Below are 55,038 nucleotides of genomic sequence, written 5' to 3' on the forward strand. Positions count from 1 at the left end.
TTGAAGCCGAACATGTCATGGGGCTCGCACATCCAGTAGATGCCGCGGCCGCAGTAGAAGCAGTCGCCGCACGGGACGATCTGCTCGCAGGCCAGGCGGTCGCCGAAGGCCACGCTGCGGGACTCCAGCGCGCCGTCTCCGGCGGCGACGACGGTGCCGACGAACTCGTGCCCGGGGATGCGGTCCGTCTCGGCCCAGGCGTCCTTGTGCTCGCCGCCCCAGAACTTCTCGGCGCCGTGGTAGCACTTCAGGTCCGAGGCGCAGACGCCGACGGCGTCGGTGCGCAGCAGCAGCTCGCCCGGCCCGGGAGTGGGCACGGGGCGCTGCTCGAGCCGATAGTCCTCCGGGCCGTGGACGACGACGGCACGCATGGTGCCGGGGATCTCGACGCCGGGTGCCGTCGTGGTGACGGGGGAGAGGCTGGGGGCGGGGGTGGAGGTGGTGGTCATGGTGAGTGTTCCTCGCTGGTGGGCGGATGCGTCATCGCGGCCGGCCGGCGTCGTCCTCGGGCGGGGCGGCGGGCCGGAGGTGTCCGGCGGGCCGGTGGGCGAGCCCTGGGGCGGCGTCTCCGGTGAGCGGAGCGTCACGTGGGGTAGGTCACGTGAGACCATAGTAACGGGGTCGGAACAAACGTCAAGCACATATGTTCACGCATACAGGGGTGACGGCCGATACTCTGGTGAGAGTCACATCGACCGGCGAAGATCCGCGATCCACCAGGGATCGGAGGCCTGAGGTCGACACCTGCCGGACCGAGCTGGAAGGCGCATCAGTGGACCGAGACCACACCCCGGCGCCGCCGGGAGGCGATCAGGAGTCCGGGCTCGACGAGCTCGATCGGCTCTACCGCGCCGCCCAGATGTACTACGAGCAGGGCGCGACGCAGGCCCAGGTCGCCGAACAGCTGCAGGTCTCCCGTCCCTCCATCAGCCGACTGCTCGGTGAGGCCCGTCGACTGGGCATCGTGGAGATCCGTGTCCACCGGCCCACCGCCGTCGGCTCCGACGACCTCCGCCGCACCCTGCAGGAGCTGCTCGGCCTCCATGAGGTGCATCTCGCCCCCGGCGATCAGTCCCACCGGCTCGGACCCGGACTGGGCCCGGCGACCCGCCATGCGCTGGCCGACACCCCGCTCAGCGCCGGCGACGTCATGCTCATCTCCTCCGGAGCGACCACCTACGCGCTGGCCCAGCAGCGCCTCGGCGACTTCAGCGGCGTCGTGGTCGCGCCCACTGTGGGCGGTCAGGCCGAGCCTGACGCCTGGCACCAGACCAACGAGGTCGTCCGTGCCTTCACCGTCACCTCCGGGGGCTACCCGCACTACCTCTTCGCCCCCTCCATGCCCTCCCCGGCGCTCCTCGAGGCGCTTCAGGACGACCCCGGCTACCGGCAGATCGTCGACGACTGGCGCTCCGCCAAGGTGGCGCTGGTCGGGGTGGGCGCCCCCGCCTCGACCCGGGCCTCGATCGCCCGGTCCGTGCCGCGGGATCACCCCTCCCTGGTCCGGTCGGTGGGGGACGTCTGCCTGGCCTTCTACGACGACGACGGCCAGGAGGTCACCTTCCCCGGAGGCGAGCGGATGGTCCGCATCCCCGGAGACACCCTCAAGGGCGTGCCCACCCGGATCGCCGCGGCGGCGGGAGCGCAGAAGGTGCCCAGCATCATCGCCGGAGCCCGGGCCGGCTGGTTCAACATCCTGGTGACCGATGAGGCCACCGCCCGGGCGGTCGCCCGCGCGCTGAAGCGCTGAGGAGCTGCCTCTCCTCTGTTGCCTCTGCGGTTTGCGCCCTTATGGGGCCGATCCGCGCGTCATAAGGGCGCAAACTGCAGAGGCAACGGGCGGGGCGTCCCGAGACGGGGATCTAGCATGGGCGCATGAGTACCCCTGCCACTCAGCACCTCGACGACGACGGCGCGCGCCCCCTGTACTCCGCCGCCGTGGTCAATATCGGAGGCACCTCGGGGCGCGTCTGGGCCGAGGGCGGGCCGTCGCTGCCCACCGCCTCACCGTTCGACACGGATCGTCCGACGGGGTCGAACGGGAGCTCTGAAGTGGGCGCCGATCCCGAGCAGCTGCTCGGCATGGCCTGGAGCACCTGCCTCAACGCCACCCTGGAGGTCGTGCTGGCCGAGGCCGGCATCGAGGCGCGCTGCACCGTGCGGGTCGACGTCGACCTCCACCGTGAGCCGTCCGGAGCGGGCTATCGGTTCGTCCCCCGCGCCGTCGCCGCTGTGGAGGGGATGAGCCCGGATCAGGCCCGCCCGCATGTGGCGGCGGCCCACGCCCGGTGCCCCGTCTCGAAGCTGCTCACCGGAGTTCCAGGGGCGCCGGCGCACCCGCCGGTGCAGGTGGCGGAATTCTCTGCGCCCGCCCCGCGTTGAGACGGGGCGTGGACTCACCAGCACTGACCCGGGCGCGAGACCTGCCCGCACAGGCGAATCGCCCAGCCGATGGACGGGGCCCTCGGGCAGGGCGCCCCCGATGATCGAGCTCCAACACGTCACCAAGACCTACCGGCGCCGAGGGGCCGGACGCGGCGGCCCCGAGCTCCACGCCCTGCGGGGCATCGACCTCACCATCCAGGATGAGGAGATGTTCGGCGTCGTCGGCGAATCCGGGTCGGGGAAGTCCTCCCTGCTGCGGATGATCAACCACCTCGAGGCGCCCACGGCAGGCCGCGTGCTGGTGGACGGGGTCGACCTCGCCGCGCTCAGCCCGCGGGCCCGGCGTGCCCGACGCCGCCGCATCGGCATGGTCTTCCAGCAGTTCAACCTGCTGGCCAACAAGACCGTCTTCGACAACGCCGCCCTGCCGCTGCGCCTGCAGCGCCGCCGAGAGCGGGACCGGGTGATGCAGATGTTGGACTTCGTGAACATGGCCGATCACGCGCACAAACACCCCAGCCTGCTCAGCGGCGGGGAGAAGCAGCGGGTGGCCATCGCCCGGGCGCTGGTGACCGAGCCGGGAATCCTGCTCTGCGACGAGCCCACCTCCGCCCTGGACGACCACCACACCGAAGAGGTCATGGAGATCCTCGGCCAGATCCGGCGCGAGCTGCGCACCACGATCGTGCTGGTCAGCCACGAGCTCGACGTCATCAAGGCCTCCTGCGACCGAGCGGCCGTGCTGGAGCGGGGTCGGCTCACCGCGGTGGCCGACGTCGTCGCCCCGCCGCCGCGGGAAGCCTTCGCCACCTACGCCGAACGAGCCCAGAGGTACCTCGCATGATCGGGGAAGGCATGATCGGGGGCGCCCTGACGGCCCAGGGGAGCGGCGAGGGGATCCTCGCCGAGGTCGCTGGCTCCTTCGACGAGCTCACCGCCAGCCTGGGTGCGTATCGCGGGGAGATGCTCCAGGCCATCTGGGAGACCGGGCTGATGCTGGGCAACTCGCTGCTGGCCGCGGTGCTGCTGGGGCTGCCGATCGGCACGTGGATGTACCTCTCCCGGAGGAACGGGCCGCAGCCCCGCCACGGGCTCTACGCCGTGCTCAACGGCTATGTCAACGTGGTCCGCTCCGTGCCGTTCCTGCTGTTCGTGGTCGCACTGATCCCGTTCACCCGCTGGCTCGTCGGGACCTCCTTCGGCACCACCGCGGCTTCGGTGCCGCTGGCCTTCGTCGCGGTGGCGCTCTATGCCCGCTGGGTGGAGCAGACCCTGCTCGACGTGCCGCGGCAGACCGTGGAGCTCGCCGACGCCCTCGGGGCCAGCACCCTGCAGCTGATCACCCGGTTCCTCTACCCCGAAGCCCGCTCCGGACTGGTGCTGAGCCTGACCACGGTGACCATCTCCATGGTCTCCTACTCCACCATCATGGGAGTGGTGGGCGGCGGAGGAGTCGGTGACTTCGCCATCCGCTACGGGTACCAGACCTATGAGTACGAGATCATGTACGCCACCATCCTGATCATGATCGTGGTGGTGATGCTCCTCCAGGGGACCGGGACCTGGATCTCGCGGCGCATCGACCGCCGGGTGCCCTGACCAGCCCTGACCGCCCTGACCAGCCCTGACCGCCCTGACCAGCCCTGACCGCCCTGACCAGCTTGGACCCTCCGGTCCACCCGCACCGCCCACATCCGAAGAAGGAGACCATGTCACCTAGTCCCCGCCCCCGTCCCACCTCCCTCTCCGCCCACGGCTCCGCCCGGTTCCGTGCGCTGCTCCGGCCGCTCGCCGTCGTCACCGTGGGCGCGCTCCTGCTCGCCGGCTGCACCGAGGGCGGAGACACCACCGGTGATGAGTCCGGAGGCGACGCCGGGTCGGACACCACCATCCGGGTGGCCTCGCATATGCCGCCGATGACCGACGTCGTCGAGGTCGCCGGAGAGGTGGCCGAGGAGGAGGGCTGGACGGTGGAGCTTGTCCAGGTCAGCGACAACGTCCAATACAACCGGCTGCTGGCCGACGGTGAGGTGGACGCGAACTTCGCCCAGCATGAGCCGTACATGCAGGCCTTCAACGCCGAGCACGACGCCGAGCTGACCGCCCTGGCGCCGATCTATGACGCGAAGGTGGGCTTCTACTCGGCGGAGTTCGACGACGTCGCCGACATCCCTGAGGGTGCACAGGTCGCCATCCCCAACGACGCCTCGAACGAGGGCAGGGCTTTGGCGATCCTCGACGAGCACGGGCTGATCAGCCTGGCCGAGGGTGTCGGCTTCGAGGGGCGGATCTCTGACATCGAGGAGAACCCGAAGGACCTCGAATGGGTGCAGGTCGACCTGCTGAACCTCTCCTCGGCCTACGAGGAGGACGGCATCGCGATGGTCTACAACTATCCGACCTACATCGCCCGGGTGGGGCTGACCCCGCAGGACGCCATCCTGCTGGAGGAGACCGTGGACCAGCGCTTCGCGATCCAGCTGGTGGCCCGCGCCGAGGACGCCGACACCGAGAAGATCGAGGTGCTCGAGCAGGCCATGACCTCTGACGAGGTGCGTGACTTCCTGGAGGAGGAGCACAGCGAGACGCTGCTGCCCGCGTTCTGATCCTCCCGGGAGACCGGTCAGGTCGGCGTCAGGGCATCTTCGCCAGGATGCGGGTCACCGTCCGCCAGGTGCGGGTGGTGATCTGCTTGCCGAAGGCACGTTCCAGCCAGACCATCACGTCCGGGGTCTTCGCCGCGGTGGTGTCGGTGACGGACAGCACCGCGGCCGACGGCCCGTGATGGCCGAGCAGCTCGGTGGTCGACGACGGCGGCGTCGGCAGGTCCACGGTGTCCTGGACTGCGGCCGGATCCTTCAGGAACGTCGCCAGCAGATAGGTGGCCCGGGAGTGTTCCCGCTCGCCGAAGGGTGCGGCCTGCACCAGCGATTCCAACTCCGCTCGGCTGCGCAGCACGGTGCCTCCGTCGATGCCGAGGGCTTCCTGCAGCGCGGCCTGGATGTGTGCTTCGGCGTCGGCCCGCTCGGGGGAGCCGAGCGCGCCGCCGTCGTGCGGGACTTCACCGGAATCGGCGCTGAAGATGATGTTGCCGCTGGAGATCACCGAGGCGACGTCGTCGAACCCCAGATCCGTGAAGACCGCGCGCAGCTTCTCATTGCGCATGTTTGGGTTCCCCGGTCCGATGCCGCGCAGCAGCGCGCACCACGAAGGATCGGTGGTGGAATCGTGAGAGCTGGCCGGAGCCGGGGCTGCCATGGGCACAGACTACCGGTGCCCGACGGGGAGCAGGAGCTTCCTCGCCGGGCACCGGCTGAGACGTGAGAGGGGTCAGACGGGGACGGTGACCGCCGCGCGCAGCGCCTGGGCGGCTGCGCCGATGTCATCGGCCGAGTAGATGGCCCCGCCGGCGACCGCGATCTGCGCGCCCGCAGTCTGCACATCTGCGACAGTGGAGGCGCTGACCCCGCCGGCCACGGAGAACGGCACACCGGAGGCCCGCCCCGCGGTGAGGAGGTCATCCAGTGAGTAGCCCTCCTGAGCCTGTTCGTCCAGACCCGCGTGCATCTCGACGAGCTCAGCCCCGAGGTCCACGACCTCCTGGGCGCGGCGTGCCTTGTCCTTCACTCCGATCAGGTCCACGACGATGCCCTTGCCGTGGCGGCGGGCGGCTTCGACGGCACCGACGATGGTGCTGTCGTCAGCGGTGCCCAGCACGGTGACGAGGTCGGCGCCGGCGGTGAAGGCGATCTCGGCCTCCAGGGCGCCGGCGTCCATGGTCTTCAGGTCGGCGAAGACGACCTTGTCCGGGTGAGCCTCCTTCACGGCGGTGACCGCGCGGAGCCCTTCGCTCTTGATGAGCGGGGTGCCGAGTTCCAGGATGTCGACGTGAGGGGCCGCCGCAGCGGCCCACTGCAGGGCCTGCTCGGTGGTGAGGGTGTCCATGGCGAACTGGATCTTCATGAGAGTTCTCCTTCAGGGTTGGTCGGGGCGAATGGCGAGTTCGGACGGGTCGGGGATGGATGTCATTCCAGATTGGCGTGGCGCGGCCAGAGGTCGTCACCGGTGAGGCCGCTGCGCTGCCACAGGGCGTGGAACAGCGCATCTCCGAGCACGACCAGGCCCTGTTCGAAGAGGCTTCCGGCGTACTGCGCCGAGATGCTCCCGCTGCGATCGAGCTTCGCCGCTGCGGGCACCTCCACCGTCACCTGGGCGAGCTGCGCCAGCGGCGACTCCGGTGTGGCGGTGAGTGCGGCGACCGTCGCGCCGACGGACCGCGCCTTCTCGGCGGCCTGCAGGATGCCCGCGGTGGTTCCGGAGCCGCTGGCCACCAGCAGCACGTCCCCGGCCCGGATGGCTGGGGTGGTGATCTCGCCGACGACGTGGGTGGTCAGTCCCAGGTGCATCAGCCGCATCGCGGTCATCTTCAGGGCCAGGCCCGAGCGGCCCGAGCCCAGGACGAAGACCCGCTCAGCCCCCGAGACGACCGCGGCGAGGTCCTCCAAGGTGCGGCCGGCGAGCGTCAGGGTGTCAGAGCTCCGGGCAAGCTCGGAGGTGATCTCCTGCAGCGCACTGCCGACGGTGGTGTGCGTGGTCAGCGTGATGTTCGCGTTCATGGAGACGATCCTGCCCACCGGCCGGGCAGCGCACCATCCCTCGAAGGTCCAGTGAGACTGCCCGTTCGGCCAGGACTGCTCGGACGGGCAGGTCGGCTAGCCTGTGGGGCATGACGCAGGATCCGACGCAGGACCCCCACGAGCTGCCCGCGCCCGCGGATCGTCGCCACGCCTCGCAGCACGCCCGCTCCGTCTCGGAGCTGGCGGATCGGCAGGCGGTGACGCTGGAGACCATTCTGGCGGCGCTGCGCTCGCCGCGGCTGGGGGACCGCGAAGCGCGGGAGACCGCGACTGGCATCGCCGCCGCCGCGCTGGTGGAGGCGCGTTCCTCCGCGCGGCAGGGGGCGGACCTGTTGGAGCCGGTCACCGGGGCCTTCGGGCGTCTGAAGGCCGAGTTGCGCCCGCTGGTGCGTCATGGCCGCGTGGAGGTGGAGTTCGTGGAGCCTCCGCCCAACGGCCGGGCGCTGCCCGGAGATGTGGCGCAGGCGGCACGGGCGATCGTCCGCAGCGCCGTGCTGATCGTCGTCGATTCGTCCGAGGCCCGCCGCGTCCGGGTCCATTGGGACTGCGACGGTCTGCACCTGCTGATCCACCTCCGCGATGACGGGGTTGGGGAGCTCCGTGCCCATGACGACGCGCTCCGCCCGATCGCCGAGCATCTGAGTGCGCTCGGCGGCAGGATGGAGGTGGAGTCCACGCGAGGGTGGGGCACCGAGATCAGCATCGCCGTCCCGCTGGACCCGGCACCGGCGGCGCTTCCGATGGAGGATCTCGCGGAGCTGAGCCCGCGGGAGGCCGAGGTGCTGCAGCACCTGGCCCGTGGTTCGCGCAACGCCGAGATCGCGGGCGAGCTGGGGATCAGCGACCACACCGTCAAGTTCCACATCTCCAAGCTGCTCCGCAAGACCGGCACACGGAACCGCGCGGAGCTCATCGCGCTGCTGCGCTGAGAAGCATGGGAGCCAGACCAATGACCCACCAGATCATCTCCACCAGGCAGCTGGCCCCTGCCCCGTGGAACCCCAACCCGTGGAGCCCCGCCCCTGGGTCCAGAGGTCGACGCCGGCGGGCCGGGGCAGGGATTCCTCTGGCGGCTCAGTCTCGCGGATCTGGTGGATGACTGCGCCTTCTCCGCGCTGCCAGGGGTGGGCCGCGTGTTCACCCTCGTCACCCCAGGCTCGCGGTGAGGTGCGCGTCGAGCACCTCGCGGCCGGCTGGTCGGCGCTGGACCCTGCCGAGGTCGCGATCTTCGTGCTCTCCGGGTCGGTGAGCCTCCGAGACGGGGGAGAGCTGGCCCAGGGCCAGACTCTCCGGCCGCATGGCCCGGCTCGCATCCATGCGGACGGGTCAGCAGTGGTGGCCCGTGTCCGGGTCCGGGATCAGGTCGCGGGGCATGAGGGGGTTCGCTGAGGGGAATCGATGGACTCGTCAGCAGGTTGAGGCAGGTGAGCTCGTCGTCTTGCGTCATGTGCGGCGGGCCAGCGCCTGCCGGCGTGCTACGTTCACTAGCCGTCCGGACAGCTCGTCCATGACCACACACCTCGGGGGAAATCTGATGACTCACCGCCGCGTCCTGCCCGCCGCCGCGATCGCCGCACTGCTGATCTCCACGGCCGCCTGCAGCGCCGATGACACCGCCGACGTCGGCGAGGACACTGACGAGGAGTCCGCCGCCGGGCTCACCCTGGAGGACGTCCAGGAGGAAGGCACCCTGACGGTCGGCACCGAGGGCACCTACCGGCCCTTCTCCTACCATGAGGGCGGCTCCGGGGACCTGACCGGCTACGACGTCGACATCGTCACCGCCGTGGCCGAGAAGCTGGGGGTGGAGGTCCAGTTCGAGGAGACCCAGTGGGACGCCATGTTCGCCGGGCTGGAGTCCGCGCGCTTCGACGTCGTCGCCAACCAGGTCTCCGTCACCGAGGACCGCCAGGAGTCCTACCTGTTCTCCGAGCCCTATACCGTCAGCAACGGGGTCATCGTCACCCTGGCCGACAACGAGGAGATCACCAGCTTCGAAGACCTCGAGGGCAAGACCACCGCGCAGTCGCTGACCAGCAACTGGTACGACCTCGCCGTCGAGGCCGGCGCCGACGTCGAGGGTGTGGAAGGCTGGGCCCAGTCGGTGACCCTGCTGGAGCAGGGCCGGGTGGACGCCACCATCAATGACAAGCTCACCTACCTGGACTACCAGGCCACCGAGGACAACGAGAACATCGCGATCGCGGCCGAGACCGACGACCAGTCCTTCGCCGCCCTCACCTTCCGGCAGGGCAGCGAGTCGCTCGTGGAGGCCGTGGACGAGGCGCTCGCAGAGCTGGCCGAGGACGGCACGCTGACGGAGATCAGCGAAGAGTACTTCGACGCCGACGTCTCGCAGTGATCGGGGGCGGTGTCCATGGAGTGGTTGTCTGAGCTCGACTGGGAGCTCGTGGCAGATTCCTTCTGGCCGATGCTCAGGGCCGGCCTGACCGGGACCATCCCGCTGACCCTTGCGAGCTTCTCGCTGGGACTGATCCTCGCGCTCGTCGTCGCGCTGATGAGGATCAGCAGCATCCGTCCCGTCTCCTGGATCGCGCGCGCCTACATCTCTGTCATCCGCGGCACCCCGCTGCTGGTGCAGCTGTTCGTGATCTTCTTCGGCCTGCCCTCGGTCGGGGTGACCATCGACCCCTGGCCCAGTGCGGTCATCGCATTCTCGCTGAACGTGGGCGGCTACGCCGCCGAGGTGATCCGTGCGGCCATCCTCTCGGTGCCGGTGGGGCAGTGGGAGGCCGGGTACACCATCGGCATGTCCCGGGTGCAGACACTGCGTCGGCTCATCCTGCCGCAGGCCGCCCGGGTCTCGGTGCCGCCGTTGTCCAACACGTTCATCTCCCTGGTGAAGGACACCTCGCTGGCCTCGCTGATCCTGGTCACCGAGATGTTCCGCGCGGCTCAGCAGATCGCCGCGTTCAGCCAACAGTTCATGGTGCTCTACGTGGAGGCCGCAGTGATCTACTGGGTGTTCTGTCTGGTCCTCTCCTCGGGCCAGATGCGCCTGGAGAGGAGGCTGGATCGATATGTCGCCCGCTGAACCCTCCGCCGTCGAGCCGTTCGGAGGTGCGCGCCCTGGCGCCGCGCTGCTGCGCGTGTCCGGGCTGAACAAGTCCTTCGGAGACCATGAGGTGCTGCGCCACATCGACCTGCAGGTCGACGCCGGCAAGGTGCTGGCGCTGATCGGCCCCTCCGGGTCCGGGAAGACCACGGTGCTGCGCTGCCTCAACGGGCTGGAGCGTCCCGACGCCGGGGTCATCGCCTTCGACGGCGGCCCAGAAGTCACCTTCGGCCCGCGCACCAGGCGCCGGGAGAAGGAGTCCCTGCGCACGCGCAGCGCGATGGTGTTCCAGGGCTACAACCTCTTCCCGCACAAGACAGTGATCCAGAACGTCATCGAAGGCCCGGTGCAGGTGCAGCGCCGCCCCAAGGCGGAGGCCATCGCCAACGCCGAACGGCTGCTGGGGAGGGTGGGTCTCGCCGAGAAGCGGGACCAGTACCCGCACCAGCTCTCCGGCGGCCAGCAGCAGCGGGTGGGGATCGTCCGAGCCCTGGCGATGAAGCCTGCCCTGCTGCTCTTCGACGAGCCCACCTCCGCCCTGGACCCCGAGCTGGTGGGCGACGTGCTCACTGTGATCAAGGAGCTGGCCGAGGAGGGGTGGACCATGGTCCTGGTGACTCACGAGCTGGCCTTCGCCCGAGAGGTCGCCGACCAGGTGGTCTTCATGGACGGAGGCGTGGTTGTGGAGGAGGGACCGGCCAGCGAGGTGCTGCGCCGTCCCCGCCGGGACCGCACCCAGCGGTTCGTCCACCGGCTGCTGAACCCGTTCTGACAGGCCGCCCGGGGCCCTCAGGTCAGTCGAACTGCAGGGGTGTCCATCCTGCGGGGAGTGGGGGAGAGATCGAGGCACGTGCGCGATCCTCGCGCTCAGACCAGCCCTGTCCGCCGTCTGCTGTGTGGTCGGCCATCACAGCCCCGGTCACCACGCGGAACCCGACATCCTCGATGATCGCGTTCGGGGCGTTCCCGCGCCGCACGCCGACGCGGCAGCTCCACACAGGGTCGGCCCAGCCGCCGCCCTTCAGCAGGCGGTAGTCCGCGTAGCGGGCGGGGTCCAGGCGATCCCAGCACCACTCCCAGACGTTGCCGAGCGTGTCGACCAGTCCGTAGCTGTTCGCCGCTTTGCGGCCCACCGGCTGAGGGCCGCTGACACCATCGGCGGCCGCCCACGCAATGTCGGCCAGGAGGCCGTGCCGCGCACCCGTGTCGCCACCCAGGCTCGCATGGACCCACTCGGCCTCCGTCGGCAACCGATACCCGTCGGCAGCTGGTTTCCAGCGCACTGCCCCACCATCGACGCGATAGGCCGGCTCGCGTCCGTCGTGCTCGGAGGCTGTGTTGCACCATGTCACAGCGTCGAACCAGCGGACGCCGGTCGCGGGCAGGTCTCCTCCATTCGCCGATGCCGCGCCGAGATGTCCGGCAGCGAGCTCTGTGACCGTGACAGGGGCAATACCAGCGTGGAAGGGCAACGGTGTGACGGTGCGCTCCGTGCCCCGCCGAGCGTCTCTCAGCTGGACGGCTCCGCCCGGGATCGATGCGAGAGAGTTCATCGCGATTCGCCAGGACCGTCATTCATGCTGCCATTCTCGCTGAAACGGGCTGGTCGTCAACGGGTCGCCAGGATCGCGCCGTGTGGTCGCCTGCCCGGGTCGGTGCGTGTCTCGATATGGGTGAGGGCGAACCCCGCCGACTCGACCTCGGACGCCAGGACGTCGGTCGGCCAATAGTAGGCGGTCGTGATCGCATGCTCGAAGGATTCCACTCTCGGGCCTGTGAAGAATCCCAGCGCGAGGCCGGCACCCGCACGGAGGCATCGCGCGAACTCGGCGAGCGGCGCACTGATGCGGTCAGGCGCGGTGTGGATGAGCGAGTACCAGGCGAGCACGCCACCCAGCCTGCCAGCTTCTGCGCCGAGGTCTTCTGCGTGGCCCACGCGATATCGCCCATCCGGATAGGTGGACCTCGCGCTGTCGATGAACTCGGCCACAGGGTCGATGCCTTCGGCGGCGACGCCCAGGCAGCAGAGATGGTGCGTCCACTGGCCCGGACCGCATCCCACGTCGATCACCGGTCCCTCGAGGCTGCCTGCCCACCGCCGGATGAGCACCAGATCAGGGGCGGCCAAGTGGTCGACGCTCCCGAGCGCAGCGACGTACTCGTCTGCTCGGGCCCTGTAGGAGGACCGGACGGATTCGAAAGTCATGCCACCAGTCAACACCCGTTGCTCGTCTCTGTGTCTCAGGCTGTGCGTATCGGGTCGAGTGGCGCATTCTTAATTCATGGAGGAATCAGAGTTGCTTGTCATTGGCGGAGCGTCCGGGGTGGGGAAGTCATCGGCCGCGTTCGCGCTTCACGACCTCCTGTCAGCGCAGGAAGTGCGGCATGCGGTGGTGGAGGGCGACGCGCTCGACCTCGCCCACCCGGCCCCCTGGCACTCAGGTATCGCTTTCCGGAACCTCTCAGCGATCTGGGCCAATTACAGAGCATTTGGCTATAACCGGCTGGTTTTCACCAACACAGTCTCCGTCTTGGAGGGCGCCGCTATCGCGGACGCCATGGGCGACCAGCCTCGCATGACAGCGGTGCTGCTCCAGGCGACCACACGCACGATCCACGACCGACTCGGCAGACGCGAGCGAGGGGAGAGCTTGGACGCGCATGCAGAGAGGAGCAGGGTCGCCGCCCTACGCCTCGACACCGAGGCCGGCCCCGCTGTACACCGGATCAACACAGAGAGTAGGTCCCCTCACGAGGTCGCCCTACAGATGAATTCGCTACTCGGCTGGGTCGGCTGAGTCACGGTCAGAGACTCAAGGGTGCGGTGCGCTACGATCGGCGGCGGCCTCAACGATTGACGCTCCGACGTCCTCGTCCAGGGCACTGGGCTGGCAGACTGCTGGAAGGCTCGGTCCCAGAAAGGTCGGTGCGATGAACGAACCACGCCAGCCCGACGGCGCGCTGATTCTCATCTCGGCTCCTCCCGGGACAGGGAAGTCCACCGTGCTCCCCCATATGATCTCGCTGGCTCGTGGACGCGCAGTCGTGGCGGATATCGACGAAGTGCTCGAACATGGCACTCTTCTGGGCGTCAAGGTCGCCGACCGCTCTGCGGCAGCGATCTGGCCAGCCTACGACAGGCTCTGGGAACGCATAACGTCTTTCGTGACACGTTCTGGCTTCGACATGGTCCTTTTCGCGCAGGTGCTCGACAAACACCCCGCGCCAGGGGCGGGAACGGTCATCGGCTGGGAAATCGACGACGATGTCCGGGACATTCGCCTCCAAAACCGCCAAGAATCAAAGGCGACCATCGCCGATGCACGGCTGGATGCCATTGCGCTCCGGAAATTGCTGCCTCGAAGCTCGATCATCTACACAAGCCGTGCCGAAACACCTGAGAGGTGCGCCGATGCGCTCTGGAGGGCTGTGGAACCCCATCTGCAAAGTAAGTAGGCGGTAGGTCACAGTCCTGCTTTGGGTACTTCAAACAGTGGGAAGTTCTTGGAGGGGGTCGAGGCTCGTGGCCCAGCCGAGAACGTAGTGAGGGCGCGCGCTGATCATCTCGGCGATCTGCCCTCCTTCTTTGCGCAGCTATGCCGGCCGCCGGATTACGGACCCGCCTCAGCCGGTGTGCCGGGCGAAGGCCTCCCTCATCTCGGCGGGCAGGCGGCAGGGGCGGCCGGTGTCCCGGTCCACGGTGACGATCCGGGTGGTGGCGGTGACCCTCGGCTCGGTGTCGCCGTCGGCGAGGATCCGGTAGGCGATGTCCAGGCTGGCGCCGGCGAGCTTGGCGATGCTCATCTCCACGGTCACCGGCGCGGTCTGATAGTCGATCTGCCGCAGATAGCGGATGGTCACCTCGGCGACCACGGACCACACCGGGGAGTCCGCGGTCAGCGGCGGGAAACCGCCGTCGTCGTCATCGGTGGTGCGCCAGAAACCGCGGGTGCGAGCCTCCTCGAGGATCCGCATCACCGCGGCGTTGTTCACATGTCCGAAGGCGTCCTGGTCGCCCCAGCGCAGCTCGATCGGAACCCGCACGCTCATCCGTCGCCTCACTTCCTGCCGGACATCCGGACCGACGCTGGTCAGGGTAGCAAGCGGTGTACGGTGGCCCCATGAACGAGAGCCTCGGCATCACCCCGACGACGGCACTGATCGTAGTCGACGTCCAGCAGGGCTTCCGCGACGCCGAGCACTGGGGCCGCCGTGGGAACCCGGACAGCGAGCAGAACATCCACCGGCTGCTGCAGGCCTGGCGGGACGTGAAGATGCCGGTGGTGCTGGTCAGCCACGCCTCGACCGACCCGGATTCGCCACTGCACCCCTCACACCAGGGGCACCAGTTGGAAGAGATCGTGGAGGGCTCGGCCGACCTGCACGTGGTCAAGTCCGTGAACTCCTCTTTCCACGGAACACCGGACCTGGACGCCTGGCTGCGCGCCGCCGGGATCGAGACGATCGTGGTCTGCGGGATCTCCACCAATCACTGCTGTGAGACCACGGCCCGGGTCGGTGGGAACCTGGGGCATCGGGTGCTCTTCGCCCTGGACGCCACCCACTCCTTTGACCGCACCGGTCCTGACGGCCGGGTGCTCACCGCCGAGCAGCTGATGCAGGCCACCGCGACGAACCTGCACGGGGAGTTCGCCACCGTGGTCTCCACCGAGGAGTTGCTGGAAGCGGTTCCGCGTCAGGGCTGACCAGGTCAGACCGCCCCGCGCAGCCTCAGTCCTGCAGCGGTGAGCCCACCGAGGTGAAATGCTGCTGCGTCATCTCCCCGGTGAGCAGGGGCATGGCCTCGGCGATCGCCTCTCGGGTGCTCTCGAGCTGCAGGGACTGCTCATGGGCCGAGGCAGAGGTCCAGGTCTCTGCGACGAAGACGGTGTCCGGGTGGTCCTCGTCGACGCCGACCTCGTAGCTCAGGCATCCGGAGGCGGCCAGCTGAGGCGAATGGCGGGTCAGGATGGCGACGACGGCGTCGCGGTGGCCGGGCTGGGTCACGAAGGAGCCCGTGTTCACGTAGGTCATGGGATGACGCTAGCGCCTGGAGGACCTCGGCGGGACGCTTCCCGGCCGCAGGGGTGTGAGCTCGGAGCGGTGCGACTTAGACTGCTGCGGTGCTGACCCCAAGAGATCCCCTCACCTGGACCCCGCGCCGCATCGCCGTGGCCGGGACCTCCGGGGCAGGCAAGACCACCCTCGCGGACCGGCTGGCTGAGCGCCTGGACTGCCCCCGGGTGGAGCTGGATTCGCTGTTCCACGGCCCCGACTGGACCCCACGGGACAGCTTCACCGATGACGTCGACCGCTTCACCTCCGGCGATCGCTGGGTCATCGAGCACCAGTACCGAGAGGTCCGTCCGCTGATCGCCGCCCGGGCGGACACCCTCCTGTGGCTGGACTATCCGGACTGGCTGTCTGTGCAGCGGCTGGTCCGGCGGACCGTGCGGCGTCGGCTGACCGGAGCTGAGCTGTGGAACGGCAACCGGGAGGGCCCGCTGCGGGAGTTCTTCACCGAGGAGGACCACATCATCCGCTGGGGGATCCGTACCCGGGGCCGTCTTCGTCCGGTCATTCCGACTGTGGAGGAGCAGTACCCGCAGCTGCATGTTGTCCGGTTCCGTTGGCCCCGCGAGGTCGAGGCCTGGCTGGGCCGGCTGTCGTAGAGGGTCAGCGCGGTGTCGGGTGAAGGTTGGTGAGATGCCCTGCCGATGGTGGAGCACACGCAGCAGGTCGATGTGGTCGGGGCCGTCGAGGTAGACCAGGGCGTGCGGATGTCGGGTCAGTGACCAGCTCCGCAGGCCAGGGATTCGCAGGTCCGTCGCCCAGCGGGATGAACCGATGCTCCTGGGAGGCATAGGCCTCCACCACCTTCGGGGCGGGCAAGACCACTCTCGCGGACTGGCTGGCCGAGCGCATCTCACTGCGTTGTGGGTACGATGTACGCATCGAAGCCACGGACGACATCCAGGTGCCCCAGGAGGATCTATGACCCTGATCGAGCGACGAGCCACCGCGGCAGGTCTGGTTGGTCTCAGTGTCTTTCAAAGTGGTCTCGCCCTCGGTGCTCCGTGGGGTCGAGCGAGTTACGGTGGCGCTCATGCTGGCGCGCTTCCCGCCCACCTGAGGGCCGTCAGTGCTGGCAGCACGGTGGCCTATGCGGGACTCGCCTGGGCCGTCGTGAGTCCCCGCACCCCTGTGCGACTGCGTCGGCGCATTCTCACCGGAGTGGCTGGGGTGATGAGTCTGGCCGTCGTCGTCAATGGGCTCTCGCCATCTCGGCCCGAGCGGGCCACCTGGACACCGGTCTCAGCTGGCCTGGCACTGTCAGCATGGCGCGCGCGGCGTGGCACGACGCACTGAAACAGTTGGCGTCGGCGTTGAGGCAGGCCAGACCCCGGGTCGGTGACAGCACGATCACCTCCGTTCGACCAGCACGGCCGCCCCCATTCCGCCGGCCACCGCGCACGTGGCCACGCCCAGGGCCCCCGGCGGGGACTCCATGAGTCGGTGCAGCAGCCGCACCAGCACCACCGCCCCAGAGGCACCCCACGGATGCCCCAGTGCCAGTGCCCCGCCTGCCGCATTGACCCGTGGGTCCACGTCATCCTCCACGTCGCCCTCACCCGTGCCTCCGGCCAGGCCGAGATCATCCAACGTGGCCAGAGCCTGGGAGGCATAGGCCTCCACCACCTCCACAGCGGTCAGATCCCCGACGACGGCGCCAGCCTGTGCCAGCACGGCATGCACCGCGGGAGCGGCGGCCAGTCCGGGCAGCGCAGGATCCCCGCCCACGAGAGACTGCCCCCGGATCACCAGATGCGGACCCTGGGCCTCATTCGCCGGGAGAAGCATCACCGCCGCCGCACCGTCGGCGATGCGGGCGGCGGTGGCCGGGGTGACGGTCGCCGTGGGCGCGTCCAGCAGGGGGCGGAAACGGGCCAGGGTCCCGGCAGAGAGGCGGCGCGGGCCGTCGTCGTCGGCGTCCTGGAGGGGGAGGGTCTCTGCATGGATCAGCGCACCGGAGGCCAGCGCCAGCTCGTGGCTGCGCCGCGCGAAGGCCTCCTGCCGACCCCGGGTGATGCCGCGGACGGCGGCGAGGTCATCTGCCGCCGTCGTCATGTCCGGATCAGGAAATCCCGGGGGAGCGAACGATGCCTGGCGGATCGGCGTGCCGTCTTTCAGCCGCTGAGGTGCCATGGAGGGGCTCTCCACTCCGCCGGCCGCGGCCGGTTCCCCGGTGCGGCGCACGTGATCGGCCGCCTGCATCACCGCCACCAGACCGGAGCCGCACTGGGCGTCCACACCCCAGCCCACGCAGGTCTGCCCGAAACCGGCGCCCAGCGCGGCGACCCGCCCGAGGTTCCCGCCCGGGCCGGTGCAGTTGCCCAGGACGACGGCTTCCGGAACGCGCGCGGAGGCGCGGGCGACACCGGCCAGCACGTGGCCGGCCAGCTCATGGGCATCCAAGGCGGCCAGCGCGCGGGAGCGTCCGGTGATCGGCGTGCGCAGCCCCGACACCAGGGCCACCTCGCCGGTGGCTGCCTCACCGATGGCTGCCTCGCCGATGGCCGCACTGTGCCGCGCGCCGGTGATGCTCATGGGCGCTCCCGCACGACGGAGGAGACCGTCGGGGGTGGTGCCAGGGTCGGTGCCGGGGCCTGGGGGAGGGCGAAGGCCTGTTCCGGGGTGAGGCGACGGACCTTCCCGGAGGCGGTGCGGGGCAGCTCGGTGACGATCCTCCACTTCCTCGGCCGCTGAGCTGCAGTGAGGGCGCCTCGGGCCGCCGACTCGAGAGCCCGGGGATCGAGGGCGACCCCGGGAGTCGGTTCGACGCAGGCCACCACGAGCCGCCCCAGCACGGGATGCGGTTCGCCGAGCACCAGGGCGGCGTCGACCTCGTCCAGGCTCTCCAGCCAGGTCTCGACGTCGGCCGGGATGACCGTGGCACCTCCGGTGAGGATGGCGTCGTCGGCACGTCCGTGCAGGTGGATCACCCCGTCCTCGGAGAGCGAAGCTCGGTCGCCGACCGTGGCCCAGTCGCCGTCACGTCGCAGCGACCCGCCCTCACCGATCGTGGTCAGCGCCAGCTGCTCGCTGCGGACCCACAGTTCGTGATCCCGGACCTCGACGTCCACGCCGGGCACCGGGCGGAGCCCATTCCCATGGTCCATCGCCACCAGGGAGAGCTCCGCGGCACCGAAATAGCTGACCAGCTGCAGCCCCAGCATTCGGGCGCGGGCCGCCAGTCCTTCGTCGACCCGCGCCCCGCCGATCAGCACCGCCCGCAGGCTGCTCCGTGCCCCGTTCTCCAGCAGCGCGACCAGATCCTGCAGATGCGTGGGAGTGCCGTGGAGCAGCGTGGGCCCGACCAGGTCCGCCGCGCGGAGTCGGGCGCCGGCGGGCGTGCTCCAGCGGAGGCCGCGGGAGTCGGCATGGGCGGCGGCATACAGCGCCATCGAGGAGACCGGATGCACCGGGATGAGCACCGAGTCCCCGGCGCCGACGTCGAGGGCCTCATCGACCACCGGGAAGGAGACCTCCCAGGAGACGGCGCTGCGCAGCACAACCCGTGGCCGGCCGGTGCTGCCCGAGGTGAAGGCCGTCCAGGCCGCCTCAGCCGGCAGATCGGCGGACCCGACGGCGGCGACCACAGCGTCCCAGTGACCCTCGGTCCACCGGGCATCACCGACCAGCGGCACTTGGCCTGCGGCCCGGGCACTCAGCGCGGCCTGCAGGACGACGGTGTGGTCCTCTCCGCGGAGGGGTCGGATCCGTGGGGGAGGAGGCGGCGCGGCGCGCCCGTGGGCATCTGCGCTCGGCGTCGTCATCGGTCGAAGGCCTGCGGGTAGGCGCGGCGCAGCGAGAGGGTCACCAGGGTGGCCAGCAGCACCTTGAGCAGATCCCCGGGGAGGAACGCCGCCGCGAGCAGGGCGGTCTCCTGCAGGCCGAGCCCGGTGACGAGCGCCTGCACCGGGATGCCCAGCGCGTAGATGGCCACGATGCCGCCCAGCAGGCACCCGAGCAGCACCCGGGGCCAGGTGGGGCGGGTCCGGCCTGTGCGGCGCAGCCCGTGGACCATCAGCCCGATGACGGCGGCGCCGACCACCCAGCCCACCAGGTACCCGGCGCTGGGGCCGAAGAAGACCCCCAGACCGCCGCGTCCTCCGGCCAGCAGCGGCAGCCCCATGGCGACCACGGTGTTGAAGACGATCACCGCCGCGGCGCCTCGCCAGGGGCCCAGGATGGCTCCGGCCAGCATCACCCCCAGCGTCTGAGCGGTGACCGGCACCGCCATGCCCATCACCGGGATGGCTCCGGGGAGCCCCAGGACGGCGATCAGACCGGCGAACATGGCGATCTGGGCCAGATTTCGGGCCGAGGCGGTGGGCGCCGTCGCCCTCGGGGCGGACGTGCGGCCACCGGTGGCGGTGTGATCCAGTGTCTCCATGGTGCGGCTCCTCCTGGGTCCGGCTGAACCGAGACCACCTCGCTGAGTTGAACAGTGTTCAAATGCTAGCAGTCCCTCTGCCCCCGGAAGGTCCCGGACAGCGTGGCAGCGGCAGGGTGGGAGTGGCAGGATGGGACAGGCGGGGCTGAACATCCCGCCCCGTCCCGGCTTGAGAAGGAGCTTGAGCGCATGACTGAGACGACCCTTGTCCCGCACCGCACCCTCAACGACGGCACCACCCTGCCTGAGCTCGGGCTCGGGACCTACCAGCTGCGCGGGACCGCCGGCGCGGAGTCCATCGCAGCCGGCATCCGCTCCGGCTACCGGCTGCTGGACACCGCCTACAACTATGAGAACGAAGGGGCGGTCGGTGCCGGCATCGTCGCCTCGGGGATCCCCCGCGACGAGCTGCGCGTGACCTCCAAGCTGCCGGGCCGCTACCACCGCCACGATCAGGCGGTGGAGGCTGTGGAGGAGTCCCTCTACCGAGCAGGCCTGGACCACTTCGACCTGTACCTGATCCACTGGCCCAACCCGAAGCAGGACACCTATGTGGAGGCCTGGCAGACACTGATCGAGCTCCGCGAGAGGGGGCTGCTGCGCTCCATCGGGGTCAGCAACTTCCTGCCCGAGCACCTCACACGGCTGACCGAGGAGACGGGCGTGACCCCGAGCGTGAACCAGATCGAGATCCACCCCTGGTTCCCGCAGGACGAGGACATCGCCTGGAACCACGAGCACGGGATCGCCGTCGAGGCCTGGAGTCCGGTGGGCCGGAACTCTCAGCTGCAGCAGGATCCGGTGGTCACGAAGATCGCCGAGGAGCTCGGCCGCAGCCCGGTGCAGGTGATCCTGCGCTGGCACCTGACGCGCGGCACCATCCCCCTGCCGAAGTCGGCCGACCTCACTCGTCAGCGGGAGAACCTGGCGCTCTACGACTTCGAGCTCACCCAGGAGCAGCTGGGCCGGATCGCCGCGCTGGCCCGAGAGGACGGCCGGCTGAAGGGTCAGGACCCCGCCGTATACGAGGAGTTCTGAGCCGCGGGCCGGCCCTCCTCGCTCTCCATCGAGGCACGGTGACCCTGGTGGTCCAGGTGGGACGAGCCTATGCTCGGGACGACTGCGGTGACCTCGATCGCCGTGGCCCGAGAGAAGGAGCTGCTGGAGATGAACGCCACCACTGAAGAACACCTGCCGGACGATGCTCAGGGCACCCGACAGGGGGTGGTCGTCGGCGTCGACGGCTCGCCCCATGCAGACCGCGCGCTGCGGCTGGGAGCCGCCCTCGCCTCGGCCCGGGGCGTGCCGCTCACCGCGGTGTTCGCCTACACGATGTCCCCCTATGCGATCAACGCCGCCTCCTACGGTCAGCCAGTGGTGGATGAGAAGGCCCTCAAGCATGAGGGAGAGGAGATCCTGCGGCGCGCGCTCTCCACGGCTGACGCCGCACGCGGTGACGTCAGGACCGCCGTGGAGCGTGGTCCGGCGGGGCAGGCGCTGGCCCACCACTCCAGAAACGCAGACGTCATCGTCGTGGGCACTCGGGGGCGCGGAGGATTCACCGGCATGCTGCTGGGTTCCACCTCCGCGAGCCTGCCGTCGCGGTCGCACTGCCCCGTGGTGATAGTCCCCCACTCCACAGATGCCGGCGACGCGGAGCCGGACCCTCAGGCACCGGTGTCGGTGGGCGTCGACGGGTCGGCCCACAGTCTGGTCGCCGCCCTGGAAGCGGCGGCCTGGGCCGAATCCCTCGGCGTTCCCCTGAGGCTGCTGAGCGCGCTGCCGCCCATGGCGGCAGATGTGATGACCTGGGCTCCGCTGGAGGCACAGGTGCAGGAGGCGCGTGACCAGCTCACCGGTCAGCTGGAGGAGGACGCCACCTGGCTCCGGGGACGGTGTCCAGAGGTGGATGTCTCGATATCCGTCGTCGACGGCGCCGCTGCGACAGTGATGGTGGAGGCCTCCAAGACCTCCCAGCTGACCGTCGTCGGGACGCGAGGGCACGGCGGATTCGTCGGCATGCTGGTGGGTTCGACCTCCTCCTCGACGATGCACCACGCCCAGGGCCCTCTGATGATCGTCTCCCAGGAGGGTGGCGCGGATGTGGGGGACCACCGTCGGATGCACAAGCGCTGAGCTCTGCGGGTGACGGGTCGAGAGGACGTCCCAAGACGCCGAGTGGCCACGAATCACGGGATCTCCGGGGTGACACGCCGTGTCGAGTTCCCAGATGCCGTGATTCGTGGCCACTCGATGCTGGGGGTGGGAGGTTCAGACCTCCGCGGCGAACCGTGAGGGGATGACCGAGCTCCACGCCTCGCGCAGCTCATCGATCCCCAAAGTGAACGAGCCGCCGTCGAACGGTCCGGCGACCTCGATGGTCCCGGACTGCGCGTCCACCACGCCGATCCGCAGGGCTGCGAAGCCCCGGGCGGTGGTCATGTCGGTGAAGCGCACCTCCTCGGAGCGGGGCAGCGCGACGACGGCGCGGGCCTGAGACTCGCTGAACAGCGCCGTGAAGGAGTCGACGCCGTCGCGCTCGCAGATCCCGTCCACAGCCACCCGAGAGCCGACGCCGAAGCGCAGGCTCATCTCCGCCAGTCCCGCCGCCAGGCCGCCCTCGGAGAGGTCATGGGCGGCGTCGATCATGCCGTCCCGCGAGGCGTTGATGAGGATCTCGCCCAGCGTCATCTCCGCCGCCAGGTCCACCAGCGGGGGCACCCCGCCGAGGTGTCCCCGCAGCCGGGCGAACTCGGAGCCGTCCAGCTCGTCGCGGGTCACACCCAGCAGGTAGATCGCCTGGCCGTCGGCCCAGCGCTGGAAGCCCGAGGGGGTGCGGCGGGCGACGTCGTCGAAGCTGCCCAGCACCCCCACCACCGGGGTCGGGTGGATGGCCCGGCCCGCCGTCTGGTTGTACAGGGAGACGTTGCCGCCGGTGACCGGGATGCCCAGTTCCTGGCAGCCGTCGGCCAGACCACGCACGGCCTCGGCGAACTGCCACATGACCTCCGGGTCCTCCGGGGAGCCGAAGTTCAGGCAGTCCGAGACGGCCTTGGGGATGGCCCCCGAGGTGGCCACATTGCGGTAGGCCTCGGCCAGGGAGAGCTGCGCCCCGGTGTAGGGGTCGAGGTAGGTGTAGCGGGCGTTGCAGTCGGTGGAGAGCCCCACGCCCAGGCCGGTGGTCTCGTCCACGCGGACCACCCCGGCGTCGTCCGGCTGGGACAGTGCCGTGTTGCCGCCCACGAACCTGTCGTACTGGTCGGTGATCCAGGAGGTGTCGGCCATGTTCGGCGAGGACATCAGCTCCACGACCGCCGCACCCAGCTCCTCGCCGTTGTCCGGGAGGGCCCTGCCGGGCTCGGAGGAGCGGAAGGTGTCGGCCTGCAGCGCATCCTGCCACGAGGGACGCTGATAGGGACGCTCGTAGACGGGGCCGTCATGGGCGACGGTGCGCGGGTCGACGTCGACGATGGTCTCGCCGTCCCACTCGATGATCAGCCGACCGGTGTCGGTGACCTCGCCCAGCCAGGAGTACTCCACATCCCACTTGGCCATGACCTGCTCGAAGGCCTCGGCGTTGGCCGGGGTGACCACGGCCATCATGCGCTCCTGGGACTCGGACATCAGGATCTCGCCCGGAGTCAGGGAGGGGTCGCGCAGCAGCACATCGGTCAGCTCTACGTGCATGCCGCCCTCGCCGTTGGAGGCCAGCTCACTGGTGGCACAGGAGATGCCTGCCGCACCGAGGTCCTGGATGCCTTCGACGAGCTCGCCGTGGAAGAGCTCCAGGCAGCACTCGATGAGCACCTTCTCGGAGAACGGGTCGCCCACCTGCACGGCCGGACGCTTCGAGGGCTTGGTGTCGTCGAAGGACTCTGAGGCCAGCACGGAGGCGCCGCCGATGCCGTCACCGCCGGTGCGGGCGCCGAAGAGCACCACCTTGTTGCCCACGCCGGAGGCGTTGGCCAAGCGCAGGTCCTCATGGCGCATCACGCCCACCGCCAGGGCGTTGACCAGCGGGTTCTGCTGGTAGACGGAGTCGAAGACGACCTCCCCGCCGATGTTCGGCAGGCCCAGGGAGTTCCCGTAGCCGCCGATGCCGGAGACCACGCCCGGCAGCACGCGTCGAGTGTCGGGGTGGTCGATGTCGCCGAAACGCAGCGGGTCCATCACCGCCACCGGGCGGGCACCCATGGAGATGATGTCGCGGACGATGCCGCCGATGCCGGTGGCCGCACCCTGGTAGGGCTCCACATAGGAGGGGTGGTTGTGCGATTCGATCTTGAAGGTCACGGCCCAGCCGTCACCCAGGTCGGTCACCCCGGCGTTCTCCCCGATGCCGACCATCAGGTCCTTCTTCATGTCCTCGGTGACCTTCTCACCGAACTGGCGCAGGTGGACCTTGGAGGACTTGTAGGAGCAGTGCTCGGACCACATGACCGAGTACATCGCCAGCTCCGCCGCCGTCGGACGCCGCCCGAGGATCTCATGGATGCGGGCGTATTCGTCTTCCTTCAGGCCCAGCTCGGCCCAGGGGAGTTGGGTCTCAGGGGTCGAGGCGGCGTGCTCGACGGTGTCGATGTTGAATTCGCTCACTTGGAGTCTCCTGCAGCGTCGGATCCGGCGAGGGAAGAGAGGACGGAGGTGAACACGGTCAGCCCGTCGGTGCCGTTGCGCATGCCGGTGGAGTCCTCGGAGCCGTAGCCGGCCTCCACCGCGTGCTCCGGATGCGGCATGAGGCCCACCACGTTGCCTCCGGCGTTGCTGATGCCGGCGATGTCATGACGGGAGCCGTTCGGGTTGGCGCCCACGTAGCGGAACACCACGCGTCCCTCACCCTCCAGCCGGGCGAGGGTGTCCTCGTCGGCGACGTACTGGCCGTCCTGGTTCTTCAGCGGGACGGTGATCAGCTCGTCCGCGGTGAACTGGCTCGTCCAGGCGGTGGAGGTGTTCTCCACGCGGAGCACCTGATCGGCGCAGCGGAACTTCAGGTGGTCGTTCTTGATCATCGAGCCCGGCAGCAGGTGAGCTTCAGTGAGGATCTGGAACCCGTTGCAGATGCCCAGCACCGGCAGCGCAGCGCCGGTGCCCGCCGTCGCCGCCTCGGTCAGGCGGCTCATCAGCGGGGCGAAGCGGGAGATCGCCCCGGCACGCAGATAATCGCCGTAGGAGAATCCACCGGGGACGACGACGGCGTCCACCTCGGCGAGCGTGTCGTCGGCATGCCAGAGGGGCACCGCGTGACCGCCGGCGAGGCGGACCGCCCGGGCGGCGTCGCGGTCGTCCAGGGTCCCGGGGAAGGTGACGACGCCGATGCGGGCGCCGTCCAGTGCTGCGCCGGCAGGGGAGGCGCCGAGGTCGCCGATCAGGGGCGTCTCTGCCATCAGGACTCCTCCACCCGCACGTCCACGACGTCCTCGATGACCGGGTTGGAGAGCATCTCCTCCGCGGCCCGGCGAGCCTGCGCGAGGGCCTCGTCGGTGACCTCGCCCTCGACGGTCAGCTCGAATCGCTTCCCCTGGCGGACCGCGGAGAAGTCCTCGAAGCCGAGGTGGGGGAGGGCAGACGCGATGGCTTTGCCCTGCGGGTCGAGGATCTCAGGTTTGGGCATGACCTCGACGACGATGCGCGGCATGGGGTCTCTCCTGTGCTTGTATGCGGGTGAACGTGCCCGCGGACAGCACTGGGGCCCTGCCGGGGCGCAGCGGTCAGATGCCGTCTCACGCCCGAAGACGCCGTCGTGAGGACGACGGCGGACACAGGCGCTCCGCGAGCTTGCCGACCCAGTCTACCGGCTGTCCAGCGGCCTCGAGGCCGGGTCAGCCGCGGGCCCCGGTGAGCGCCGCCGTCGGTTCGAAGGAGACGACCACCCGCCCGCGGCCGGGGTCATGATGCACCTCGGCCTCGACTTCGTACACCGCGGCGATCAGCTCGGGCGTGAGCACCTCGTGCGGCGCGCCGCCGGCGACCACCGCTCCCTGCTGCAGGACCACGAGCTGGTCGCAGAACATCGCGGCCAGGTTGAGGTCATGCAGGGCCACCACGGAGGTGAGCGGCAGTCGCGTCACCAGGCTCAGCAGCTCGAGCTGATGCCGGATGTCCAGGTGATTGGTGGGCTCGTCCAGCAGCAGCTCACTGGGCTGCTGGGCCAGCGCCCGGGCGATCTGCGCCCGCTGCCGCTCGCCACCGGAGAGGGTGTGCCACAGCCGGTCCGCCTTCTCCTGCAGCCCGGTGTGCTCCAGCGCGTCGGCGACGGCCTCGGCGTCGGCGGAGGGATCCCCGCCCCAGGCGCCGCGGTGCGGGATCCTGCCGAGCCGGACCACATCCTCCACGCGGATGTCCGTGTCCGTCTCCGCATGCTGACCCACCACCGCGACGGTGCGGGCGACCCGACGCCGCGGCACCGAGGCGAGTTCCTCGCCGTCGAGCAGCACCGCTCCCGAGGACGGCTTCACGATCCCGTGCATCAGGCGCAGCAGGGAGGACTTGCCCGACCCGTTGGGACCCAGCAGTCCCACGGTGTCCCCCGGGGCGGGGCGCAGCGTGACCCCGTCGACGACCAGGGAGCCTCCGCGGGTCCAGCTGACGTTCTCGGCGTGCAGACTCATGCGGCCCTCCGGCGACGTGCGAGGAGGACGATGAACACCGGGACCCCGACCAGCGCCGTGCCCACCCCGACCGGCAGCGGAGTCGGGGCGAAGACGATCCGTGAGCCGGCGTCGACCCACACCATGAAGATGGCCCCCAGCACCGCTGTCGTCGGGACCAGCCGGACGTGCCGGGTGCCGACCAGCAGCCGCGCCGCGTGCGGGAGGACCAGCCCGACGAATCCGATCGCGCCCGCCACGCTGACCAACGTGGCGGTCAACAGCGCGGTCAGCAGCAGCAGGCCCAGGCGCACCCGGCGCACAGAGAGCCCCAGAGAGGCCGCGACTTCGTCGCCGAAGGCGAAGGCGTCCAGCATATGGGCGCAGCGCAGACAGATCAGCGTGCCGGCGAGCACCACGGCCGTGCACAGCATGACGTCGGGCCAGCGCACCCCCTCCAGGGATCCCAGGAGCCAGAACATGATCCCGCGGGTGCCGTCCGAGTCGGCGAACGCGAAGACGATCAGCGAGGTCACCGCCGAGAAGAGCTGGGTGCTGGCCACCCCGGCGAGCACCACCCGGTCATGCCCTCCGCCCGCCATCCGCGCCAACGTCAGCACCAGGGCGAAGGCGATGAGCGCGCCGAGGAAGGCCCCGCCGGAGAGACCTAATGCGGCGCCTCCCAGGCCGAGGACCCCGACGAGGACGGCTCCGGTGGAGGCACCTGAGGAGACGCCCAGCACGTAGGGGTCGGCCAGCGGATTGCGCAGCAGCGACTGCATGATGGTCCCGCACAGGCCTAGGCCCGCACCGCAGGCCGCCGCGACCAGGGCCCTGGGGAGCCGCTCCTGCCAGACGATCGCGTCCTCGGAGGGACGCACCGGGATCTGCGCGCCCGCGAGATGGTTGAGGACGATGTCGCGGACGTTGACCAGCGAGACGTCGGCGGGCCCGAGCGTGACGGCGACGCCGATGGAGAGGGCCAGCACCGTCAGCCCCGCCAGGGTCAGCGTCGTCCCGGTGACCGCGGCGCGTGCACGCAGCGTGGGCCCGGTGGCCGGCGGAGCAGCGATGCTACTCAGCGTCCCGCTCCTTCAGGAACTCGCTGACCTTCTCCAGGCCGTCGACGAACCGGATCGAAGGATTCATCTCCGCACCGTGCAGCGCGATGTAGTCCTCCTCCTCGACGGCGTCCAGGGTTCTGGTGAGCGGGTCCGATCCGAGGAACTCGACCTTGTCCTCGAGCAGGTCTCCGGGGAAGCGGGCGCGCTGGAGGTCACCCAGCACGAGCACGTCGGGGTCCTTCTCGACGACGGTCTCCCAGCCGACGGCGGGCCAGTCGTCGGGAGTGTCGGCGAGCACGTTCTCCAAGCCCGACATCTCCGCCAGGCGAGCGGCGGAGCCGTACCCGCCGGCCATGTACGGGGTGCGGGTGTCGGCGAACCAGAAGGCGACGGTGAGGCCGTCCGCGTCGACCCCGTCGAGGGCGTCGTCAGCACGCTCCTGCAGGTCCTCCACCAGCTTCTCACCACGGGACGGGACGTCGAAGATCTCGGCCAGTTCGCGGATCTCGGAGTAGAGCGTCTCGACCTCCAGCATCCGTGTGCGGCTGCCGCCCCCGTTGATGGAGGTGCCGTCCTCACAGTCTGTGGGGGAAAGGTAGGACTCCATGCCGGTCTCGGAGAAGCGTTCGCGGGACGCCACCCCGCCCTCCTGGGTGAAGTGGCGTCCGAAGGACGCGGTGATGAGGTCTGGATCGGTGTCGAGGACGACCTCATAGGTGGGGGCGTCGTCGGAGAGGCGAGGCACGTCCTCCTCGGCCTCGGCCAGTGCGGGAAGCACTGGGTCCGTCCAGGACGCCGTGCCGACGATCCGCTCCTCCAGGCCCAGCGACAGCAGGATCTCAGTGGAGTTCTGGTCCAGGGAGACCACTTGCTCCGGCGGGGCTTCGACCGTGATCTCCCGGCCGCAGTTCTCCAGTGTCAGCGGGTACTCGGTGGAGCCCTCAGCGGTGGTGTCCTGTCCCGTATCGGTCTCGGCCACCGGCTCGGACGGTCCGCAGCCGGTGATCGTCACCGCCAGGGCCGCTGCGACGGCGACGCTCGTGATCATCTGGATCCTCATGGACTGCTCCCGGGGTGCTCGACGTGGGCGGCAGGCGGCAGAGGCCATGCCAGAGCGTGAGTTTAGCCGGACCTTAGTGGAATACGTCAAACCTGAATGTTTGATGGATGTGAGGCGTGTGGCCCGTGGCCTGCTCGATGCCGAGGGCCCGCTAGCTCGGACGGCGTCGTCTCGCTGCACGAGGGGCCAAGGAGGGGCATACTGGCACCCATGGAATGGAGCGCCTACGTCAGCTTCCTGCTGATCGCCGCCCTGGTGATCATCACCCCGGGCTCGGACACCGCCGTCGTGCTGAAGAACGCCCTCATGAGCGGGCGGCGCGGTGGGGTCGCCACTGCGCTGGGAGTCACCACCGCCGTTGCGATCCAAGGTGTGCTGACCGCCGCCGGGCTGGGCGTGCTGATCTCCCAGTCCCAGCCGGTGCTGCAGACCGTCCGTTGGATCGGTGTGGCCTACCTGGCCTGGCTGGCGCTGCAGGCGCTGCGCTCGGCCTGGCAGGGGCAGTACACCGCCACGCTCGCGGAGAGCGGCGTGTCCGCGCGCGGCTACCGGCAGGGCTTCCTGACCAACATCACCAACCCTGCGGTGCTGATGTTCTATCTGGCGCTGTTCCCCCAGTTCATGACTCCGGAGATGCCGCTCTGGGCGCTGGGGCTGATGGCCGGCACCATGCCGGTGCTGGGGCTGATCCAGCTCGTGGTGCTGACCCTGCTGATCGACAGCGCCTCGAGATGGCTGCAGCGCCGCCGTGTGCGCCGCGTGCTGGACTCGGTCACCGGCCTGGCCCTGGGTGGACTCAGTCTGCGGGTGGCGCTGCAGTGAGCTGAGCCGGGCGGCAGCCCTCGCTCCGCGCGCCGGCGGTGGCCGAGAGTGTTCGGAGCAGGTCATCGCCGAACAGAGGAGCCGAGAGTGCCGCAGCGGATCGCCGTCCTGGGAGCCGGGGGAGTCATGGGGAACCTGGTGCGTGCCAGGCTCGAAGACGCAGGTCATCAGGTGGTGCCGGTCAGCCGCGCCGACGGCGTCGACGTCCTGGATGCGCGGGCTCTGCGACAGGCCCTGGAGGGGGCGGACGTCGTCGTCGACTGTCTGAACCGGCCCTCCCTGACTGCGGGGCCTGCGGTCCGGTTCTTCCGCGCAGCCGCAGAGAACGTGGTCGCCGCCCTGGGCGATGAGACCACCCGCGATGGGGCGCTGCCCCGGATCGTGTGCGTGTCGATCGTCAACTGCTGGGAGCCCCGCGTGAACCGGTGGTTGGGGTACTACCAGGCGAAGTCCATCCAGGAGCAGGTGTACCGGGACGCGCCCTCGGCGGCCGGCCGGGTCTCCATCGTGCGCACCACCCAGTGGTACGAGCTGCTGCCAGCGTTCCTCGAACAGATCCGGCTGGGGCCGGTTGCTGTGGTGCCGGGGATGGTCTCCCGCCCGTTGGCCGCAGCAGAGGCCGCAGACGTCGTCGCGGAGCAGGCGCTCAGCACCGTACCCCCGCCTACGGTGGAGGTCTGCGGGCCCGAGCGAATCGACCTGGCGCGGGCCGCGTCCCGGGTCAACGCCGGTACGCGGCAGGCGGCCCGGGTGCTTCGCGTCCCGATGGGGCGCACTCCGCTCGGCGATGGCAGCCTCATCCCGACGGCGCCCGACGTGGTCGCCACCATGACGTTCGAGCAGTGGCTGGCCGAGCAGCCGGTCAGCTGAAGCTGAGCCAGGGGCCCGGGGCGAGCGCCCCGGGAACAAAAGCGGCACCCGACCCGTTACTTCAAATTGAAAATACTTTCTTCGATCCCCTCAGGAGCACGAGATGACGTCACAGCCGCTGACCATCGGTGTCCTCGGCGCCGGCCGGGTGGGCACTGCTGTCGCACGCCAGGCCGTCCGCGCCGGACACGCGGTGAAGATCGCCACCGGTCGCCCGGCCGAGGACATCCGGCTGCTCACCGAGGTCATCGTCCCGGGAGCCACCGCGGTGGACCGGCAGGACCTGCGCGGCGCAGACCTCATCATCGTGGCCGTCCCCCTGCACAAGTACCGCAGCATCGACACTGCGGTCCTCCAGGGCCACGTGGTCATCGACACGATGAACTATTGGGCCCCGGTGGACGGCCTCATGGAGGAGTTCGACGGCGCCCGCTCCACCTCGGAGGTCATCGAGGAGTTCATGGGCCAGGTGCGTCTGGTCAAGACCCTGAACCACATCGGCTACGGCGACCTGGAGGTCGACTCCCACGCAGCCGATGACCCGAACCGTCGCGCGCTGGCGATCGCCTCGGACCACGAGGACGCCAAGGCGCTGGTCGCCGGATTCGTCGACAGCCTCGGCTATGACGCCGTCGACGCCGGCCCGCTGGCCGCGGGCAGGTCCTTCGAGAACGGCACAGAGATCTTCAACGGCAGGCACACCGCCGTGCAGATGCGCGCGCTGCTCGCCGCCGAGTGCCAGCGAGTGTTCGCCGACGCCTGAGAGGTCGCGGATGATCAGACGGTGCGCACCAGCATCTTGCCGATGTTGGCACCGTCCATCATGCCGAGGAACGCTTCGACGGCGTTCTCGATCCCGTCCACCACGGTCTCGTCCTGGGGGATGTCCCCTGCCGGGAACCACTCGGCCATCCGCCGCTGGTATTCGGGGGCGTGGTCGACGTACCCGCCCAAGGTGAAGCCCTGCATGCGCAGCCCGCGGGTGATCAGGTTAGCCAGGTTGTCCGGGCCGGGGGCCGGCCGCTCGGCGTTGTAGCTGGCGATCGCCCCGCACAGGGCGATCCTGCCGCCGTCGTTCATCACGTCCAGCGCTGCTTCCAGGTGGTCTCCGCCCACATTGTCGAAGAAGACGTCGACGCCGTCGGGGACATGCTCGGGCAGCTGGTCGCGGACCGGGGCGTCCTTGTAGTTGATCGCGGCGTCGTAGCCGTACTTCCCCGTCAGCACGGTGACCTTCTCCGCCGAACCGGCGGAGCCGATCACCTGGGAGGCGCCGAGCAGGCGGGCGATCTGCCCTGCGGCGGAGCCGACCGCGCCAGCGGCCCCGGAGATGAACACCGTGTCCCCCTCGCGCACATCGGCGATGGCCGTCAGACCCACATAGGCGGTCAGCCCGGTCATGCCCAGGATCCCCAGATGCGCGGACAGCGACGCTCCGGGGATCTCCTCCACCGGGCTGAAGGAGTCAGCCTCGGCCTGGGCGACGTCCCGCCAGCCCAGCATGTGCCGCACTGGGGTGCCCACCGGCAGGGACTCGGCGCGGGACTCCACGACGCGCCCGACGGCGCCGCCGGTCATGGTCTCGTCCAGGGCGAAGGGTGGGATGTAGCTCTTGACGTCGTTCATCCGGCCGCGCATGTAGGGGTCCACAGAGAGGAACTCGTTGGCCACGCGGACCTCGTCGACGCCCAGCGGCGGCAGCTCGATCTGCACGGTGCGGAAGTCCTCAGGCACCGGCCGCCCGGTGGGGCGGCGGACGAGCTGGACCTGGGTGCTCGTGGACGGGGAGGTGCTCGTGTCAGTCATGGGTGAAGCCTTTCCGAACGGGATTCCTGATGCGCTTCAGCGTGCATCGGGCCGTCGGTATTCCCGCCTCAGACGTCCCCGGCCAGGGCGTCCACCACGTCCAGCACATCCAGGAGCCGCCCACGCAGCAGCTGCGCCTCCTCGGAGAACCCCTTCTGCGCGCGGGCGTACTCGGCGCGTCCCGCCGGGGTCTCGATCGGCACCGGAGCATAGCCCCAGTCGGCGAGATCATAGGGGGAGGCCCGCATGTCCAGCTCGCGGATCCGCCAGGCCAGATCGAAGCAGTCCATCAGCAGATCGCTGCCCACCGCCGGGATGAGCTTATAGGCCCATTTGTAGAGGTCCATGTTCGCGTGCAGGCACCCTGGCTGCTCCAGGGCCACCTGTGATTCTCGGGTGGGGCTCAGCGTGTTCAGCGGCTTCGCGGAGGGGGTGTAGAACCGGTAGGCGTCGAAATGGGTGCAACGGATGTTCAGCGACTCCACGACCTCATCGGTGCCCTCGGCGCCCAGCCTCAGCGGCACCTGGTCGTGGCGCTGCCCATGCTGCACTGAGCGGTAGACCATCGCCCACTCGTGCAGGCCGAAGCAGCCCAGCTGCGCCGGCCGTGCCGCCGTCGCACTCAGCAGACGGCGCGCGAACCCGATCATCGAGTCCCGTTCTCGGCGGAAGCGCACGACGTCGAGGCCCGCGGCGCCCTCGGGGGAGCCGTCGTCGACCGTCGTGTAGAAGCGCCACCCGGCCTGCTCGGAGGCACCGGCTCCCTGTAGGACCGCGCCCACGCCCGGATGCCAGCGGGAGAGCTGCCCGGGTGAGTGGGAGTAGTAGGTGAACAGGAAGTCCTCCACTGGGTGCGTCTTCCCGGCGTGCCGACGCCCCAGGAACCCGCTGGTGTAGCGTGCCACGCGCCGTTGGTGGGCCTCGGCGGCGGCACGGTGCTCGTCGGCGGGAAGGACGCGGTGGCCCACGGGCGTGCCGGGACTGGTCGGCGCGGGGGGAGGGGCGGAGGCGGAGGTCCGCGTGGGGGAGGTGGTCATGGGCGCGTGTCAGGATACCGCGTCCGGCACGACGACGGGCGCGTCATCTCAGATCCCTTTCTTTCGGCGCGGAGCCGATGTCCAGGTGGGAGCCCTAAACCGGACAGCTGCTGACCTTAGGCTGAGTCCTGAGTTAGAATCAGGAGCGTATCTCGCACCATACGCTCAGGCGGCAGGATCCCCCACGGGGGAGTTCCTGCCGCCTGAGTGTTTCTCAGCCGCGAATCGGGCACGGGCCCTGCCCTCCGCTGTTCGTCAGAGCCTCGTCGTAGAGTGCGTCCATGAGCACGGAACCCCGGCCTGTGGCCGCCGCAGAGACCCTCGCCCCAGGCCTGCTCCTGGCACGTCCCGCCGAGGACGACCTCACGGAACTCCATGCGATCTACTCCGACCCTCGGGTGTGGACGCACCTGCCCAGCGCACGTCACACGGAGCAGGGGCAGACCCACGAGCTGCTCAGCCTGTGGCGACGGTCCTGGCAGGATCACGGACTGGGGCAGTGGATTGTCCGTGATTCGGACTCCGGTCAGATGCTCGGCCACGGCGGCTGTGCGGTCCGCGGCGGATTCTGTTGGAACCTGGGGTACCGGTTCGCCGCAGAGGCCCACGGGCGAGGCCACGCCACCGACGTGGCCCGCGCGGGCCTCGCCGCCGCCCGTGCGGCACGGCCGCAGCTGCCCATCATCGCCTACCTGCTGGAGCACAACCGCGCCTCTGCCCGGGTGGCGGAGAAGGTCGGTCTGGTGCTGAGGCACCGCGGGCCCGACGCCGGCAATCCGGATCCCGACGCCGTCCGGCTGATCTACTCCGACCGGGAGCTCGCCGACGAGGAAGTCGCCCGGGCCGTGGAGTGATCCCGGCGTTGCTGCTCCGCAGATGACGATGGCTCCGGGGTTTGGGCCCTTATGGGGCGCTGGAAGCGCTCATAAGGGCCCAAACCCCGGAGCCATCGCTCACGGAGCCGGGTCGGTCAGTCTCAGCGGCCGGTGCCGGCGTAGACCGTGGCTTCCTGGTCGGCGTCGAGGCCGAATGCGGTGTGGATCGCGCAGACGGCCTTCTCCAGGTCCGCTGCGGCGGTGATGACCGAGACGCGGATCTCCGAGGTGGAGATCAGGCCGATGTTGATGCCGGCGTCGCGCAGTGCGGTGAAGAACCGCGCCGAGACGCCCGGGTGGTTGCGCATGCCGCCGCCGATCAGCGAGACCTTGCCGACCTGCTCGTCGTAGGCGAGCGACTCGAAGCCGATACGTTCCTGATGTGCCTGCAGGATCTCGGTGGACTTCGGCCCGTCATCGGCCGGCAGGGTGAAGGAGATGTTGGTCGTCTTCGTCTCGTCCGAGACGTTCTGGACGATCATGTCGATGTTCGTGCCGGCCTCGGCGATCAGGTTGAAGATCTCAGCGGCCTTCCCGGGGATGTCGGGGACCCCCGTGATGGTCAGCTTGGCCTCGGAGCTGTCGTGGGCGACTCCGGAGATGATGGGCTGTTCCAAGGGTTCACCTTCCTGGATGGTGATCACGTCTGACGGGTCGGGGATGACCCAGGTTCCTTCGAGCTGGCTGAACGAGGACCGCACGTGAAGCTTCACGCCGAAGCGCCGCGCGTATTCCACCGACCGCAGGTTCAGCACCTTGGATCCGGCGGCCGCCATCTCCAGCATGTCCTCGCTGGAGATCTCGTCGATCTTTCGTGCGGTCTTCACCACGCGTGGGTCCGCGGTGAAGACGCCGTCGACATCGGTGTAGATCTCACAGGCGTCGGCGTGCAGCGCGGCGGCCAGGGCGACGGCGGTCGTGTCGGAGCCGCCGCGGCCCATGGTGGTGATGTCCCGGGACTCGCGGCTCATGCCCTGGAAGCCTGCGACGATGCCGACGTGGCCGGCGTCCAGGGACTCCTGGACACGCTGCGGGCTCACCTCGATGATGCGGGCCTTGCCGTGGATCGCGTCGGTGATCATGCCGGCCTGGGAGCCGGTGAAGGACTGGGCGGACTCACCCAGCTCGTGGATCGCCATGGCCAGGAGGGCCATGGACATGCGCTCGCCGGAGGACAGCAGGATGTCCATCTCTCGCGAGGGAGGGGCGGCAGTGATGTCGGCCGCCAGGTCGAGCAGCTCGTCGGTGGTGTCACCCATCGCGGAGACCACGACGACGACCTGGTGGCCGGCGCGCTTGGTCTCCACCACTCTTCGGGCGACGCGTTTGATGCTCTCGGCATCGGCTACCGACGACCCGCCGTATTTCTGGACGATCAAGCTCATGGGGTTGGTGTCTCACTCCCGTACAGGGTTTCTTCGCGGACTTCGGACAATTCTATGAGGGTGCTCCGCGACGGGGCACGACTCGGTGCCCGGTCTCACACTGTGGATGGACGGCACCCAGGACCCAGCTAGGTCGAGGTGCCGGTGCGCCACAGTGGGTGCCGCCAGCGGGGAGGCTCGCGGCGAGACCAGGCGGAGGCTCGGTGTCTCTCAGCTGTCTCCCAGCACGGCGCCCAGGAAAGCCTGCGTGCGCTCGTGGTCGGGATCGGTGAAGATCTTTTCCGGAGGGCCGGACTCCACCACATGACCGCCGTCGAACATCATCACCTTGTGCGAGACGTCGCGGGCGAAGCCCATCTCATGGGTGACGATCAGCATGGTGACGTTGGTGGTCTCCGCGACCCGACGGAGGATGTTGAGCACCTCGCCGACGACCTCCGGGTCCAGGGCTGAGGTGACCTCGTCGAGCAGCAGGATCTCGGGGTCCATGGCCAGGGCGCGGGCGATCGCCACCCGCTGCTGCTGGCCGCCGGAGAGCGAGGTCGGGTGGGCGTCGGCCTTGTCAGACAGGCCCACCTGCTCCAGCAGGTCGTGGGCCTTGGCGATCGCCTCGGCCTTGGGACGGCCCAGCACATGGATCGGAGCTTCGATGATGTTCTCCAGCACCGTCATGTTGGGGAAGAGGTTGAACTGCTGGAAGACCATCCCGATGCGGGTGCGCAGCTGCTTCTGCCGCTTCTTCGGCACCGGCGTGCGCCGGCCGCCGCGCTCTTCATGGGTCAGCGGCTCCCCGTCGATGAAGATGTAGCCGCCGGTCAGCTCCTCCAGGGTCATCACCAGGCGCAGGATCGTCGTCTTTCCGGAGCCGGAGGGGCCGATCAGAGTGACGCGCTCACCGCGCTCCACGGTGAAGTTGAGGTCCTTGAGCACCACGTTGGAGCCGAAGCGCTTCTCCACGTCGCGGAACTCGATGACCGGTGTCGGGGTCTCCGACACTGTCGTCGCACCGGCAGGTGAGGGGTCAGTGGGCGTAGGCAAGACGCTTCTCCAATCGACTGATCAGAAGGGCAGTGGGGTAGCTGGCGGCCAGGAAGATCAGCCCGGCCAGCACGAAGACCTCCGTGTAGCGGAAGGTGGGGGCGCCGATCTCACCGGCGACGGTGACCATCTCGGCGACCGAGATGACGATGAGGAACGGCGTGTCCTTGAACATCGAGATGGCGTAGTTGCCCAATGAGGGCACAGTGGAGCGCAGCGCCTGCGGGATGACCACACGTCGCCAGGTCCGCACCGCGGACATGGACAGCGCCGTGGTGGCCTCCCACTGCCCCGGGGGGACCGACTCGATGCCGGCCCGGTACACCTCGGACATGTAGGTGGCGTAGTGGACGCCGAAGACGATGATGCCGATGGTGATCCCGTCGAGCCACATGAACGTCCAGAACATGAAGATCAGCTGCACCACCAGCGGGGTCATGCGGATGAAGTTCGCCATCCACTTCACCAGCCAGGCCAGCGGCCGGGGCAGCACCCGCAGCAGAACGGCGATGACCAGCCCCAGGACGGCCGCGATCAGTGTGCCGACGACGGTCACCACCAGGGTGACCTGCAGGAACGCCAACAGCATGTCCGGCAGGGCGTTGAACGCGAACTCCCAGTCCCAGAAGGGGCTCTCGCGGATCTCCTCCTCATCGACCCTGGTCGGATCGTCGATCTCGGCGGCGCGCAGGCGGTTCTGGATCATCGGACACCTCCTGAGGTCGGCTGCTGGGGGAGCCCGTCAGCCTCCGACGTCGAGGGCCCGGCGCTCGAGGTGGTCGGAGCGATCGCATCTGCGGGTGTGGCCTTGGGGGAGGGGGAGAGGATCTCCCGGAGGGAGGGCCCCCGGCCGAGCTTGTGCTTGGCCCGGGCCTCCAGGGCCTGCATGAACAGGGTCAGGATCAGCGCGAGGATGAAGTAGACCACCAGTCCGATGAAGGCGTGGGAGAACCAGATGTCGGTGGGCCGGCGCAGGTTGTTCAGCTCGGCGGTGAAGTCATTGACGAAGGGGATGATGTAGGCGATGGCGCTGCCCTTGAGCAGATGGATCCACAGGTTCGCCAGCGAGGGCAGCATCAGCGCCCAGGCCTGCGGGAAGATGATCCGGCGCATCTTGTGCGACCAGGACATCGACAGCGCTGTGGTCGCCTCCCACTGGGCCTTCGGCACTGTGGTCAGCGAGGCACGGACGGCCTCGGCCCCGTAGGCGCCGTAGTTGATGCCCAATGCCAGGACCCCGAGCAGGAATGTGTTCCTGACCAGGTCCTCGAAGGGCAGGTCAGGGTTGCGCATCCAGAACTGCGGCAGCACGTACAGCAGCAGGAAGAGCAGCACCACCAGGGAGATGCCGCGGAAGAACTCGATGATGATGCGGGCGGGGGCCCGCAGCCACAGGCTGGGGCTGCCGGCCATCAGTCCCAGGATGACGGCGACGACGAAGGCCAGCAGCCCTCCGTACAGGGCGAGCTGGACGGTGGTCCAGAGGCCGCTGAGGAGTCGGTCGGACCAGTTGACCATGACCTCGAAGTGGGCCGGCCAGTCTTCCCAGGAGTTCATAGGTGGCCTCTCAGATGAGTACGGTGGCAGACCGTGCGGCCGGCCCCTGTCTGGGACCGGCCGCAGAAGTCAGCGGACGGAGAGGGTCAGTCCTCGAGGTACTGCTCGGTCAGCTCCGCAGGGTCCTCCTCGCAGAGTTCCTGGGCGGTCAGCTCACCGGGAGGCATCTCGTCCTCGGTGAAGCCGAACTCGCTGACGAGGTCCAGGTACTCGCCGGACTCCTTGAGGTCAGCGAGGTGCTCATTGAACTCCTCCAGCAGTTCCGTGTCCTCGGTTCGGAAGGTGTGGGCACCGACAGACAGCTCGTGGGCGAAGGAGTCGGTGACCTCCACGCCGTCGGCGTCGCCGGCCATGGCTTCGAGCGAGATCGCCGTGAGGGCGAAGACGTCGGCACGTCCGCCCTGGACGAAGTCGATGCCGTCGTCGGCCCCGTCGACCGTGTCATGGTCGACTCCGACCTCGTCCATGTATCCGGACTCCACGGCGCCGCTGAGGGCAATGACGTCGAGGTCGGCGTCCACCAGGTCCTCGAAGTCATGGACGTCATGGGGGTTGCCCTCTTCGACCAGCAGGGCGGTGGTGTACACCAGCTCCGGCTCGCCGAAGGCGGCCTCCGCGCAGCGTTCGCCGGTGATGGACATTCCAGCGGACACCACGTCCCAGTGCCCGGCGCTCAGGCCGGGGATGAGGTTGCCCCAGTCGGGCTCCTCCGCGATGTCGATGTCGTAGCCCATGCGCTCGCCGAAGATCTCCTCGGCCACGGCGATGGTGGCGCCGGTGGGTTCACCGGCGTCGTCGAGCCAGGAGTAGGGCTCCTCGCCGAAGAGCGCGATGGTCAGGGTGTCGCCTGCAGCTTCACCGTTGCCGTTCTCCTCGGTGTCTGTATCAGCGTCGTCGCCGTTTCCGCAGGCGGTCAGGGCGAGCAGCGCGGCGGCGCTGAAGGCGCCGGCCTTGACTGCCATGGATGTCTTTGCGGCCATGCGTGGGTACCTCATCCTCTGGTGTGCGTCCTCGATGCGAGTGAGTGTGCAGTGCGCACTCGCTCTCACGCTAGTGACATCTAAAGGATTTGGAAACTGTTTTCTGCCCGAAGTGATTATCCGTGAGGGTCGTCCAGTGCGCTGGGAATGCCTGGCAGAAAAGAATCACGATATGGCGTCGGTGCCGCTCGACTCCCGCGACGGCGGCGGTCTGAGCGGGCTCCTATGAGCAGGGGAAAGGAGGTGTGATGTCTTCGTCGGAATCGAAAATCACGCTTGGATAACGTTCTGGCGCGAGGGCCTGTGTGTCCTGCAGGACCAGGTCAGGACAGTGTCCGGCGACCTTCGAAGGCCCGTCCGAGGGTGACGTCGTCGGCGTACTCGAGGTCGCCGCCCACCGGCAGCCCGGACGCCAGCCGGGTCAGCTTGATGCCGATGGAGCCGAGCATGCGCAGCAGGTACGTGGCCGTGGCTTCCCCCTCGAGGTTGGGGTCGGTGGCGACGATGACCTCTTCGATCGTGTCATCGGAGAGTCGGCTGAGCAGCTCACGGATGTGCAGCTGCTCCGGGCCCACCCCGGCGATGGGATTGATGGAGCCGCCGAGCACGTGGTACAGACCGCGGAACGAGCGCGTGCGTTCGACGGCCATCACGTCCTTGGACTCCTCCACCACGCAGATGATGGAGCGATCGCGGCGCTCGTCCTGGCAGATCCGACAGGTCTCCTGCTCCGAGACGTTGAAGCAGATCTGGCAGAACTTGACCTTCTCCTTCACCGTGACGATCGACTCGGCGAGGCGTCGCATGTCCTCGGTGTCGGCCTCCAGGATGTGGAAGGCCACACGCTGGGCGGACTTGGGCCCGATGCCGGGAAGCCGGCCCAGCTCGTCGATCAGGTCTTGGACTGCACCCTCATACACGGTGGGGACGCGCCTTTCTCAACGGGGACGGTGTGGGCAGGGACGAAAGGAGGAGCGGTGCTGGGACGTCGGTTCCACCGGAGCGGCCGACGACGTCGACCGCACCAGGGGTGCCCTGGAGAGGCGAAGGGCCCGGATCCCGCGGAGGATCGTGCCGGGTCAGCGTCAGTCTACTGCGGCCCTTCGCCCATCCGACGCTCCTCGATCAGTGTTCCGTCCAGGATCCGCTCGATAGCCTTCCGCCCGAACACCGAGGACTCCTCGACAGTGATGTCATCGTCACTGGGGATGTCCTCCATCTCGCTCTCGGGGGCCGGGGACGGGCCCGGCCCGGCCTGAGCGGCGTCCCGCGGGGCACCCTGGTCATACAGGGGGTCCGGGGGTGGTGGTTCATCGTTCCAGCCCGGGGGTTCCGCCCCTGTGCCGCGTTGGGAGATGCGCTGCTTGATCGCCGCGATCCTGCCGGAGGCGCCGTTGCGAGCGGCACTGCCGGCCTCCGAAGGGCTGGTGGACGACGAGCGGCCGTGCGCCGGTGACTGCGGCGCAGAGGGCTCGGGGCGCGCCTCAGTCCGCCGCGCGAAGGCGGGGACCCGGGGCTTCTCCTCCGAGAGCAGGTACACCTCGGTCGGGGGCCTGTGTGTCGGAGTTTCGCCTGTCGGAGCCTCGTCTGACGGGGCCTCGTTTGAAGGAACCTTGCCCGGCGTCGAGCCAGGATGCGGGTCGACGCTCGGGGCAGGGGCGGTGGTGGGGCCGTAGGTCGGATCTGTCAGCTGCGGTGGGTCCCGATGCTCTCCGGCCTCGGAGGGAGAGTCGGCCGACAGGGCTGATCCGGCCGGGTCGGCGCTGGGGTCACCGTTCCATGCCGGGTGGGGGGACGGTGGAGCCTGGGGCTGCTCGGGCTCGGCCTCATAGGGCTCGGGGGCCTCCTCGGCCAACCAGGCCGGGGAGGACGGTTCGTGCGGCAGGCCAGGGCTGTTCGGAGTCGCCGGGTCTGGCGCCGTGGTGTCCGTGAGGCCACCGGCAGGGCGGTCATCGGCAGGGCGGTCGTCAGCAGGTCCGTCGGAGCTGGACGGCATGGCCGTGGCGTAGGAACTCCACGTGCCCGGCTGCGGCGGCTCGGGAGCGGATTCGGCGGCGGGTGCCGGCGTGGGCCGGCTAGGGCCTTTTGGGGCCTGACCAGCTCCCGGCGGAGCGCCTCCCGTGATCAGGTCGAAGCTGACCTGCATGCCGAGCACCTGCTGGATGGCTGCGTTCAGGGCCTGGTCGCCGTGCCGATTCGAGAATGTCGACCGAGCGCCGTCATTGGTGAAGGCCACCGTGACGGTCTTGCCGTCGAAACCGGCCACCGTCGCATTGTCCTTGACCAGCATCCACAGCAGCCGCGACTGGCTGGCCAGGGCCTGCACGATGTCCGGCCAGGCGCGCTGGAGCATCTCCACACGCGTCCCGCCCGGAGCACCGGAGGTGGGCTCAGGGTGGCCTCCGGTCCTTGGGTCGCCAGCGGACTGAGGCGGCTGCGGCGGAGCCTCCTGCTGAGGCTCGTGCGGAGGTTCGTGCGGAGGGGCGCTCTGCTGAGGTGCCCCCTCCGGGGGCTGCCGTCGGGGCTCCTCGGGAGCCGGGGTGGAGTTCGCCTCCTCGCTCTGAGCGTCACGTTCCGCAGGTGCGGCCTCGACATGGGCGGGCTCGGCCACGGACCGCGGCACGCCGGGGGTCGCCCATCCCTCGTCGGCTGGCTGCGCAGGGGGTGCCGGAGCAGGTGCGGGAGCACTCGCTGGAGCATCCGGGGCAGATGCCTCCGGGGCCGTCGCAGGCACCTGAGGGGCGGGTGTCGCGTGCTCGGCGGGCGCCGTCCCAGGGGCGGAGCTGACCGGAGGCGTCGTCGTGTCCTGCTCGGGAGCGGCCTCCGCAGTCGGCGTCACCCCGGCTCCAGCCACGAAGTCCACCCGACGCTCGAGGCGTTCGAGCCGGGCGGCCAGGCTGGAGGTGCCCTGGTCCGCATGGGGCAGCAGCAGCCTAGCCATGAGCAGCTCCAGGTGCAGCCGCGGGGAGGTCGCTCCGACCATGTCCGTCAAGGCCTGGGCGGTGATGTCCGCCGCGCGCGAGAGCTCGGCCGCACCCACCTGGGAGGCCTGGTCCTGCATGCGGCGGATCTGGTCGGCGGGGACTCCGCGGAGGATGGCGCCCGGGGAGTCCGGCACCGACTTCACGATGATCAGGTCACGCAGCCGCTCCAGCACGTCCTCCACGAAGCGGCGTGGATCCTGCCCCGACTGCACCACCCGATCTACCACGCTGAAGGCGGTGGCGCCGTCCAGTGCGGCCACCGCATCCACCACGTCGTCCAGCAGGGCCGAGTGTGTGAAGCCCAGCAGCGCCACGGAGCGGTCATAGTCCAGGCCGCTGTCCGTGGAGCCGGCGATCAGCTGGTCCAGCACCGAGAGGGTGTCCCGGACCGAGCCGCCGCCGGCGCGGATCACCAGCGGGAGCACCCCATGGGCCACCGCCACCTGCTCCTGCTGGCAGAGTCGCTGCAGGTACTCCAGCAGCGGCTCCGGCGGCACGAGCCGGAAGGGGTAGTGATGCGTGCGCGAGCGGATGGTGCCGATGACCTTGTCCGGCTCCGTCGTCGCGAAGATGAACTTGATGTGCTCCGGCGGCTCCTCCACGATCTTCAGCAGGGCGTTGAAGCCGGCCGCCGTGACCATGTGGGCCTCGTCGATGATGAAGATCTTGTAGCGGTCCCGCACCGGAGCGAAGGTGGCACGCTCGCGCAGGTCCCGAGCATCGTCGACACCGCCGTGGGAGGCGGCGTCGATCTCGATGACGTCCAGGGACCCGGGGCCGCCGGTGGCCAGGTCATGGCAGGAGTCGCAGCGGCCGCAGGGCGTGCCGGTGGGGCCCTCGGCACAGTTCAGGCAGCGGGCCAGGATGCGTGCGGAGGTCGTCTTCCCGCAGCCGCGCGGGCCGGAGAAGAGATAGGCGTGTGAGACGGCGTCCTTGCCCAGGGCCGTGACCAGGGGCGCGGTGACGTGCTCCTGGCCGATCACGTCGGCGAACGTGTCGGGGCGGTACCGGCGATACAGGGCTGTGCTCACAGTGAAGAACCTTACCGTCTGGGTGGGACACGTGCACTTGATCGTAGGCGGGGCCGGACGCCGACTCCGGGCGGCCCCTCACCAGGGATCCTCAGCTCTGTGCGGCGCGCGTCCGCAGCCGTTGCGTCACCTGCTTCTGCCGCGGGTAGACGTACAGCCAGGAGGTCCAGGGCCGCAGCCACACCATCAGCAGGGTCAGCGCCAGGCCGAGGACCGTGGTGACCCCCACGTGCCAGAGCGGGGCGGCCTCCATGCCGGCGAGCACCCGATGGATGATCACCAGGATCGGGAAGTGAGCCACATAGACCACGATCGAGCTGCGCCCGGCCCACTCGAAGAAGCGGGAGACCGCGCCCTGCGGAATGCGCGGGGCCAGCCAGAGGATCACCGCCAAGCCCAGCAGCGAGATCCCGGCGGCCTGCCAGGTCCCCATCCGCAGTGCGTGATCCTCGCGGCCCAGGTGGGAGAACACCGCAGCGAGGACGGCCATCGCGGCCACCAGCATCCAGGGGGCACGGGCCCAGCGCTCCACCCGCGGTCCGGCCCAGGCGCCCAGGAAGAAGAAGGCCCCGTAGTAGAGGGTCTTGTGCGGAAGGCCCGAAGGAACCTCCACCAGCACGACGACGACCATCATCGTCGCGGCGACCAGCAGGAACGGGACCTTCCGGAGCACCGCGGCCGCGGCGTAGCAGAGGCACAGGGCGAGCAGGAACCACAGGTAGTCACCGGTGATCCAGTAGGTCAGTTCGAAGGGCCCGTTGCGGTAGACGAAGACCCCGTAGAGCACCATCCACACCGCCGCAGGCCAGACGATCGCCGCGTACTTGCCCCACAGGTACTGCGGCAGCGGTTTGGCCAGGGAACGTGGCAGCAGCATTCCGGAGAGGAACATCAGCAGCGGCATCCGGAAGGGCTCCAGGTACCGGTTGGCGAGGATCCACTCACGGCTGCCCGAGCCGGTCGACATCGGGATCGATGCGGCATGCAGGATCACCACCAGGATCACCGCGACGCCACGCAGCAGGTCCATCCACTGCATGCGGCTGCTCGTGACGGCTGGCGCCGTCGTCGGGCTGCTGGGGGAGGGCATGGGTGTGCTCAGTTTCCTGGCTCGGGGAGGTGACAGACTTCAGGAAGTCTACCGGCCCACCCCGGGGAATACCTGGATGTTCCCTGGACGCGGCTGACCTGCAGAAGGGTCGACGGGTCGAGTCGAGTTCGGACGGGTGGCTCGGACGGTGTCAGCGGCACTCATCTGGCACAGCCCTTCAGGCAGCTGATCGGCGTCACCCCGAAGCGACTGGTCCGCACCCACCGTCTTGCCGTCACCGTACAAGGGATCGACCCCGCTGGACCGATCGATCTCCTCTAGTAGTACTTTGTTAGGTGGGTCCGGCGCGTTGGCAGTAGGGGCAGCAGCTGAGCATTCGGATGATTGCTGCTTGGAGCTCGATCAGCAGCTGGTAGAAGCTTTGGCTGTCCCTGGGGCTTTTGGGGGTCGGCTGTCAGGCGTTGGATGGTGATGAACAGGTGGGCTGCGCTGACCAGGGTCACGTGGTGGTGCCAGCCGGTGAAGGTGCGTCCTTCGAAGTGGTCTAGGCCCAGGCCGTGTTTGAGTTCGCGGTAGTCATGTTCGATCCTCCACCGGATCTTGCCGAGTCGGACCAGTTCAGTGATGGGGGTGTCCTCCTCCAGGGTTGCCAGCCAGTAGTCGGTGGGTTCGGCGGCACCGGGTGGCCATTCGATAAGCAGCCAACACGCCGGCAGGGACCCGTCGGGGTTGCGCGGCAGGTTCCGGTTGGCTGGCCGGTCCCTTACGGCGGCGAAGTGGTTGGTGCGTGTGGCTTTGGAACCCTGCCGCCAGGAGGCCTCGGTGAAAGCTGTGCGGGGCATCTGGGCGGCGTAGTCTTTGGCTTGGACCGGTGCGGACTGATAGCTGGCCTTCGAGTGTGGGCGGCCCTTCTTCCCGGTGGGACTGGGCTTCTCAAAGAGAGCATCAGCGTGGTGGATGCTGGTGGAGGACTTCACCTGGACCACATAGTCGATCCCACGGTCGGTGAGTCCGGTGCGGAACGGACCAGATTCGCCATACCCGACATCAGTGACGACCACCGCAGGCACGTGCCCCCAGACGCTCATCTCATCGAGCATCTCGATAGCCAGCTCCCACTTGGGCCGGTGCCGTACAGTCTCAGGGATCTGAGCCGCCTGGCGCTGAGAGACGATGCGTGCGGCTTCCTCGTTGGTCTGCACCCAGGTGTCATCCCACTTCTCGGGCAGGAACAGACGCCAATCCAACGGACACGAAGAATGATCAGTGACACCATGGACGCTGACACCGATCTGGACGTTGCCGACCTTGCCCAGAGAGCCCGCGTACTGCCGGGCCACCCCAGGAGAAGCTGGCCCGTCCTTAGGGAATCCGGTGTCATCAATGACCCACGCATCTGGGCCGATCGCCTCCATCGCCTTCTTCACGATCTGGCGACGCACTGGCTCGACCTTCCACGGGGAAGAGGAGGCAAACTGCTGCAGCTGCTGATAATCAATACCGATGCTGATAATCAATACCGAGCCGATCACCCATCGGCTGCATCGACTTCCGCCGACCCTCCAGCATCAGTCCCTGCAGATACAGGGACCCCATATCACGCTGATCCCGACGCTTCAATGAACCGAAGACATCACCGACAAACGCGTCCAACTCCGCACGTACATGCTCAGTTTCCCGCTGCTCCAAGCGGTGACGTTAACAAAAAACACACCCAATTAACAGCGACACACCTAACAAAGTACTACTAGGTGTTGGCGCTCAGGTACGAGGTCAGTGATGCCTCGATCGTCTTGAAGCGTTCTGCTCGGGACCCAACGTCGTCGCGAAGAACAGCGATCTGTTCGAGGAGCTCCGGGCACGCTGCCTCGTCCTTCGCTCCCACGGTGCATGGCAGCACCTGCTGCACCAACGTGGTTGGCAGACCAATGTCGAGCAGCGACCGGATCGTCTCAACTATGGCCACCGCATTGGCCCCGTATTCCCGGTAACCGTTCGACTGGCGCTCCGAAGACAGCAGTCCCTGCTGCTCGTAGTAACGCAGCGATCTCGGGCTAGCCCCAGTTCGAGCGCTCAGTTCACCGATGCGCATCGCAAACCCCTTCTTGACCTTGACACTGATGTCAAACTATACGCTTCGTGGCATGACGCACTCGACACGCATACGACTCACCGATCCCCTCGCCACTGCACCGGACCTCACCGGACGCCACGCAATCGTGACCGGCGGTACAAGCGGCCTCGGGCTGGCCAGCACGCGCCTCCTCGCGCTCCGGGGTTCCACTGTCCTAATCGGTGCCCGCGACGTGGAGCGAGCTGAGGCTGTCCGCGTTCGCCTCCTTGAGGAGAATCGTCTACCCGCCGAGAGGATCACCGTTGCCGCCTTGGACCTCATCGACCCCGAATCTATTCACCAGTTCGCCCTCGGGGCGGCAGATCGCCCCGTGGACCTCCTTGTGCTCAATGCGGGGATCAGCAGCGTTCCTCTCCGGCATGATCACGCGGGAACAGAGAGTCAGTTCGCCACCAACCACCTGGGCCACTTCGCTCTTACCGGCCTCCTCCTTCCCTCCCTCACGCAGGGCACAGGCGCCCGAGTCGTGGCGGTATCGTCTGCCCTCTATAAAGGGGCCACACTGGATCTTGACGACCTGGCCAGCACTCACCGCTACTCACCCGGTCGGGCCTACAGCCGGTCCAAACTAGCCAACACAATTTTTGCGATCGAACTCAACCGCCGCCTCACTGCATCCGGAAGTCCCATTCGCAGCTTTGCCGCTCATCCCGGCATGGCACGCACACCCCTGCATGCGACCTACCCTTCAGCCGCCACCCGAATCCTGACCGGCGCCATTGCTCGCGCCATTGGCCGTGAGCCCGACCCCGCCAACATCGGCGTCATGACCGCAGCCCTGAACTCGAAGGCTGACCCTCATCTGTTCTGGGGACCGGCCGGATCCAAGACGGCGCCCGATGCGCTCGGTGAACCGTTCAGGCCCATCGCTACCGACCTATCTACTGCGACGGCCCTCTGGAACACATCCGAGCGGCTGACCGGCATCCGCTTCCTCAGTTAAGTTGACACGGACGCGCACCCTCCGTGTCGGGTCATTCACTGTTCTCTACCGCAGCAAGGGTCCTAACGGCGTTGACGATGCTGCGGCGGCGAGAAGTCGACTCAATGTCCGGCCCGAGCGCGGGGGCGGCTGAAGCGCCGGTCAGGGAGAGCTGAATGACGAGGGCTAGCAGATCGTCGGCGGGAATCTCCTTGGATACGAGACCGGCCTCCTGGCAGCGGGATATTGCCGCGACCTTTGCTGCCGTGACCCCGACGAGCCCTTCTGGAATCGCTGTGTCGGGTGCCTCGAGGGCGGCCCACACTGCAAGGCGAACAACCTGATCATGACATGCGTAGTAATCAAACAAGGCCCCTGCATAGCCGCCAAGGTCTGACGCGTCCATCGGAACGTCGTCCACCGTCTGCACGATCAGCGACTCATACACCCGCGTGAAGAGGGCCTGCTTATTGCCGAAGTAGCGAAATATCAGGGCTTCGTTCACGCCTGCGGCTGCCGCGATCCGGCTGGTTCGCGCCCCAGCGATTCCGCACATGGCGAATTCGTTGCGAGCGGCGTCGAGCAGCCGCCTCCTGGTCTCGTCGGATCGACTCGTCATGCCCACATGTTATCAAGTAAGCAATTACTTGCATTTGGCGCAAAGCTCACTTAGGGTCAAAGTAAGTAAACACATACATTGGAGATTTCATGAGAAAGACAGTTGTCATCACCGGCACCGCATCTGGCTTCGGCCGCTCAAGCGTGCGGCGGTTCGTCAAGGAAGGCTGGAATGTGGTCGCCACCGTCCGCAAAGAAGCTGACCTCCAGATCCATTCTGACTTGGAGAACGTCCGCACCCTCCTGCTCAACGTCGACGACGAAGCAGTGAGCCTAGATTTCGCTGCTCTCGCGCTCCAGCAGTTCGGCCGCGTCGACGCCCTCGTCAACAATGCCGGGTATTACCACATGGGCCCGGTCGAGGCTGGCACGATGAAGCAGGTCCACGACCAGTTCCAGACGAACGTGTTCGGCCTGATTGCGCTGACCAAGAGCTTCCTGCCTACCTTTCGTGAGCAGCGCTCGGGCATCATCGTTAACATTTCATCCATCAGTGCCGACCAGGGATACCCCTATACAGCGGTGTATGCAGCGTCGAAGGCTGCGGTGGCTGCTTTCACCGAAGGGTTGAACCTGGAGATGTCGAACTTCGGTGTCACCGCGAAGGCTGTGTTCCCAGGGCTGCACAACACCCGCATCTTCACCAAGATTGATACGTCCGAGAGTGTTCCCGAGGACTACAAGGACGCTATGGCTGCGTTCTTCGGGGCTAACTCCTCCGGCTCCGCACCCGAGGTGACGGCGGACGTCATCTACGAGGCCGTCAGCGATGGCAAGGACGGCCAAGTTCGGTACTATTCCGGGCCCGACGCCGTCGCGATTCCCCGTGCGCGCCACCTATTAGGTCTGCCTTGGTACTGGGAAGAGTTCCGCGCTGCTAACACCGGCGCCCCTAGCCCTCTCTGGAAGACCCTCATTCCTCAAGGTGGTGATGAGGTCGACATGGTCGTCTAGATGCCCGCATCCGTAGTCAAGCACCGAATGTCGGTCACAATTTCGGATTCACTGGAGAACCCTCTAGAGAGGAGTCACTAGGGAAGGGTCTACCTATGTATTGACCTCTCTGAGTAGGTCCTGGAGTGTTCGAGGGGGCCGGCCGGTCAGGTCCTGGACGGTGGTCTTGGTGTAGTCCTCCGCTCCTGTGGCGATAAGTGAGTCGAGTTGGGCAAAGACCGTCGCCGCCGCCGCCGGGGTCGAGTCCCCAAGGTGGTCGATCAGTCGGCTCGGGGTGAGCGGGCGGTGTGAGACGGTGCGATCGAGAGTTGTGCTCAGGAGAGAGGCGACATCGCTGAAGCTCAAGGTCTCCGGACCCGTGACCACGAGATCTTCTGGCGGTGGTGCACTGGACACCAGGGCGACTGCTGCCACGGCCGCGATGTCGCGAACGTCGACGAATCCGACCTTCCCTTCGCCAGTGGCGGTGGTGATCACGCCGTCCTCCCGGACAGAGTCGGCGTGGCGGTGCTCACCCGTGAAATTCTGCATGAACCAGGTCGGACGCACCACTGACCACTCGATCGCCAGTTCCGGCAATGCGGCGTGCACCTGGCCGATTGCAGGTCCGCCACTGGGCACTATCGAGGCACCGAGTAACACCACGCGGCGAACACCGTGCTCTCGCGCGAGCTTCAGGAACGGGATCATCACCGTTTGCGGTTCAGGGTCAAGCGGTGGCGGAACGAGGTACATCGCGTCGACGTCCTCCAGCGCGCGATCGTGCGTCGAAGGGTCGTACCAGTCGAATGTCACGGCTGCGGTGTCTGCGGGCGAGGTCGCGCGTCGATGCGCGGCCACCACGTTTTCCCCACGGCGCAATAGCTCGCTGACGAGTGGTGCACCGGTGTTGCCGGTGGCGCCGGTAATGAGATAGCGGCTCATGCGTCGCCGCCGAGGTCTGCGCCGACGAGCGGGTTCCAGTAGTCGCGGTAGCGGGTGACTTTGCCGTCTGAGGTCCACAGGATGATGACATAGTCCTGGTCGTACGCTGCGCCAGTTGCCTTCACGGTGGCCGAGATGCTCATCTCGATGACGACGGTGGACTGATCGGTGGTCTCGTGGACTGTCAGGTGTGGTGCCCGGTCGACCGATAGGGTCTCGGGCAGGTCCTGGATGTAGCTCGCGAGTGCCTCTTTGCCGACAAGCCTCTTTGGCCGGTCTTTGGGTGCGAAGGGGAACTCGAAGACGACATCGTCGGTGAAGGTGTCGAGCCAGCCCTGAACGTCGCCTCCCCAGAGGTGTTCGAGTCCGGTGCGGAAGAGCTGTTCGGGGGTGGCTGGTGCGTGGGGCACGGCATCTCCTATAATCGGTCCAGCGGTCCGATTGAGTGTAGCGGACCATTGGTCCGTTTATCAAGGAGGTTCTGATGGTGCGCCAGAGCAGGGCGGACGCCCGGCGGAATCAGCAGACGATTCTGCGGATCGCCGATGAGATCTTCCAGGGTTCAGCCGATGGTCCTGCGGTCTCCATGAACGAGATCGCTGATGCGGCGGGCGTGGGGAAAGCGACGCTGTTTCGGAACTTCGGGGATCGGGCCGGACTGCTGCGCAGCGTGCTGAGGGCGCGCACCGATGGCATCGCCAGCGCAGTTCGGTCCGGACCGCCGCCACTCGGTCCCGGGTCGACCCCCGACGCTCGAGTGCGCGCTGTCGTTGAGGGGCTCGTGCGGTTGAAGCTCGACAACCTCGAACTGGTGCGAGCGATAGAGGACACGCGCCAAGTGGCCGGTGCCCCGACCATCTTCGAATCCGATGACTATCGCTGGATCCATGAGGTTCTCGCTGGCGAGCTCGCCCGTCTGGGCGACGCGGTCCAACCCCGGCTGGGTGCGCACGCGATCCTGGCTCTGACCCGTGCCGATCTTCTCGCATGCCAAGTCGTCCAAGAGAAGTTGCCCGCAGAGCAGGTGATTGACGGCATCCTGCGTGTCATCGACTCCCTGATCGTAGGCGTCGCCGAGGACTCCTCAGTCAGCGGAGGAAGCCGCTCGGGGCAATGACCTAATAGCACTTCGCCACGGCCAAGACCGAACGCAAAACCCCGGTCGTTGAATGCGATCATCTCTGTGACGAACGCACTAAGCTGCTCCAAGCTCACTACGCCGGGGCTGTACCACTGGGCCTACTCAGGACCGAGCAGGACCGGATGGCCCTCCAGATGGAAAGGGGCTGATGCAGGAGCAGGTGACAGTTCGTTCTTAGGCCGCCAGGGCGACTGCCTGCTCCACTAGGCGTGCTTCGAACTTTACCGGGGTCATCTTCCCCAGCTCCTGCTGCTTCCTCCTTCGGTGGTAGGTCTTCTCGATCCAGGTGAGGATCTTCATCCGCAGCTGTTGGCGGGTCGCCCAAACCTCACGGTCAAGGACGTTGTTCTGCAGCAGGGAGTAGAAGGACTCCATCGCCGCGTTATCACCAGCAGCTCCGACCTGGCCCATCGAGCCGATCAGCCCGTGGTGCTCCAGCACCCGGGTGACTTTCTTCGCTCGAAATTGCGACCCACGGTCTGAGTGAAGAATGCATCCGGCCACGTTGGCGGCCCCGCGGCGGGCCACAGCGTTATTGATCGCCCGCACTGCCCGTGAGGACTTCATCCTCGAGTCGATCGCGTAGCCGACGATCCTACGGGAGCAGACATCCTTGATCGCGCACAGATACAGCTTGCCCTCAGCGGTGTGATGCTCGGTGATATTGGTCAGCCAGACCTGATTCGGAGCATCAGCCCGGACGTTCCGCTGCACCCGGTCGTCATGGACCGGCGGGCCGGGGCGGGTGCCTTTGCCCCGACGCTTGCGGCTGATCACCGAAGCCACCCCTTGGGTGTTGCACAGCCGCCACGCGGTGCGCACCGCCATCGGGTAGCCGGCGTCCTCGGCCTCATCGGCGAGGTAGCGGTACCCGAACTCCGGATCCTCCCGGTGAGCTTCGATCAGCGCGTTGAGCCGGTGGGCTTCTTCCCATTCGGCGTCAGTGATGGGGTTGGCCAGCCATCGGTAGTAGGGCTGGCGGGCGATCTTCAATACCCGGCACGTCACCGCCACAGGAACACCTTCGATGGCGGCGAGATCGCCTACGAGCGGGTAGAGCCTTTTGACGGCAGATTCGCCTGCGATAAGTACGCTGCGGCCCGGCGCAGCACCAGGTTCTGCTGCTCTAGCAGTCGGTTACGCCGACGCAGCTCACGCAGCTCGTCCTTCTGATCCGTGGTGCGGCCCTCGCGCTCACCAGCATCCGTGGCGTCCTGACGCATCCAGTTCGTCAGGGTCGCGTAGCTGATCCCGAAATCAGCTGCGATCTGCTTCAGACTCACACCGGCCTCGCGGTTCTTCGCGACCGCGACAACATCTTCCCGGAACTCCTCCGGGTACTTTCCTGCCGTAGGGACATCCTCTCCTGCCCAGCACTCACGGCGCTAAACATCAGATGTCACCTGTTCCTGCATCAGCCCCGCTGGCACCACCACGTGACCCTGGTCAGCGCAGCCCACCTGTTCATCACCATCCAACGCCTGGCAGCCGACCCAAAAGCCCCAGGGGCAGCCTAAGCTTCTGCCAGCTGCTGATCGAGCTCCAAGCAGCAATCATCCGAATGCTCAGCTGCTGCCCCTACTGCCAACGCGCCGGACCCACCTAACAAAGTACTACTAGGACGGACAGCCCACGAGACGTTAGCCTGGAGGCACTCCCGCAGCGGAGGAGGGCCCGTGGGCGAAGTAGTGATGTACGCGTCGGTCTCGGTAGATGGCTTCATCGCGGACGCGAATGATCAGCCCGGGCCGCTGTTCGACTGGTTGCTCAGCGGTGACGTGCCGTTGGACGAGAGCGGCGTCTTGAAGGTGTCGCAGACGTCCTACGACTACGTCCGGCCGTACTGGGACCAGATCGGGGCGACGATCGTCGGTCGCCACGTCTTCGACATGACGAATGGCTGGGACGGAACACCTCCCGGTGTTCCCCATGTCGTCGTCGTGACCCACCGAGGCAGGCCCGAGGGGTGGTATCCCGAGGCGCCGTTCTCATTCGTCGACGGCCAGGTGCTCACCGCAGGACTGGTCGACGAGGTGCGCATGGACGTCGCACCTGTCGTGTTCGGGTCCGGCAAGCGCTACTTCGGGCCCGTGGACGCACAGCACCTGCTGGAGGATCCTGAGGTGGTGGTTCAGGGCGACGGGGTGCTTCACCTGCGCTATCGGGTGCGTCGTCGAGCGATCTGAGCAGGTACCCGACGAAGTGGACTGCGGACGGTGACACCAGATCAGGCCTCTGGGCCCGTCCGCGAAGGTCGGGTCTTCCGCGCGTCAGCGGCCCGCCCTAGGGTGGCGGTCATGGACACTTCTGACGCAGAGCGCCTCCCCGCAGACCACTCATCCGCCGCCGAGACGCCGAGCTCATCGCTGGCCCGCTCGGGGCCCGACGTCGGGGCCCCGAAGGCCGCCGCCGTCGACGCCTATGTGGAGCAGGCCGTGGTCCGCCCTGGGCCCGAGTTCGCCGCGGTCCAGCGCCGGGCGGAGGAGGGCGGGCTGCCGGCCATCGAGATCTCCGCGGCCCAGGGCAAGCATCTGGAGCTGATGGTGCGGATCTCCGGGGCCCGGCAGGTGCTCGAGGTCGGCACGCTGGCCGGCTTCTCCACGTTGTGGATGGCCCGCGCCCTCGACGACGGCGGCGGCATCGTCACCTGTGAGGTCGAGCCCCACCACGCCACCGTCGCCCGGGCGAACCTGGACGCGGCCGGCGTGGGGGAGAAGGTGGACATCCGTCTGGGCTCCGCGGAGCAGACCCTGCAGTCCCTGGTGGAGGAGGTCCGCACTGGGACGCGCGAGCCCTTCGACCTGGTGTTCCTCGACGCCGACAAGGCCGGCAACCCGCGCTACCTGGAGCTGGTGATGGAGATGGTCCGGCCGGGCACCGTGATCATCGGGGACAATGTGGTCCGCGACGGCGGGGTGCTCGAGGCGGACTCCGACGACCCAGACATCCAGGGCATCCGGCGATTCCTCACCATGCAGGGCGAAGATCCGCGGCTCGAGGCCACAGCCGTGCAGACCGTCGGAGCGAAGAGCTGGGACGGGTTCAGCCTGGCGGTGGTCACCCGAGGCTGAAGCTCAGGACTCCGTCACCGGCGGCCCCACCGGGATGTCAGGCTGCAGGTACACGTTGCCGCCGGAGGCCGTGAACTCCCGGCTCTTGGCAGCCATGCCCTCGGCGACGATGCCCCGCTGATCCTCCGCCGAGCCGAACTCGTCACGGATGTCCTGGGAGATCCGCATGGAGCAGAACTTCGGCCCGCACATCGAGCAGAAGTGCGCAGTCTTCGCCGGCTCGGCGGGCAGGGTCTCGTCATGGAAGGCCTGCGCGGTCTCCGGGTCCAGGGAGAGGGCGAACTGGTCCTTCCAGCGGAACTCGAACCGGGCCTTCGAGAGCGCATCATCACGGTTCTGGGCCGCCGGGTGCCCCTTGGCGAGGTCGGCGGCATGGGCGGCGATCTTATAGGTGATCACTCCGGCCCGGACGTCCTCGCGATTCGGCAGGCCCAGATGCTCTTTGGGCGTGACATAGCAGAGCATCGCCGTGCCGTAGCGGGCGATCTCCGTGGCGCCGATCGCGCTGGTGATGTGGTCGTACCCCGGTGCGATGTCGGTGACCAGCGGTCCCAGCGTGTAGAACGGGGCCCCGTGGCAGCGCTCCTGCTGACGCTCCACGTTCTCGCGCACCAGATGCAGCGGGATGTGGCCTGGACCCTCGACCATCACCTGCACATCGTGACCCCAGGCGCGCCCGGTCAGCTCCGCCAGGGTGTCCAGCTCGGCGAACTGTGCCTCGTCGTTCGCGTCGGCGATGGACCCGGGGCGCAGCCCGTCGCCCAAAGAGAAGGCGACGTCGTAGGCGGCGAAGATCTCGCAGAGCTCGTCGTAATGGGTGTAGAGGAAGTTCTCCCGGTGATGTGCCAAGCACCAGCCGGCCATGATCGAGCCGCCCCGGGAGACCATCCCGGTGACGCGCTCCGCGGTCAGCGGCACATGACGCAGCAGCACGCCGGCGTGGACGGTCATGTAGTCCACACCCTGCTCGCACTGCTCGATCACCGTGTCCCGGAAGACCTCCCAGCTCAGGGCGGAGACGTCGCCATGGACCTTCTCCAGAGCCTGATAGATGGGCACCGTGCCGATCGGCACCGGAGCGTTCCGCAGGATCCACTCCCGGGTGGTGTGGATGTCATCACCGGTGGAGAGATCCATGACGGTGTCGGCGCCCCACCGGTTGGCCCACCGCAGCTTGTCCACCTCCTCGGAGATCGAGCTGGTGACCGCCGAGTTGCCGATGTTGGCGTTGATCTTCACCAGGAACTCCCGGCCGATGACCATCGGCTCGGACTCGGGGTGGTTGATGTTGGCCGGGATGATGGCCCGGCCGGCGGCCACCTCGCGGCGGACCATCTCCGGCTCGCAGCCCTCGCGCAGCGCGGCGAAGCGCATCTCCTCGGTGATGATGCCGCGGCGGGCATAGTGCATCTGGGAGACCCTGCGCCCCTCGGCGGCTCTCCGCGGGGCGGGACGTCGGCCCCGCCACTCCTCGCTCGCCCCACCGCGGCGGACGGCCGAGCGGCCGTCGTCGCTGAGACGGCGGCCCCGGCCTTCGTACGTGACGGTGTCACCGCGCGCCGTGATCCATGG

At 68.2% G+C, this 55,038-nt stretch carries 58 protein-coding genes and 2 pseudogenes (2 of these 60 cut by a window edge); 26 read left to right on the top strand and 34 right to left on the bottom strand.

Annotation, left to right across the window (positions count from 1 at the left end; translation table 11 throughout):
- Positions 1-449: the 5' portion of a zinc-binding dehydrogenase gene (locus HNR09_RS10360; RefSeq protein WP_179541962.1), read on the bottom strand. Its footprint begins 742 nt before the window's first position; 449 of the gene's 1,191 nt are visible here — the first part of the coding sequence; the start codon lies at positions 447-449; its stop codon lies off the left edge, out of view.
- Between the two features lie 323 nt (positions 450-772).
- Between HNR09_RS10360 and HNR09_RS10365 the strand changes: the two genes are divergently transcribed.
- From HNR09_RS10365 to HNR09_RS10385, 5 genes are all read left to right on the top strand, one after another.
- Entirely contained in the window at positions 773-1,750 is a 978-nt protein-coding gene (locus HNR09_RS10365) for a sugar-binding transcriptional regulator (protein ID WP_343047517.1), read from the top strand.
- Positions 1,751-1,875: 125 nt separating this feature from the next.
- Entirely contained in the window at positions 1,876-2,382 is a 507-nt protein-coding gene (locus tag HNR09_RS10370) for an OsmC family protein (RefSeq protein ID WP_179541963.1), read from the top strand.
- Positions 2,383-2,482: 100 nt separating this feature from the next.
- Positions 2,483-3,229: an ATP-binding cassette domain-containing protein gene (locus HNR09_RS10375; protein ID WP_179541964.1), complete on the top strand. Its 747-nt coding sequence runs from the start codon at positions 2,483-2,485 to the stop codon at positions 3,227-3,229.
- Entirely contained in the window at positions 3,226-3,984 is a 759-nt protein-coding gene (locus HNR09_RS10380) for a methionine ABC transporter permease (RefSeq protein ID WP_246348790.1), read from the top strand. The genes HNR09_RS10375 and HNR09_RS10380 overlap by 4 nt, the downstream gene beginning before the upstream one ends.
- A 110-nt stretch (positions 3,985-4,094) precedes the next feature.
- Entirely contained in the window at positions 4,095-4,991 is an 897-nt protein-coding gene (locus tag HNR09_RS10385) for a MetQ/NlpA family ABC transporter substrate-binding protein (protein WP_179541965.1), read from the top strand.
- A 28-nt stretch (positions 4,992-5,019) separates the two neighbouring features.
- Here the strand turns inward: HNR09_RS10385 and HNR09_RS10390 are convergent, their stop codons facing one another.
- The 3 genes from HNR09_RS10390 to hxlB all read right to left on the bottom strand — a co-directional run bounded on the left by HNR09_RS10390 (position 5,020) and on the right by hxlB (position 7,001).
- Positions 5,020-5,643: a DUF1697 domain-containing protein gene (locus HNR09_RS10390; protein WP_179541966.1), complete on the bottom strand. Its 624-nt coding sequence runs from the start codon at positions 5,641-5,643 to the stop codon at positions 5,020-5,022.
- 72 nt (positions 5,644-5,715) lie between these two features.
- A complete protein-coding gene (hxlA, locus tag HNR09_RS10395) occupies positions 5,716-6,348 on the bottom strand; it encodes a 3-hexulose-6-phosphate synthase (protein ID WP_179541967.1) in 633 nt (210 codons plus the stop codon).
- A gap of 62 nt (positions 6,349-6,410) precedes the next feature.
- Positions 6,411-7,001 carry a 6-phospho-3-hexuloisomerase gene (gene hxlB, locus HNR09_RS10400; protein ID WP_179541968.1) on the bottom strand — a complete coding sequence of 197 codons (591 nt, stop codon included), beginning with the start codon at positions 6,999-7,001 and terminating at the stop codon, positions 6,411-6,413.
- Between the two features lie 110 nt (positions 7,002-7,111).
- Between hxlB and HNR09_RS10405 the strand changes: the two genes are divergently transcribed.
- From HNR09_RS10405 to HNR09_RS10430, 6 genes are all read left to right on the top strand, one after another.
- Positions 7,112-7,951, top strand: coding sequence for a helix-turn-helix transcriptional regulator (locus HNR09_RS10405; protein WP_179541969.1), 840 nt, complete (start codon positions 7,112-7,114; stop codon positions 7,949-7,951).
- Between the two features lie 93 nt (positions 7,952-8,044).
- Positions 8,045-8,188 carry a HutD family protein gene (locus HNR09_RS16605; RefSeq protein WP_378939223.1) on the top strand — a complete coding sequence of 48 codons (144 nt, stop codon included), beginning with the start codon at positions 8,045-8,047 and terminating at the stop codon, positions 8,186-8,188.
- A 1-nt stretch (position 8,189) separates the two neighbouring features.
- Positions 8,190-8,411, top strand: coding sequence for a hypothetical protein (locus tag HNR09_RS10415; RefSeq protein ID WP_179541970.1), 222 nt, complete (start codon positions 8,190-8,192; stop codon positions 8,409-8,411).
- A gap of 145 nt (positions 8,412-8,556) precedes the next feature.
- Positions 8,557-9,384: an amino acid ABC transporter substrate-binding protein gene (locus HNR09_RS10420; RefSeq protein WP_179541971.1), complete on the top strand. Its 828-nt coding sequence runs from the start codon at positions 8,557-8,559 to the stop codon at positions 9,382-9,384.
- Positions 9,385-9,453: 69 nt separating this feature from the next.
- The gene (locus tag HNR09_RS10425; RefSeq protein ID WP_246349232.1) at positions 9,454-10,077 is read left to right on the top strand and encodes an amino acid ABC transporter permease; all 624 of its coding nucleotides are present in this window, start codon (positions 9,454-9,456) and stop codon (positions 10,075-10,077) included.
- Positions 10,064-10,870, top strand: coding sequence for an amino acid ABC transporter ATP-binding protein (locus HNR09_RS10430; protein ID WP_281366349.1), 807 nt, complete (start codon positions 10,064-10,066; stop codon positions 10,868-10,870). Before HNR09_RS10425 ends, HNR09_RS10430 begins: the two co-directional genes overlap by 14 nt.
- A gap of 22 nt (positions 10,871-10,892) precedes the next feature.
- Here HNR09_RS10430 and HNR09_RS10435 read toward each other — a convergent pair whose 3' ends face one another.
- On the bottom strand, positions 10,893-11,651 hold the full coding sequence (locus HNR09_RS10435) for a formylglycine-generating enzyme family protein (protein WP_179541973.1): 759 nt from the start codon (positions 11,649-11,651) through the stop codon (positions 10,893-10,895).
- A 56-nt stretch (positions 11,652-11,707) separates the two neighbouring features.
- Positions 11,708-12,304 (bottom strand): class I SAM-dependent methyltransferase, encoded by a 597-nt coding sequence (locus HNR09_RS10440; RefSeq protein WP_179541974.1) that lies wholly within the window; start codon positions 12,302-12,304, stop codon positions 11,708-11,710.
- Between the two features lie 76 nt (positions 12,305-12,380).
- Between HNR09_RS10440 and HNR09_RS10445 the strand changes: the two genes are divergently transcribed.
- Positions 12,381-12,896 carry a nucleoside/nucleotide kinase family protein gene (locus HNR09_RS10445; protein ID WP_179541975.1) on the top strand — a complete coding sequence of 172 codons (516 nt, stop codon included), beginning with the start codon at positions 12,381-12,383 and terminating at the stop codon, positions 12,894-12,896.
- A gap of 133 nt (positions 12,897-13,029) precedes the next feature.
- Positions 13,030-13,554: a P-loop nucleotide/nucleoside kinase family protein gene (locus tag HNR09_RS10450; RefSeq protein WP_179541976.1), complete on the top strand. Its 525-nt coding sequence runs from the start codon at positions 13,030-13,032 to the stop codon at positions 13,552-13,554.
- Positions 13,555-13,722: 168 nt separating this feature from the next.
- Here HNR09_RS10450 and HNR09_RS10455 read toward each other — a convergent pair whose 3' ends face one another.
- Positions 13,723-14,148 carry an acyl-CoA thioesterase gene (locus HNR09_RS10455; protein WP_179541977.1) on the bottom strand — a complete coding sequence of 142 codons (426 nt, stop codon included), beginning with the start codon at positions 14,146-14,148 and terminating at the stop codon, positions 13,723-13,725.
- Positions 14,149-14,219: 71 nt separating this feature from the next.
- Here HNR09_RS10455 and HNR09_RS10460 point away from each other — a divergent pair, with 71 nt between their 5' ends.
- Positions 14,220-14,804, top strand: a complete 585-nt coding sequence (locus HNR09_RS10460; protein ID WP_179541978.1) for a cysteine hydrolase family protein — start codon at positions 14,220-14,222, stop codon at positions 14,802-14,804.
- A gap of 25 nt (positions 14,805-14,829) precedes the next feature.
- Here the strand turns inward: HNR09_RS10460 and HNR09_RS10465 are convergent, their stop codons facing one another.
- The gene (locus HNR09_RS10465; RefSeq protein WP_179541979.1) at positions 14,830-15,132 is read right to left on the bottom strand and encodes a putative quinol monooxygenase; all 303 of its coding nucleotides are present in this window, start codon (positions 15,130-15,132) and stop codon (positions 14,830-14,832) included.
- An 89-nt stretch (positions 15,133-15,221) separates the two neighbouring features.
- Between HNR09_RS10465 and HNR09_RS10470 the strand changes: the two genes are divergently transcribed.
- Positions 15,222-15,770 (top strand): P-loop NTPase family protein, encoded by a 549-nt coding sequence (locus HNR09_RS10470; protein ID WP_179541980.1) that lies wholly within the window; start codon positions 15,222-15,224, stop codon positions 15,768-15,770.
- A gap of 751 nt (positions 15,771-16,521) precedes the next feature.
- On the opposite strand, the gene HNR09_RS10475 is transcribed toward HNR09_RS10470, so the two are convergent.
- The 3 genes from HNR09_RS10475 to HNR09_RS10485 are packed head-to-tail and all read right to left on the bottom strand — an operon-like array spanning position 16,522 to position 19,555.
- Positions 16,522-17,706: a thiolase family protein gene (locus HNR09_RS10475; RefSeq protein WP_179541981.1), complete on the bottom strand. Its 1,185-nt coding sequence runs from the start codon at positions 17,704-17,706 to the stop codon at positions 16,522-16,524.
- A complete protein-coding gene (locus HNR09_RS10480) occupies positions 17,703-18,935 on the bottom strand; it encodes a class I adenylate-forming enzyme family protein (RefSeq protein ID WP_179541982.1) in 1,233 nt (410 codons plus the stop codon). The genes HNR09_RS10475 and HNR09_RS10480 overlap by 4 nt, the downstream gene beginning before the upstream one ends.
- Positions 18,932-19,555, bottom strand: a complete 624-nt coding sequence (locus HNR09_RS10485; protein WP_179541983.1) for a biotin transporter BioY — start codon at positions 19,553-19,555, stop codon at positions 18,932-18,934. The genes HNR09_RS10480 and HNR09_RS10485 overlap by 4 nt, the downstream gene beginning before the upstream one ends.
- A gap of 189 nt (positions 19,556-19,744) precedes the next feature.
- Here HNR09_RS10485 and HNR09_RS10490 point away from each other — a divergent pair, with 189 nt between their 5' ends.
- Positions 19,745-20,593, top strand: a complete 849-nt coding sequence (locus HNR09_RS10490; protein ID WP_179541984.1) for an aldo/keto reductase — start codon at positions 19,745-19,747, stop codon at positions 20,591-20,593.
- 69 nt (positions 20,594-20,662) lie between these two features.
- Positions 20,663-21,691 carry a universal stress protein gene (locus HNR09_RS10495; RefSeq protein WP_179541985.1) on the top strand — a complete coding sequence of 343 codons (1,029 nt, stop codon included), beginning with the start codon at positions 20,663-20,665 and terminating at the stop codon, positions 21,689-21,691.
- 135 nt (positions 21,692-21,826) lie between these two features.
- Here the strand turns inward: HNR09_RS10495 and purL are convergent, their stop codons facing one another.
- The 6 genes from purL to HNR09_RS10525 all read right to left on the bottom strand — a co-directional run bounded on the left by purL (position 21,827) and on the right by HNR09_RS10525 (position 28,254).
- Positions 21,827-24,151 (bottom strand): phosphoribosylformylglycinamidine synthase subunit PurL, encoded by a 2,325-nt coding sequence (gene purL, locus HNR09_RS10500; protein WP_343047518.1) that lies wholly within the window; start codon positions 24,149-24,151, stop codon positions 21,827-21,829.
- Positions 24,148-24,939 (bottom strand): phosphoribosylformylglycinamidine synthase subunit PurQ, encoded by a 792-nt coding sequence (gene purQ / locus HNR09_RS10505; RefSeq protein WP_179541986.1) that lies wholly within the window; start codon positions 24,937-24,939, stop codon positions 24,148-24,150. Before purQ ends, purL begins: the two co-directional genes overlap by 4 nt.
- Positions 24,939-25,190 (bottom strand): phosphoribosylformylglycinamidine synthase subunit PurS, encoded by a 252-nt coding sequence (purS, locus tag HNR09_RS10510; RefSeq protein ID WP_179541987.1) that lies wholly within the window; start codon positions 25,188-25,190, stop codon positions 24,939-24,941. Before purS ends, purQ begins: the two co-directional genes overlap by 1 nt.
- A gap of 184 nt (positions 25,191-25,374) precedes the next feature.
- Positions 25,375-26,163, bottom strand: coding sequence for an ABC transporter ATP-binding protein (locus HNR09_RS10515; protein ID WP_179541988.1), 789 nt, complete (start codon positions 26,161-26,163; stop codon positions 25,375-25,377).
- Positions 26,160-27,185, bottom strand: coding sequence for a FecCD family ABC transporter permease (locus HNR09_RS10520; protein WP_378939227.1), 1,026 nt, complete (start codon positions 27,183-27,185; stop codon positions 26,160-26,162). The genes HNR09_RS10515 and HNR09_RS10520 overlap by 4 nt, the downstream gene beginning before the upstream one ends.
- Positions 27,186-27,216: 31 nt before the next feature.
- Positions 27,217-28,254: an ABC transporter substrate-binding protein gene (locus HNR09_RS10525; RefSeq protein ID WP_246348793.1), complete on the bottom strand. Its 1,038-nt coding sequence runs from the start codon at positions 28,252-28,254 to the stop codon at positions 27,217-27,219.
- A gap of 222 nt (positions 28,255-28,476) precedes the next feature.
- Here HNR09_RS10525 and HNR09_RS10530 point away from each other — a divergent pair, with 222 nt between their 5' ends.
- The 3 genes from HNR09_RS10530 (at position 28,477) to HNR09_RS10540 (ending at position 30,721) form a co-directional block, all read left to right on the top strand.
- Positions 28,477-29,088, top strand: a complete 612-nt coding sequence (locus HNR09_RS10530; RefSeq protein ID WP_179541990.1) for a LysE family translocator — start codon at positions 28,477-28,479, stop codon at positions 29,086-29,088.
- Positions 29,089-29,175: 87 nt separating this feature from the next.
- Complete coding sequence (locus HNR09_RS10535) at positions 29,176-29,958, top strand: SDR family oxidoreductase (protein ID WP_179541991.1); 783 nt, start codon at positions 29,176-29,178, stop codon at positions 29,956-29,958.
- 103 nt (positions 29,959-30,061) lie between these two features.
- Positions 30,062-30,721 carry an NADPH-dependent F420 reductase gene (locus tag HNR09_RS10540; protein ID WP_179541992.1) on the top strand — a complete coding sequence of 220 codons (660 nt, stop codon included), beginning with the start codon at positions 30,062-30,064 and terminating at the stop codon, positions 30,719-30,721.
- A 14-nt stretch (positions 30,722-30,735) separates the two neighbouring features.
- Here HNR09_RS10540 and HNR09_RS10545 read toward each other — a convergent pair whose 3' ends face one another.
- Positions 30,736-31,764 carry an NADP-dependent oxidoreductase gene (locus HNR09_RS10545; protein WP_179541993.1) on the bottom strand — a complete coding sequence of 343 codons (1,029 nt, stop codon included), beginning with the start codon at positions 31,762-31,764 and terminating at the stop codon, positions 30,736-30,738.
- Between the two features lie 68 nt (positions 31,765-31,832).
- Positions 31,833-32,801, bottom strand: coding sequence for a 3-methyladenine DNA glycosylase (locus tag HNR09_RS10550; protein WP_218881922.1), 969 nt, complete (start codon positions 32,799-32,801; stop codon positions 31,833-31,835).
- A 281-nt stretch (positions 32,802-33,082) separates the two neighbouring features.
- Between HNR09_RS10550 and HNR09_RS10555 the strand changes: the two genes are divergently transcribed.
- Positions 33,083-33,655, top strand: coding sequence for a GNAT family N-acetyltransferase (locus tag HNR09_RS10555; RefSeq protein ID WP_179541994.1), 573 nt, complete (start codon positions 33,083-33,085; stop codon positions 33,653-33,655).
- 122 nt (positions 33,656-33,777) lie between these two features.
- Here the strand turns inward: HNR09_RS10555 and HNR09_RS10560 are convergent, their stop codons facing one another.
- The 10 genes and pseudogenes from HNR09_RS10560 to HNR09_RS10605 form a co-directional block, all read right to left on the bottom strand.
- Positions 33,778-35,061: an aspartate kinase gene (locus HNR09_RS10560; RefSeq protein ID WP_179541995.1), complete on the bottom strand. Its 1,284-nt coding sequence runs from the start codon at positions 35,059-35,061 to the stop codon at positions 33,778-33,780.
- A 210-nt stretch (positions 35,062-35,271) separates the two neighbouring features.
- Entirely contained in the window at positions 35,272-36,099 is an 828-nt protein-coding gene (gene ehuA, locus HNR09_RS10565) for an ectoine/hydroxyectoine ABC transporter ATP-binding protein EhuA (protein WP_218881923.1), read from the bottom strand.
- On the bottom strand, positions 36,083-36,805 hold the full coding sequence (gene ehuD / locus HNR09_RS10570; RefSeq protein WP_179541996.1) for an ectoine/hydroxyectoine ABC transporter permease subunit EhuD: 723 nt from the start codon (positions 36,803-36,805) through the stop codon (positions 36,083-36,085). Before ehuD ends, ehuA begins: the two co-directional genes overlap by 17 nt.
- Complete coding sequence (locus tag HNR09_RS10575) at positions 36,802-37,656, bottom strand: amino acid ABC transporter permease (protein ID WP_179541997.1); 855 nt, start codon at positions 37,654-37,656, stop codon at positions 36,802-36,804. The genes ehuD and HNR09_RS10575 overlap by 4 nt, the downstream gene beginning before the upstream one ends.
- 86 nt (positions 37,657-37,742) lie before the next feature.
- A complete protein-coding gene (locus HNR09_RS10580) occupies positions 37,743-38,636 on the bottom strand; it encodes a transporter substrate-binding domain-containing protein (RefSeq protein ID WP_179541998.1) in 894 nt (297 codons plus the stop codon).
- Positions 38,637-38,959: 323 nt separating this feature from the next.
- Positions 38,960-39,556, bottom strand: a complete 597-nt coding sequence (gene recR / locus HNR09_RS10585; RefSeq protein ID WP_179541999.1) for a recombination mediator RecR — start codon at positions 39,554-39,556, stop codon at positions 38,960-38,962.
- A gap of 170 nt (positions 39,557-39,726) precedes the next feature.
- A complete protein-coding gene (locus tag HNR09_RS10590) occupies positions 39,727-42,651 on the bottom strand; it encodes a DNA polymerase III subunit gamma and tau (RefSeq protein ID WP_179542000.1) in 2,925 nt (974 codons plus the stop codon).
- A gap of 91 nt (positions 42,652-42,742) precedes the next feature.
- Positions 42,743-43,690, bottom strand: coding sequence for an acyltransferase family protein (locus HNR09_RS10595; RefSeq protein WP_179542001.1), 948 nt, complete (start codon positions 43,688-43,690; stop codon positions 42,743-42,745).
- 452 nt (positions 43,691-44,142) lie between these two features.
- Positions 44,143-45,391, bottom strand: a pseudogene (locus tag HNR09_RS10600) (IS701 family transposase); the annotation flags it as partial.
- Positions 45,392-45,449: 58 nt separating this feature from the next.
- Positions 45,450-45,794 (bottom strand): MerR family transcriptional regulator, encoded by a 345-nt coding sequence (locus HNR09_RS10605; protein WP_179542002.1) that lies wholly within the window; start codon positions 45,792-45,794, stop codon positions 45,450-45,452.
- 52 nt (positions 45,795-45,846) lie between these two features.
- Between HNR09_RS10605 and HNR09_RS10610 the strand changes: the two genes are divergently transcribed.
- On the top strand, positions 45,847-46,779 hold the full coding sequence (locus HNR09_RS10610; RefSeq protein WP_179542003.1) for an SDR family NAD(P)-dependent oxidoreductase: 933 nt from the start codon (positions 45,847-45,849) through the stop codon (positions 46,777-46,779).
- A gap of 31 nt (positions 46,780-46,810) precedes the next feature.
- On the opposite strand, the gene HNR09_RS10615 is transcribed toward HNR09_RS10610, so the two are convergent.
- Positions 46,811-47,377 carry a TetR/AcrR family transcriptional regulator gene (locus HNR09_RS10615; protein WP_179542004.1) on the bottom strand — a complete coding sequence of 189 codons (567 nt, stop codon included), beginning with the start codon at positions 47,375-47,377 and terminating at the stop codon, positions 46,811-46,813.
- A gap of 89 nt (positions 47,378-47,466) precedes the next feature.
- On the opposite strand from HNR09_RS10615, the gene HNR09_RS10620 reads away from it, so the two are divergent.
- Positions 47,467-48,330, top strand: a complete 864-nt coding sequence (locus HNR09_RS10620) for an SDR family NAD(P)-dependent oxidoreductase (RefSeq protein WP_179542005.1) — start codon at positions 47,467-47,469, stop codon at positions 48,328-48,330.
- A 93-nt stretch (positions 48,331-48,423) separates the two neighbouring features.
- On the opposite strand, the gene HNR09_RS10625 is transcribed toward HNR09_RS10620, so the two are convergent.
- Entirely contained in the window at positions 48,424-49,254 is an 831-nt protein-coding gene (locus tag HNR09_RS10625; RefSeq protein WP_179542006.1) for an NAD(P)H-binding protein, read from the bottom strand.
- The gene (locus HNR09_RS10630) at positions 49,251-49,664 is read right to left on the bottom strand and encodes a nuclear transport factor 2 family protein (RefSeq protein ID WP_179542007.1); all 414 of its coding nucleotides are present in this window, start codon (positions 49,662-49,664) and stop codon (positions 49,251-49,253) included. Before HNR09_RS10630 ends, HNR09_RS10625 begins: the two co-directional genes overlap by 4 nt.
- Before the next feature lie 74 nt (positions 49,665-49,738).
- Here HNR09_RS10630 and HNR09_RS10635 point away from each other — a divergent pair, with 74 nt between their 5' ends.
- Positions 49,739-50,371: a TetR/AcrR family transcriptional regulator gene (locus HNR09_RS10635; protein ID WP_179542008.1), complete on the top strand. Its 633-nt coding sequence runs from the start codon at positions 49,739-49,741 to the stop codon at positions 50,369-50,371.
- Between the two features lie 198 nt (positions 50,372-50,569).
- Here the strand turns inward: HNR09_RS10635 and HNR09_RS10640 are convergent.
- A pseudogene (locus tag HNR09_RS10640) lies at positions 50,570-51,753 on the bottom strand (IS3 family transposase); the annotation flags it as partial.
- A gap of 318 nt (positions 51,754-52,071) precedes the next feature.
- Here HNR09_RS10640 and HNR09_RS10645 point away from each other — a divergent pair.
- Positions 52,072-52,581: a dihydrofolate reductase family protein gene (locus tag HNR09_RS10645; protein WP_179542009.1), complete on the top strand. Its 510-nt coding sequence runs from the start codon at positions 52,072-52,074 to the stop codon at positions 52,579-52,581.
- Between the two features lie 111 nt (positions 52,582-52,692).
- Positions 52,693-53,466: an O-methyltransferase gene (locus HNR09_RS10650; protein WP_179542010.1), complete on the top strand. Its 774-nt coding sequence runs from the start codon at positions 52,693-52,695 to the stop codon at positions 53,464-53,466.
- A gap of 3 nt (positions 53,467-53,469) precedes the next feature.
- Here the strand turns inward: HNR09_RS10650 and thiC are convergent, their stop codons facing one another.
- On the bottom strand, positions 53,470-55,038 hold the 3' portion of the coding sequence (gene thiC, locus HNR09_RS10655) for a phosphomethylpyrimidine synthase ThiC (RefSeq protein WP_281366406.1). The gene runs 180 nt beyond the window's last position; the window shows 1,569 of its 1,749 coding nt (coding positions 181-1,749); its start codon lies beyond the right edge, outside the window — the gene reads right to left on this strand; it ends in the stop codon at positions 53,470-53,472.

This window comes from Nesterenkonia xinjiangensis (assembly GCF_013410745.1).
Classification (GTDB): Bacteria; Actinomycetota; Actinomycetes; order Actinomycetales; family Micrococcaceae; genus Nesterenkonia; species Nesterenkonia xinjiangensis.

Bases quoted from the DNA above. Each gene is read 5' to 3' on its own strand.
- HNR09_RS10405 (WP_179541969.1), top strand. From the start codon at position 7,112: ATGACGCAGGATCCGACGCAGGACCCCCACGAGCTGCCCGCGCCCGCG.
- HNR09_RS10440 (WP_179541974.1), bottom strand. From the start codon at position 12,304: ATGACTTTCGAATCCGTCCGGTCCTCCTACAGGGCCCGAGCAGACGAG.
- HNR09_RS10430 (WP_281366349.1), top strand. From the start codon at position 10,064: ATGTCGCCCGCTGAACCCTCCGCCGTCGAGCCGTTCGGAGGTGCGCGC.
- HNR09_RS10480 (WP_179541982.1), bottom strand. From the start codon at position 18,935: ATGACGACGCCGAGCGCAGATGCCCACGGGCGCGCCGCGCCGCCTCCT.
- hxlA (WP_179541967.1), bottom strand. From the start codon at position 6,348: ATGAAGATCCAGTTCGCCATGGACACCCTCACCACCGAGCAGGCCCTG.
- HNR09_RS10620 (WP_179542005.1), top strand. From the start codon at position 47,467: ATGAGAAAGACAGTTGTCATCACCGGCACCGCATCTGGCTTCGGCCGC.
- HNR09_RS10560 (WP_179541995.1), bottom strand. From the start codon at position 35,061: ATGAGCTTGATCGTCCAGAAATACGGCGGGTCGTCGGTAGCCGATGCC.
- HNR09_RS10460 (WP_179541978.1), top strand. From the start codon at position 14,220: ATGAACGAGAGCCTCGGCATCACCCCGACGACGGCACTGATCGTAGTC.
- purQ (WP_179541986.1), bottom strand. From the start codon at position 24,939: ATGGCAGAGACGCCCCTGATCGGCGACCTCGGCGCCTCCCCTGCCGGC.
- HNR09_RS10435 (WP_179541973.1), bottom strand. From the start codon at position 11,651: ATGAACTCTCTCGCATCGATCCCGGGCGGAGCCGTCCAGCTGAGAGAC.
- HNR09_RS10370 (WP_179541963.1), top strand. From the start codon at position 1,876: ATGAGTACCCCTGCCACTCAGCACCTCGACGACGACGGCGCGCGCCCC.
- HNR09_RS10605 (WP_179542002.1), bottom strand. From the start codon at position 45,794: ATGCGCATCGGTGAACTGAGCGCTCGAACTGGGGCTAGCCCGAGATCG.
- ehuD (WP_179541996.1), bottom strand. From the start codon at position 36,805: ATGATCCAGAACCGCCTGCGCGCCGCCGAGATCGACGATCCGACCAGG.
- HNR09_RS10445 (WP_179541975.1), top strand. From the start codon at position 12,381: ATGGAGGAATCAGAGTTGCTTGTCATTGGCGGAGCGTCCGGGGTGGGG.
- HNR09_RS10555 (WP_179541994.1), top strand. From the start codon at position 33,083: ATGAGCACGGAACCCCGGCCTGTGGCCGCCGCAGAGACCCTCGCCCCA.
- HNR09_RS10525 (WP_246348793.1), bottom strand. From the start codon at position 28,254: ATGATCACGAGCGTCGCCGTCGCAGCGGCCCTGGCGGTGACGATCACC.
- HNR09_RS10380 (WP_246348790.1), top strand. From the start codon at position 3,226: ATGATCGGGGAAGGCATGATCGGGGGCGCCCTGACGGCCCAGGGGAGC.
- HNR09_RS10490 (WP_179541984.1), top strand. From the start codon at position 19,745: ATGACTGAGACGACCCTTGTCCCGCACCGCACCCTCAACGACGGCACC.
- HNR09_RS10465 (WP_179541979.1), bottom strand. From the start codon at position 15,132: ATGACCTACGTGAACACGGGCTCCTTCGTGACCCAGCCCGGCCACCGC.
- HNR09_RS10530 (WP_179541990.1), top strand. From the start codon at position 28,477: ATGGAATGGAGCGCCTACGTCAGCTTCCTGCTGATCGCCGCCCTGGTG.
- HNR09_RS10390 (WP_179541966.1), bottom strand. From the start codon at position 5,643: ATGGCAGCCCCGGCTCCGGCCAGCTCTCACGATTCCACCACCGATCCT.
- HNR09_RS10550 (WP_218881922.1), bottom strand. From the start codon at position 32,801: ATGACCACCTCCCCCACGCGGACCTCCGCCTCCGCCCCTCCCCCCGCG.
- hxlB (WP_179541968.1), bottom strand. From the start codon at position 7,001: ATGAACGCGAACATCACGCTGACCACGCACACCACCGTCGGCAGTGCG.
- HNR09_RS10450 (WP_179541976.1), top strand. From the start codon at position 13,030: ATGAACGAACCACGCCAGCCCGACGGCGCGCTGATTCTCATCTCGGCT.
- HNR09_RS10595 (WP_179542001.1), bottom strand. From the start codon at position 43,690: ATGCAGTGGATGGACCTGCTGCGTGGCGTCGCGGTGATCCTGGTGGTG.
- HNR09_RS10485 (WP_179541983.1), bottom strand. From the start codon at position 19,555: ATGGAGACACTGGATCACACCGCCACCGGTGGCCGCACGTCCGCCCCG.
- HNR09_RS10540 (WP_179541992.1), top strand. From the start codon at position 30,062: ATGACGTCACAGCCGCTGACCATCGGTGTCCTCGGCGCCGGCCGGGTG.
- HNR09_RS10650 (WP_179542010.1), top strand. From the start codon at position 52,693: ATGGACACTTCTGACGCAGAGCGCCTCCCCGCAGACCACTCATCCGCC.
- HNR09_RS10475 (WP_179541981.1), bottom strand. From the start codon at position 17,706: ATGAGCATCACCGGCGCGCGGCACAGTGCGGCCATCGGCGAGGCAGCC.
- HNR09_RS10545 (WP_179541993.1), bottom strand. From the start codon at position 31,764: ATGACTGACACGAGCACCTCCCCGTCCACGAGCACCCAGGTCCAGCTC.
- HNR09_RS10610 (WP_179542003.1), top strand. From the start codon at position 45,847: ATGACGCACTCGACACGCATACGACTCACCGATCCCCTCGCCACTGCA.
- HNR09_RS10495 (WP_179541985.1), top strand. From the start codon at position 20,663: ATGCTCGGGACGACTGCGGTGACCTCGATCGCCGTGGCCCGAGAGAAG.
- HNR09_RS10420 (WP_179541971.1), top strand. From the start codon at position 8,557: ATGACTCACCGCCGCGTCCTGCCCGCCGCCGCGATCGCCGCACTGCTG.
- purS (WP_179541987.1), bottom strand. From the start codon at position 25,190: ATGCCGCGCATCGTCGTCGAGGTCATGCCCAAACCTGAGATCCTCGAC.
- HNR09_RS10375 (WP_179541964.1), top strand. From the start codon at position 2,483: ATGATCGAGCTCCAACACGTCACCAAGACCTACCGGCGCCGAGGGGCC.
- HNR09_RS10625 (WP_179542006.1), bottom strand. From the start codon at position 49,254: ATGAGCCGCTATCTCATTACCGGCGCCACCGGCAACACCGGTGCACCA.
- HNR09_RS10385 (WP_179541965.1), top strand. From the start codon at position 4,095: ATGTCACCTAGTCCCCGCCCCCGTCCCACCTCCCTCTCCGCCCACGGC.
- HNR09_RS10515 (WP_179541988.1), bottom strand. From the start codon at position 26,163: ATGAGTCTGCACGCCGAGAACGTCAGCTGGACCCGCGGAGGCTCCCTG.
- HNR09_RS10635 (WP_179542008.1), top strand. From the start codon at position 49,739: ATGGTGCGCCAGAGCAGGGCGGACGCCCGGCGGAATCAGCAGACGATT.
- HNR09_RS10580 (WP_179541998.1), bottom strand. From the start codon at position 38,636: ATGGCCGCAAAGACATCCATGGCAGTCAAGGCCGGCGCCTTCAGCGCC.
- HNR09_RS10455 (WP_179541977.1), bottom strand. From the start codon at position 14,148: ATGAGCGTGCGGGTTCCGATCGAGCTGCGCTGGGGCGACCAGGACGCC.
- HNR09_RS10425 (WP_246349232.1), top strand. From the start codon at position 9,454: ATGCTCAGGGCCGGCCTGACCGGGACCATCCCGCTGACCCTTGCGAGC.
- HNR09_RS10615 (WP_179542004.1), bottom strand. From the start codon at position 47,377: ATGACGAGTCGATCCGACGAGACCAGGAGGCGGCTGCTCGACGCCGCT.
- HNR09_RS10575 (WP_179541997.1), bottom strand. From the start codon at position 37,656: ATGAACTCCTGGGAAGACTGGCCGGCCCACTTCGAGGTCATGGTCAAC.